Genomic DNA, 55058 nt, shown 5'->3' on the forward strand with positions numbered 1-55058 from the left:
ATCGGCCACGGCCAGGCCGACCACGTCGGTCAGGTAGTACTCGCCCTGGGCGTTGTTGTTGTCGATGCGCGAGAGCCAGTCCTTGAGCTGCGCGGTCGGCGCGGCCAGGATGCCGGTGTTGACTTCCTTGAGGGCGCGCTCGGCCTCGGAGGCGTCCTTGTGCTCGACGATGCGGCAGACGTTGCCGGCGGCGTCGCGCACGATGCGGCCATAGCCGGTGGAATCGGCCAGCACTTCGGTCAGCACCGCGGCGCCGGCGCCACGCGCCTGCAGCAGGCGGCGCAGCGTCTCGGGTTGCACCAGTGGCACGTCGCCGTACAGCACCAGGGTCACGTCGTCCTTGCCGTCGCCCTCGCGCAGCAGCGGCACGGCCTGCTGGACCGCGTGGCCGGTGCCTTGCTGCGGCTGTTGCAGCGCGAACTCAAGGCCGTCCTGGCCGCTGAATGCCTGCTTGACGCGGTCGGCGCCGTGGCCGACCACCACGATGATGCGGGCCGGTTCGAGTTGCCGAGCGCTGTCCAGCACGTGGGCCAGCATGGGTTTGCCGGCCAGGGTGTGCAGCACCTTGGGCAGGTCCGACTGCATGCGCTTGCCGAGTCCGGCGGCGAGAATCACTACGTTAAGCATAAGTTCCGGTGTCGAATGCGCCCGGCCCCGCCGGCTGGCGGTCCAGGCCTGGATTGAAAAAAAATCAGGGCTTGCCGTCGGCGGGCCCGCCGTTCCGGGCGGCCGGCTTGGCGGCCGGTTTGCGCGCGGTCTTGCGGGCGGTGGGCTTGGCGCCCGTCTTGGCGGCCGGCGCGGCCGCGGCCCGCAGATCCGCCGGCTTGGCCTTGGATTTGTCGGTCTCGGCCGCCGCCTGGTTGCCGGGCATCGTCGCGGCCGTGGCCGCGGCGATCTGGTTGAATTGCTGCTGCAACAGGTCCCACCAGGCCTTGGAGGCCGACTGCGCCGCCGCGCCCATCTGCTCGCTCATGCCCGGCTGGGCGCCGGCGGGCTGACCCGCGCCGCCCTCGGCTGGCGCTTCCGGGGTGGGCGCCTGCTGGGCAGGAGTGGCGGCTTGCTGTGGCGCGCGCTTGGCGGCCGGCGCCGGCTTCAGACCCAGCACCACTTCCAGCGGCGAGGCCGCGCCGCTTTCGCGCACCGCGCCCAGATCCATGTTGGCGGCCGAATCGACGAAGGCGCGCAGCGTGCTGATGGTGGAACGCTGCACTTCCATGCCCTGGATCGTGCTGGACAGCATCGACAGGTTCATGCGCAGCCAGTTCTCCACCGAGCGCAACTCGGCGATGCGGCGATCCAGGTCTTCCAGGTTCATAGGCGGCGCCATCGGCAGGCTGCTCGCCAGCCCGCCCGGCCCGGTCAGGCCGGCCCAGGCCTGGCGCATCATTTCCATGCTGGCCAGCAGCGGGTTGCCCGAGAGGTCGGAATTCTGGCCCATGCCGGGCAGGACGAACGGGTTGCTGTGTTGGTCGCTCATTCCTGTCTTCCCATAGATCGCAAAACGCCGCCGGCGGGCACGGTCATCCCGGCAGCAGCTGGTTATTCTCCACGCGCACGTGATCGCCCGACGCGAAGGCGAACGGCTGCGCGCTGCGGAACTGGCGCGTGCTGCCGTCGTTCATGCGTACCGTGAGCTCATAGTGCGTCACCGTTTGTTGCTGCCTGATATTACGCTCAACTTCACGGCCTGCCAAAGCGCCGCCCACCGCGCCCAGCACGGTCAGCGCCGTCTTGCCATTGCCGCCGCCGAACTGGTTACCGACCACGCCCCCGGCAACGCCGCCGGCAATGGTACCGACCAGGTGGTCACTGTTGTCCTTGACCGGCACCTGCACCTGGCGGATGGTTTCCACTACACCGCAGGTGCGGCAGGCCTGCGCGGCGGGCACGGGCGCCGGGACGGGCCGGCCCTGCGCGGGGGGCTGCGTCGCCTGGGCCTGGGCCGCGGGCCGCGCGCCCGCGGCCTGCGGCTGGGCGGGCGTGCCGGGCTGGGCCGGGGCCAGGTTGGCGCCCTCGGGGCCGGCCTGGGCCAGCGTATCCTCGGCGTGCGGGGTGGCCGACGGCGTTGGCAGCCAGCCCATTACGGCGGCCACGCCGACCGAGCACATGACGATCACCGCGATGGCGGCGGCGGCCACCAGGGGATGCAGGCCGCGGCGGACAGATTCGGTTGGGGCGGGATAATTCATGACGATGCTCCATCGTTACTAACCGGCAGTGGTATAGCACCCGGACGCGGTTTCGGCATGTTGCGATGGTGACGCTTCATTGCTGCCCGACGCGATTGGACAGCTCGCGCCATTCGTGGACAATAGGCTCATGAATGCCATCACCTTGCCTCAGATCGAAGCGGCCATCAACTATTGGCGCAACGTCTCGCCGTCGACCGGCGACGAATCGCGCCTGTGTCCCGAGGCGGCCGCGCTGGCCGCCCCCTATGCCGGGTTGATCATGTCGCACCGCCGCGAAATCGCCATGGCGGAACTGGACGACCGGGCCCGCGCCGCGCTGGCGGGCTGGCTCGACGCCGGCGGCGCCTGACACCGCGCCCGGCGCGCTCCGCCACGGCATCAGCCCTTGAGCAGGGCCTGGATGTCGTGCACCAGGGCATCGACCCCGATGGTGTTGTTGGCCAGCACGCGCGATTCGCCCTTGCCGTCGAGCAGGTAGAACGCCGCGGTGTGGTCCATGGTGTAGTTGCCGTCCTTGGTCGGCGCCTTGGCGTAATAGGCCTTGAACGAGGCCGCTGCCTTCTTGACCTGATCCGGCGTGCCGGTCAAACCCAGAAAACGCGGGTCGAACGCGGTTACGTATTGCTTGAGCACCTCGGGCGTGTCGCGCTCCGGATCCACCGTGATCAGCAGCACCTGCACGCGCTCGGCGTCCGGACCCAGCTTCTTCATCACCTCGGTCAGCTCGGCCAGCGAAGTCGGGCAGACGTCCGGACACTGGGTGAAGCCGAAGAACACCACCACCACCTTGCCGGCGAAGTCCTGCAGCGTGCGCGTCTTGCCGTTGTAGTCCGACAGCTCCAGGCCGCGCCCCAACTGGGTGCCGCTGATATCGCTGCCCTTGAACTGGGGCGCCTGCTCGCCGCAGGCGGCCAGGGCGGCGGTGAAAGCGGCGGCCGTGGCCAGGCGCAAGGCCAGGCGCCGGCTGGCGGAAAATACGGACATCGACAACCTCCAGGGGGTCAGATCAGCGCGACCCAGTGGTCCACCAGCAGGGCGCCGAACAGCAGCGCCAGGTAGAGAATGGAAAAGCGGAACATGCTGCGCGCCAGCTCGTCGCTGTAGTGGCGGTACAGCCGCCAGGCGTACGACACGAACATGCCGCCCAGCACCAGCGCCGACGCCAGGTACAGCGCCCCGCTCATGCGGATCGCGGTGGGCAGCAGCGTGGTGGCGACCAACGCGATGCTGTAGAGCAGGATGTGCAGGCGGGTGAACTGCTGGCCATGCGTCACCGGCAGCATCGGCAGGCCGGCCTTGGCGTAGTCATGGTTGCGGTACAGCGCCAGCGCCCAGAAATGCGGCGGCGTCCAGATGAAGATGATCAGCACCAGCAGCCAGGCCTCGGCCGGCACCGAATCGGCCACCGCCGCCCAGCCCAGCGCCGGCGGCATGGCGCCCGACAGGCCGCCGATGACGATGTTCTGCGGCGTGCGCGGCTTGAGGATGACGGTGTAGATCACCGCGTAGCCGACGAAGGTGGCGAAGGTCAGCCACATGGTCAGCGGGTTGACCAGCGTATACAGCACGAACATGCCGACCCCGCCCAGCAGGCCCGACAGGCTCAGCACCTGGAACGCGGAAATGGTGCCGCGCGCCGTGGCGCGCCGCGCCGTGCGCAGCATGCGCGCGTCGACTTCCTGCTCGATCAGGCAATTGATGGCGAAGGCGGCCGCCGCCAGCAGCCAGATGCCGAGCGTGCCGAACAGCACGCGGCGCATGTCGGGAATGCCGGGCACCGCCAGGAACATGCCGATCACCGCGCAGAACACCGCCAACTGGGTGACGCGGGGCTTGGTGAGCACGAAATATTGGCGAAGCAATCCGGATTGGGGAGCGGCAAGACTGGTCATCATGCACCCTATTTTAAACGCGCACCGAATTGGGGCCGTAGCCCCCGGCCGGCGCCCCGCCCGCGCTGGACAGGCGCACCATCAGAACCACGGCGGCCAGGGTCAGCCCGGCCGCCCCGCCATTGTGCAACACCGCGATCAGCAGCGGCCACTGGAAAAAGATGGTGGTCAGGCCCGTCAGCAGTTGCGCGCCCAGCAGGGCCAGCATCAGCGTGGCCGGCCCGCGCAGCCCGCGATCGGCGCGCAGGCGCCAGGCCAGCACGCCCAGGTAGGCGAACACGACGAAGGCGAAATTGCGATGCACCCAGTGGATCGCCGTCAGCGCCGGCTGCGAGATCATTTCTCCGGACGGCAGTTCGCCCAGCCCGCGGATGATCGAGTAACCGCCGTGGAAGTCCATGTCGGGCACCCATTTGCCATGGCACATGGGGAAGTCCATGCAGGCCAGGGCCGCGTAGTTGGTGCTGACCCAGCCGCCCAGCGTCACCTGGATCAGCAGCAGAATGAAACCGCCCACCACCCAGGGCTTGAAGCGCCGCGCCGCGGCCGCCACGGCGTGGTGCGGGCGCTCGCGCGCCGATAGCCAGGTCATCAGCGCCAGCACCGACAGGCCGAACACCAGGTGCGCCGTGACCACGGCGGGCATCAGCTTGTGCGTCACGGTCCAGGCGCCGAACGCGCCCTGCACGCACACCGCCACCAGCGTCGTCACCGCCAAGGCCGGCGAACGGCCCAGTTCGCGACGATAGCGCCACGCCATGTAGACGATGCCGATGATCAGCATGCCCAGGATCGAGCCGACATAGCGGTGGATCATCTCGATCCAGGCCTTGGACAAGGTTACCGGCCCGAACGGCATGGCCTGGGAGGCCTCGTGGATGTCGCCCATCGCCCCCAGCGGCGTGACGCTGCCGTAGCAGCCGGGCCAGTCCGGGCAGCCCAGGCCCGAGTCCGTCAGCCGCACGAAGGCGCCGAACATGATCAGGTCCAGCGTCAGGAACCAGGTGAAAAAGACGAGTTTGCGATACCGCGCTTTGATGCGTTCCATGGAAATCAACTAAATACCGATTCAACCGATGCGCGAGTTATAGACCAGCTTGCTGATGTCCTTGCGCACCTTCACGCCGTCGGCGTCGGCGGGATACTGCATCATCAGGTTGCCCAGGGGATCGATCACCCAGATCGGCTGCGCCAGCCCGGGCTGGCCGGCCGCGCCGTCGCGCGCCAGCAGGAAACGCGCCAATTGGTCGGGATCGGCGCGCAGCATGATTGTGCCCTGGTAAGCCTGCAGCACCTTGTCCGGCACCGGGCCGTCGTCGGTGATGAACCAGACGCGCGCCAGGCGGTCGACGTTCTTGCCCTGGCTGGCGTGGCTGTTGCGGGTGATGTAGAGCTTGCGGGCGCAGCTTTCCGGGCAGGCCGCGCCGTCGGCCGCCACCAGCAGCCACTTGCCCTTCAGGCTTTGCAGGTCGAACGGCTTGCCGTCCAGCGTGGTCAGCTTGAGCGCCTGGGGCGCGGGCACCGGCCGCTGCGGTTCGATCAATTGGCCGTAGTTGCTGGCATCCGCCGGCCACCACTGCGGGTTCATGTAGACCACGAACGCCGCCACGATCGGCGCCAGCGTGCACAGGAACACCAGCACCATCGGCGTCAGCGAGCGCCGGGCGGGTTGGGAAGCAGTCATGTCGCGAGCCACGTGGGTCATGGATTCTGTTGTCGGAAAAAGCGGCGGTCAGGCCGCCGGATCGTTGGCCGCGCGTTGGCGCATGCGCTTGATGGCGCCCCCCAGCACCACCAGCCAGGCGATGGCGGCAAACAAGGCAAAGGAAAACCACTCGACGGCGTACACCGTGTTCTGCTGGAAATTCACCGAAGGCTGCGGCCAGTCGTGCACCAGACCGTCGTCCTCGCCGGTGCCGAATTGGCTCATCACGGTGGGCAGCAGCGTCAGGCCGGTGGCCTTGGCGTAGGCATCCAGCGGCAGGTTCTGCACCTGCGGCACGGCGCCGCCGGCGGCCGGCAGCGTGGCCGGCAGGCTGGAAGCATCCTGGCCGCCCAGCGACCACAGCTCGAACATGCGCGGCACGCGCGGCGACAGCTCACCCTTGATGGTCTGCGTGCCCTCGGGCGTGGCCGGCAGCGCCGGCGCGCCCTGGCCCTGGATCACCCGCGGCAGCCAGCCGCGCAGCACCAGCACCGCGCTGCGGCTGCCGGCATCCAGCAGCAGCGGCGTGGCCAGCCAATAGCCGGGCTTGCCATCGTGGTTGCGGTTGTCCAGCAGTACACTGAATTCAGGCAGCCAGGTGCCGCGGGCCTCGGCCACGCGCCACGGCTTCATGTCGGCCGGCGCGGTCGCAGGCGCCAGCACCAGCGGCGCTTGCTTGCGGCCGGCCTCGATAGCCGCCAGAATGTCGCGTCGCTCGTCGGCCCGCCGCAGTTGCCATTGGCCCAGCGAGGCCAGGATCACCACGGCGATCCCCAAGAGGAGCAAAGCGGCTACCGTGTAGCGGGTGGAATGCGGTCGGGCCATTTGTCTTGAATCAATCGATTTTGTCCGGAGACCATCATGCGCGTTTTCGTCGTACTGGCCTTCATCGGTATCCTGGCCAGTCTGGCATCCGCCCTGGTCTACCTGATGCGGGACAAAGGCAGCACCAACCGCACGGTCAATGCGCTGACGGTGCGCATCGGCCTGTCGGTGGCGCTGTTCCTGTTCGTGCTGTTCGCCCACCACATGGGCTGGATCGAAAGCACCGGTTTTAGATAGGCCCGCGAGCGGCCGGTTCCCGCCAAATGCCGGCGGGTACGGCCCTATTGGAACACGACCGCCCTAAAACGAAGGGCGAGGCCCGCGGCGCCGCTGTTTCCCGGCGGCCCGCCAGCCTCGCCCCGTGTCCCGCCAGTCGGCCCGGCCGCGCCGGGCCCCCGCCTCAGAACCAGTAGACGAACAGATACAGGCCCAGCCACACCACGTCCACGAAGTGCCAATACCAGGCGGCGCCCTCGAAGCCGAAGTGATGGTCGGCGGTGAAATGGCCGCGCATCAGGCGGATCAGGATCACCGTCAGCATGGTGGCGCCCAGGATCACGTGGAAACCGTGAAAACCCGTCAGCATGTAGAACAGCGAACCATAGGCGCCCGAGTTGAACTTCAGGTTCAGCTCGGTATAGGCGTGGTGGTACTCGGCGGCCTGACAGGCCACGAAGATGAAACCCAGGATGACCGTGGCGGCCAGCCAGAACATGGCCTTGCCGCGATGGTTCTCGCGCAACGCGTGGTGGGCGATGGTCAGCGTCACGCCCGAGCTCAGCAGCAGCGCGGTGTTGATGGTCGGCAGCCAGAAGGGGCCCACGGTCTGGAAGTGCTCGACCACGCCGGCCGGGCCGAAGTTGGGCCACACCGCCTGGAAGTCGGGCCACAGCATCAGGCGGTGGTCCATGTCGCCCAGCCACGGCGTGGTGATGGTGCGCACGTACCAGAGGGCGCCGAAGAACGCCGCGAAGAACATCACTTCCGAGAAAATGAACCAGCTCATGCCCCAACGGTAGGAGCCGTCGATGCGTTTGCTGTTCAGGCCGGCCTCGGACTCCTGGATGGCGTCGCCGAACCAGTAGTACAGCACCACGATCAGCCCGATGAAGCCGGCCAGCACCGACCACTTGGCCCAGCTCACGCCGTTGATCCAGCCCGCGGCGCCCAGGCCCATGAGCAGCAGCGCCACGGCCGTGCGCACGGGGTGGCCCGAGTCGGCGGGCACGAAGTAATAGGGTGCCTCTTTACCTTGAACCGAGTGGCTTGCACTCATGGCTTTCTCCCTGGTACTGATTTATAGAATTAAGTGATTCAAGTCAGGCTCGATACCGCCCAACGCACAATTAACACCAGCACGGTCACGAAGATCGCCGCCGCCAGCAACCCCGCCACGATCACATGGACGGGATTGAGCCTGGCACTGTCCTCGCGATAGCCCGCGCCCTTGCGGACGCCGAAAAACCCCCACGCCACCGCCTTCATCGTCTGGAAGAAACTCAGCTTGCGCTGGGCGGATTCACGCAGGTCGTCGCTCATGGTTCGCTAGCCGCCGATGGCCTTGCCCGCCAGCAGCGCCGAACCGCGGAACACGGTCCAGGCGAACACGGCGATGACGAATACCAGCAGAACCAGTCCTGCGATCTTGTTGCGTCGGCGCTGCTCGGGGGTCATGGCCATGCTGCCTGTTGCGGGGTTGGGGTCGGCGCTCACTTGACTTCGGGCGGCGTCTCGAAGGTGTGGAACGGGGCGGGCGACGGCACCGTCCATTCCAGCCCTTCGGCGCCTTCCCACGGCTTGGCCGCGGCCTTCTCGCCCTTGCCCATGTAGCAGCGCAGCACCGCCCACAGGAAGATCAACTGCGACAGGCCGAACCAGAAAGCGCCGATGGTGGCGATCTGGTGGAACGTCGTGAACTGCGCGGCGTAGTCGGCGTAGCGGCGCGGCATGCCGGCCAGGCCCAGGAAGTGCATCGGGAAGAAGGTCACGTTGAACGAGATCAGCGTCGACCAGAAGTGCAGCTTGCCCAGCTTTTCGCTGTACATGCGGCCGGTCCACTTCGGCAGCCAGTAGTAGGTGCCGGCGAACAGCGCGAACAGCGAGCCGGCCACCAGCACGTAGTGGAAGTGGGCCACCACGTAATAAGTGTCATGCACCTGGATGTCGATCGGCGCCACCGACAGGATCAGGCCGGTGAAGCCGCCCATGGTGAACACGAAGATGAAGCCGATCGAGAACAGCATCGGCGTCTCGAACGTCATCGAGCCGCGCCACATGGTGGCGACCCAGTTGAACACCTTCACCCCGGTCGGGATGGAAATGAGCATGGTGGCGTACATGAAGTACAGCTGGCCGGTCACCGGCATGCCGGTGGTGAACATGTGGTGCGCCCAGACGATGAACGACAGCACGGCGATCGAGGCGGTGGCGTACACCATCGAGGCGTAGCCGAACAGCTTCTTGCGGGCGAACGCGGGCACGATCGCCGACACGATGCCGAACGCCGGCAGGATCATGATGTAGACCTCGGGATGCCCGAAGAACCAGAACACGTGCTGGTACAGCACCGGGTCGCCGCCGGCGGCGGCGTTGAAAAAGCCGGTGCCGAAGTGGCGGTCGGTCAGCACCATGGTGATGGCGGCGGCCAGCACCGGCATCACGGCCAGCAGCAGGAAGGCGGTGATCAGCCAGGTCCAGCAGAACAGCGGCATCTTCATCAGCGTCATGCCGGGCGCGCGCATGTTCAGCACGGTCACGATGATGTTGATGGCGCCCATGATCGAGGACGCGCCCATGATGTGCATGGCGAAAATGGCCAGGTCCATGCCCGGGCCCATCTGCAGCGACAGCGGCGCATACAGCGTCCAGCCGGCGGCGGTGGCGCCGCCCGGCACGAAGAACGAGGCCGTCAGCATGATCGCGGCCACCGGCAGCAGCCAGAAGCTGAAGTTGTTCATGCGCGCGAAGGCCATGTCGGACGCGCCGATCTGCATCGGGATCATCCAGTTGGCGAAGCCCACGAAGGCCGGCATGATGGCGCCGAACACCATGATCAGGCCGTGCATGGTGGTGAACTGGTTGAACAGTTCGGGGCGGAAGAACTGCAGGCCCGGCTCGAACAATTCGGTACGCAGCAACAGCGCCAGCGTGCCGCCTTCGAGCAGCATGACGAACGAGAAGATGAGATACATCGTCCCGATGTCTTTGTGGTTGGTGGCGAAAAGCCAGCGGCGCCAGCCGGTGGGGGTGGCGTGGTGGTGGTCATCGTGACCGTGGCCGTGGCCCGGCGACACGTGGTCTACAGTGACGCTGCTCATGATGGACTCCTTCCTGCTGAGTGCCGGCTCCGTTCCACGGAACCGGCAGGGTATCTCTGACTAAACGGAACCAGCTCTGCGTTGGGAAGCGGGCGCGATCAACGCGCGGCCGCCACGTCCTTCGGCATCACTGTCGGGTCCTGCCCCTTGCCGGCATTGCTCCAGGCATGGCGCGTATAGCTGATGACCGCGGCGATCTCGACATCATTGAGCTGGGAACCGAACGCCGCCATGGCGGTGCCGGGCTTGCCCTTCAGCACGGTGTTGATCTGGACGTCTTTCGGGCCCAGGACAACCTTGTCTCCATCGAGGGCGGGGAAACTGCCCGGGATGCCCTTGCCGTTGGCCTGGTGACAGGCCACGCAATTGGCGGCGAAAACCTTCTCGCCACGGGCAACCAGTTCGGCTTCCGTCCACGCTTTATTGGGATCGTCGGCGTTTGCCGCCATCTTCTTCTTTTGATCCTCAACCCACTTATCGTAGTCCGCCTGCGCCAGGACTTCCACGACGATGGGCATGAAGGCGTGGTCCTTGCCGCACAGTTCGGCGCACTGGCCACGATAGATACCCGGCTTTTCGGCGCGGAACCAGGCGTCGCGCAGGAAACCGGGGATCGCATCCTGCTTGACGCCGAAGTCCGGGATCATCCAGGAGTGGATGACGTCGGCGGCGGTCAGAACGACGCGTACCTTCTTGTCCACGGGCACCACCATGTGGTTGTCCGTTTCCATCAGGTAGAACTGGCCCTTGGGCTCGCGGCCGTCGATCTGGGCGCGCGGCGTCGACAGAGTGGCGAGGAATTTGACGCCGGCGGCGGGGCCATCGAGGTATTCGTAACCCCATTTCCACTGGTAACCGGTGACCTTGATGGTCAGGTCGGCGCTGGAAGTGTCTTTCATGGCGACGACCGTCTTGGTGGCCGGCAGCGCCATGGCGATGACGATGATGAAGGGGATGACCGTCCAGGCCACTTCCACGCCGAGGTGTTCGTGGAAGGTCGCGGCCTTGTGTCCGCGGGATTTCCGGTGCGCCCAGATGGAGTAGAACATCACTCCGAAGACGCCCACGAAAATCACGATACAGATCGTGAGCAACAGCCAGTGCAACCACATGACATCACGCGTGATTTGCGTGACACCTTCGTGCAGGTTCAGCTGATTGACCTTCGGGCCGCCGGGCATGTCTTGCACCTGGGCAATGGCCACGCTGCCAATCAGCAGCGCACAAGCGCCCAGTATCCCTCTCCACTTCTTCATGCTTACCTCGAAACACGGCGCGAAGGCCCTTGTCGCCTAGTGGCACGAATGTCACTGCAACAGGACTACGCGCAATTATTAGATGGCAGGGTTAGGCAGGGGGAGATAGAGCGGCCCCCGCGTTCCCACTCGAAATCACAAAGAAACTGGCGGATTATAGCGGACGCGCAAATGGATGTAAGTTTGTGCTCTTGAATTCATACCGCTCGCCCCCATTTGCGCGCGTTCGTTGCCGACCCAGGGTAAACAGGGGTGGCATAAAATCGCGGACAGTCTTATTAACACCGTGCCTCCCGATGCCCAAACCGCTGTCCGATCTGTATGCCGCGCTGAGCGCGCGCGCCCAGGAGCCCGCCCCGGTCGGCGCGCATCCGCTCTATGTCGCGGGGCGGCGTTGCGGCTGGGCCACCCACGCGGCCTGCGACGCGTTGCAGGGCGCCGCGCACATCGAGGCCGACGGCAATGCCCTGCGCATCGGCAACGCGCTGACGCCAGGCCCGACCCTGGACGCGGTGCTGGAACAGGCCGCGCAACTGTTGCGCCAAGCCAACTGCCTGCGGGGCTGGCGCGATGAATTGCTGGATGTGCTCGATGGCGACAACGCGCTGGGCGTCATCGAACGCGCCGCGGTGCGGCCGCTGGGCCTGCTGACCAAGGCCGTGCACCTGAATGCCTGGACCCCGGACGGCCGCATCTGGATCGCCCGCCGCGCGCTCAGCAAGTCCACCGACCCCGGCATGTGGGACACCCTGGTGGGCGGACTGGCCGGCAGCGGCGAGTCCCTCGAAACCGCGCTGGTGCGCGAATGCGGCGAGGAAGCCGGCCTGGACGCGCCGGATCTGGCGCGACGCACGCCGCTGCGCACCATCCTGCGCATCCACCGCCGCCTGCCCGAGGGCTATCAGGTCGAGGACGTGCTCACCAGCACCTGTGTGCTGGCGGCCGACGCCCGGCCCGCCAACCGCGATGGCGAAGTCATGGAAATCGCCGCGGTCGATGTCGACACGGTGGTGCGGCGCGTGGCCGAAGGCGAATTCACGCTGGAAGCAGCGCTGGTGATCATCGAAGACATCATGCAGCGCCGCGCGGCCGGCGAAATCTGAGCCGGGCGCGCGCGGCCCGCCATCAGGCGCTGGCGCCCCTCGGCGCCGTGCCCGCCTCACGCGTTTCCACCTGCTGCGCCTCGGTCTGGCGCGTCTCGACCGGTGGCGCAGCGGTCGGCCGCGTCTCGGCCTGCTGCGGCAAGGCCGGCCGCGCCTCGGCCGCGCGGGCCATGAGCGGGGCCGAGGCCGGCACGTCCGGTCCGGCCGCCCGCAGCGCCTGCACCGCGCGCGTATCGAGCGCGCTGTCGGCCGCCGCGCCCGCCGCCTCGGCCGCTTCCGCCGCCTGCGCCGGCGATGGCACCGGCGCCTGCGGTGCCGGCGCGGCTGCCGGCGCCGCGTTGTTGGCTTGCGAGAACTGCTTCCAGACCTCGATGGCGCGCAGGCGCTGCTTGGCCACCACCTGGATGCGCTCGCGCAAGTGCTCGTCACGCGCCAGCAGCGCATGGAAATCGCGCGACGACAGCATCAGCAGCTTGCTGTAGCCCAGCGACGTCACCTCGGGCGCGATCTGCTGCTCGCCCAGCAGGCCAAGCTCGCCGAAGAACTCGCCGCTGCCCAGTTCGATCATGGTGTTGTCCGGCAAGTGCACCGCCACCGCGCCGGACGCCACGAAGCACATTTCCTCGCCATGCCGGCCCTTGGTCAGCACGCGCTGGTCGGGCAGCGACAGGCGCGGCTTGAGCAGCTTGCTGATCGCGCGCAGCGAATCGGCCGACAGCCCCTCGAACAGCGGCACGCGCTTGATCAGGTCGGCCGCACTCATCTCGATGTCCAGCGGCGGATGCGTGTCGATATGCGCCCAGCGGCTCTTCAATTGCGCCATCAGGTCGGCATAGACCTCGCCGCTGATCAGGAACTGCTCCAGCATGTCGCGGTAGCGGATGCGTTCCAGCTCGCGCGCCACCCGGCCCAGGTAGCTTTCCTGCAGCCACTGCGCGTACGACGGGTATTGCAGGTTCAGCGCCTGCATGGCGCTTTCGATCAGATCCAGGCGGCGCTGGTGCAGCGCCACGATGCGCTGGGTGGCGGCCTCGCCCAGCAGCGGCGTGATCTGCTCGCGCGCGAACACGATCAGGCGCTGCGCCACCGACCGCTTGCTCATCAGGTTGGCGAAACGCTGGCCCAGCTCGCGTGCCAGCCACCCCTGGAAGCCGAACAGGTAGTGCAGCCGCAAGGCCAGCCGGAACCCGGAGGAATAGCGCACGTCGGCGATGATGGCGCGCTCGAAGCCCGGCACCCCGCCCATGCGGATCGCGTCCTCCAGCCGTTCGGCCCGCGCCAGCAGCGTTTCCGCCATGCGCCAGTCGACGATCTGCGCCTTGAGGATGTCGAAGAACATTTCCTCCTCGCGCTGCGCCACGATCGCCAGGCCCACCGCCACCCGCTGCTCGTCGCTCATCTGGCTGACCTGGCCGTCATGCACGCTGGTCAGGCTGGCGTCGAACACGGCGCGGATGCGGTCGCGCACCTCGCTGCCGATATGCTCGGTCTTGGCCACCTCGTCGGTCTTGCCCTGCAGGTCCTCCAGCGCCACGGCCAGGGCCTGGTTGCGGATGGTGCGCTCGACCGGCGACAGTTGGTTCAGCCCCAGCATGCGGATCAGCGGCCGCAGGCTGATGCCATTGATGAACAGCGTCAGCAGCACGAAGCCGGTGGTGGCCACGGCGATGAACTGGCGCGCCTGTTCAGGCACGCCGGTCTGCTCGGTCACGGCCAGCGCCAGCGCCAGCGACACCGCGCCGCGCAGGCCGCCCCACAGCATCACCACCTTGTAGGGATTGCTGACCTTGGTGCCGAGTCGGGTCAGGCCCAGCAGCGGCAGCAGGCCGAACACCACGATGGCACGCGCCACCAGCGTCGCCACGAACACCACCGCCACCAGCACCAGTTCCTGCCAGTCGGCCGCCGCCATCAGCTTGGGGATCAGCATGGCCGCGAACAGGAAGATGAGGGAGTTGGCCCAGAAGCCGAATTGCCCCCAGGCGCTCGACAGATATTCGAACGTGGTCGGCGACATGCGGGTGCGGCCGGTCGAGCCCACCACCAGGCCGGCGATCACCGTGGCCACCACGCCCGACACGTTCAGGTAATGCTCGGAAATGAAGAAGGACAGGTAGGCCAGCGTCAGCGTCAGCGTGATCTCTGCCGTGGGAAAGCCGCGCAGCCAGGCAAACAGGAAACAGGCCAGCCGCCCCATGGCGAAGCCGGCGATGCCGCCGCCGATGAAGTGCACGATGAAATCATTGAAGATGCCACTGGCGGTCAGCTCGCCATGGCCGCCCAGCACCGCCAGCAGCACCGAGTACAAGGCAATCGACGCGGCGTCGTTGAACAGGCTCTCGCCTTCCACCAGCGTGGTCAGGCGCTTGGGCGCGCCCACTTCCCGAAAGATGCCCACCACCGCCACCGGGTCGGTGGTCGCCACGATGGCCCCCAGCAGCAGGCAGACCACCAGGCCATAGGGCGAAATCGCGTCCAGCGTCACACCCACGACCACGGTACACACCACCACCGCCACGATCGCCATCATCAGGATCGGGCCGATGTCGTCCATCAGGCGCCGCACGTTCATGGACAGCGCCGTCTCGAACAGCAGCACCGGCAAGAACACCATCAGGAAGGTCTCGGAGGAGATCTCGAACCGTTCCAGCGAATCGAGGAAGTCGCCGATCCAGCTGGGCGCCCAGCCATGCACGTGCACGATGATGCCCAGCAGGCAGCCGACGATCGCCAGCAGCACCGAGTATGGCAGCTTGAGGCGGCCGGCCAGCGGTGGCATGAAGCAGACCAGGGTCAACAACCCGGCCAGGCCGAATACGAGAAAACCTACATCCATGGATAGCGCCGCGTCCCGGTCATGAAGCTTGTGAGAAGTTCGACAAGAATAGCGGGTTTTCCGCTAGATTCCGGCGAACGGATAGGCCGGGCGCACGTTTCGTTACCCCGATCGGGCGGCGCGAAACGCGCCGGGAGGCGATTTTTCGGTAAGGTATGGGCCGTGCAGAAACTTCGCAGGAGCCGCACTTGGCACGCGTCCACACCCTGGCCCGGCGCAACGACGCCCCGGCCATGCTCGTCCAATTGACCGATTGCCATCTGTTCGGCGAGCCCGACACCGTGATGCTGGGCGTCAATACCGACGCCAGCCTGCGCGCCGTGCTGCGCCAGATCGAAGCCGACGGCAGGCATCCCGACCTGCTGCTGGCGACCGGCGACCTGTCCCAGGACGGCGAGCCCGCCGCCTACCGGCGCCTGGCCGCCATGCTGGGGGCCGCGCCCGCGCTGGAAGGCGCCCGCATCCGCTGCCTGCCCGGCAACCACGACCTGCCGTCCGCGCTGCGCCAGGAACTGCCCGAATGGTCGGCGCCGGTCACCGACGTCGGCGCCTGGCGCGTGATCTCGCTGGACACCACCGTGCCCGGCTCCAATGCCGGCCACCTGCCCGACAGCCAATTGGATCTGCTGGAGGCCGCCCTGGCCGAGGCGCCCGGGCGCCACACGCTGCTGGCGATGCACCACAATCCGATGCAGATCGACAGCCACTGGCACGACTCGATGATGATCGACAACCCGCAGGCGCTGTTCAAGCGGCTGGCCCACTGGCCGCAAGTGCGGGTGCTGCTGTGGGGTCACGTGCACCACGAGTTCGACCGCCGCCGCCACAACCTGCGCATGCTGGCCACGCCATCGACCTGCTTTCAGTTCAGTATCCGCGAGGGCAAGCACGTGGTCGACAACCTCGCCCCCGGCTACCGCTGGATCAAGCTCTACCAGGACGGCTCCATGGCCACCGGCGTGCGGCGCGTGCAGGACGCGCTCTGGCACACGGACACGCAGCCCGGCGCGGATAGCGCGAGAGCGGCCTGAAGGCCGGCCCGCCGCAAGCCCCGCGCCACGTCCGGCGGCGCCGCGCATGCCGGACGCGCAATAAAAAACGGGGCACCATATGCATGGTGCCCCGCAAGCATCCGTCTCATAGGGGAGGGGAAAGAGGAGAAGCCGAGACGGATGACAAGACAGCCAACCGAAGTTCGCGGTCTACGTGAAGTTAGGCGGCACGATCTTCATTAAGTTTCTAAAACCGCGCGTTATTTCGAGGCAAATTTGTATCAATTTATTGATTCGCCGCGACAAGCACGGCGGTTGTCCGCCAAGGCCGGTCAACGCGCGGCATAAAGCACAAGGGCCGCGAAATTCGCGGCCCTTGGCGGGATTGCGGGAAGTATCAGGCGGCCAGGTTGCCGCGCATCTTCTTCAACGCGGCGGCCTCGATCTGGCGGATGCGTTCGGCCGACACGCCGAACTCCTGCGCCAGTTCGTGCAGGGTGGCGCCGCCATCGTCCTGCAGCCAGCGCGCCTCGACGATACGGCGCGACCGCGGATCCAGCGCTTCCAGCGCGCTCGACAGGCCCGTGCTCTGCAACTGGTCGCGGGCGGCGCGTTCCAGCACGCGGGTCGGCTCCTGGCGGCCTTCGTCGGACAGGTAGGCGATGGGCGCGTAGCTGTCGTCATCGTCGTCCTGGTTTTCGAGCGACATGTCGCGGCCGGACAGGCGCACTTCCATTTCGCTGACGTCTTCGCGGCGCACATTGAGTTCGCGCGCGATGTGGTCGACCTGTTCCGGATCCAGCGTCTGGCCGTCCGGACGCATGCTGCGCAGGTTGAAGAACAGCTTGCGCTGGGCCTTGGTGGTGGCCACCTTGACCAGGCGCCAGTTGCGGATGATGTATTCGTGGATTTCGGCCTTGATCCAGTGCACGGCGAACGACACCAGCCGCACGCCGCGCTCGGGATCGAAACGCTTGACGGCCTTCATCAGGCCGACGTTGCCTTCCTGGATCAGGTCGGCGTGGGGCAGGCCGTAGCCCAGATACTGGCGCGCCACCGACACCACCAGGCGCAGGTGCGACAACACCAGTTCGCGCGCGGCGCCCAGGTCTTCGCTGTCGCGCAGGCGGCGGCCGAGTTCGGTTTCGCGTTCGGCCGATAGAACCGGCAGGCGGTTCACGGCCGAGATGTAGGCATCGATCGTGCCGAGCGCGCCCGGATTGGCGATGGCCAACGCCAGGGCGTTGCCGGACGTGGCCAACGAGGTACTGGGTTGCTTCATTGCGGCGGTCTCCGGAAAGCGAAGGGGTAAAGACATGGATTTGATGTTAGCACTCTAGCAAAGGGAGTGCTAATAGGACTATTGCGGCGCGTCAAAGTTTCCATTCTTCACTGCGTCCCCATTTTAATTCCACGCCTGTCCAGGACATTGCGCCTACCACCCCAGGCGCTTCAATCCGGCCGCGGTTTCCTCGCCGTCCGGGCGCACGAACAGCGCGCCGCGGGGATCCATGTAGACCTGGTATTTGGCGCCGTCGAACAGCGGCATGTAGGCCGCGCTGCCGAATTGGACATCGACGAAGGGGAACCAGTTCGGGAAACTCTGCTTGAGCGAACCCAGATCCGGCGCGGGCCAATCGTCCAGCGCATACACTGAACGCGTGGCCGAGGCCTCCCGCGCGGCATCGCTATAGCGACCGGACAGGCGTTCCAGACGGTACAGGGGTGGCACGCCGGCCATCAACGCTGGCAGGCGCCAGCGCACCACGCGGGCGTCGATCTGCCACTGGTCGCCGTAGAGCACGTACTGCTTGTCGCCCACGCCCGGCGCGCTGGCATTGACCTGGAACTGGCCGTCGGCCTGCTGGCGCACGGCGACACGCGCCACGGGCTCGTCGGTGGTCAGCCGGAAGAACTGCACCAGCGACAAGGCCAGCAACCCCGACACCCCGCCCAGCAGCAGTAGCAACAGGCCGAACAGGCGGCGCAGCGGCCGGAACTGGAAGGTACGGCGGCCGCGCTCGTCGCGCGGGCCGCCCCGGCCCAGCAGCATCACCAGGCCCGGCAGGAACACGAGCACCGCGGCCAGCAGGATCCAGACGAAGGGAGCGATTCCGTTGATCAAATCAGGCGATCCTATGCAGAGAACGCCGCGGCCGGACGCCGGACGCCAGGGGCCCCGGGCCTGCCATGGCAGGCCGCCCAGTATAGAAGCGGGGCGTCAGGCCGCCGGTTTTCCAAGGCGCTCGACGTGAAACCGGATGTGATCCTCGATGAACGTCGAGATGAAGTAATAGCCGTGGTCGTAACCGTCCTGGCGGCGCAATTCCAGCGGCTGGCCAGCGGTGGCGCAGGCGGCTTCGAATACCTCGGGATACAACTGCTCGGCCAAGAACTGGTCGGCGCTGCCCTGGTCGATCAGGATGCCGGCGGGAAACGGCTGGCGCAGGCCGCGCATCAGCGCCGAGGCATCGTAGGCGTTCCAGTCGGCGGGGTTGGCGCCCAGGTAGGCGCCGAAGGCCTTCTTGCCCCAGGGGCACTGGCCAGGCGCGGCGATCGGCGCAAAGGCCGAGACGGAACGGAACTTGTCCGGGTTGCGCAGCGCCAGCACCAGCGCGCCATGGCCCCCCATCGAGTGCCCGAAAATGCCGACCCGCGCCGCGTCGCCAGGCAGGTCGCGGGTGACGATGGCGTGCAGCTCGCGCGTCACGTAGCTGTCCATGCGGTAATGGGTGCGCCAGGGTTCGGCGGTGGCATCCAGGTAGAAGCCGGCGCCGGTGCCGAGGTCCCAGCTTTCGTCCTCGCCGGGCACGTTGGCGCCGCGCGGGCTGGTGTCGGGCGCCACCAGCATCACGCCCAGCTCGGCCGCCAGGCGCTGGGCGCCGGCCTTGATCATGAAGGTTTCCTCGGTGCAGGTCAGGCCGGCCAGGTAGAACAGTACCGGCACCGGGCCTTGCTCGGCCTGGGGCGGAACGAACACGGAGAAACGCATCGGCAGGCCGATCTCGGCCGACGCGTGGCGGTAATAGCGCTGCCAGCCCCCGAAACAGCGATGCTGGGAAATGAGTTCCAGGGCGGCGGGCATGGCGGGAGTCTCCGGGTCTGAAAGTGAAGAAAATTCGGGCGGGATTAGGGTATATCCACGTTACAACGATCCGTCGCCGAATGTTAACCTGCCCGAAACGGAGTCCTTCCGACAAAAAGTATCGATTCCGTGCCCATATTGTGATCACGGGGCTTGACCAGCGTCCACCGTGGCACTATTTATATACGTGAGAGAAGACAACCCGTTCTTCTGGAAGCGCAAGCCCTGACACTATGGCCCGTCTGCCCCGCCTGTACGCCCCTGGGCTGCCCCAACTGGTGCAGGCCAACTTCATTCAGCCATTGGCGGCGCCGTCCCAGCCCGCCCCGGCCGATATCCTCAATCAGCTGGCCGCGTGGCTGGGCGAATCCGCCCAGCGTCATCGCGTGTCGGTGCACGGCTGGCTGCTCGCCAACGACCGCATCCTGCTGCTGGCCACGCCGGCCGACGAGGAAGGCCTGCCGCGCCTGATGCAGACCCTGGGCCGCAACCTGGCCGCGCGCCTGCGTGGCGGCCGGGTGTTCGCCGGCCGCTACCGCTCGGCCTTGCTCGAGCCAGGCGCCTGGGTGCTGCCGGCGCTGGTCTGGCTCGAAACCTACCCGGTGCGCAGCGGCGCGTCGCAAGATCCGGATTCCTGGCCCTGGTCGTCGGCCTCCAGCCACACCGGCAATACCACCGCCGCCCCGGCGCAGTGGCAGTCCGACCATGCCGACTACTGGGCCTGCGGCAACACGCCGTTCGACCGCCAGGCCAACTATCGCAAGCGCCTGCAGGATGGCCTGTCGCGCGAGGAAACCCAGCGCATCGACCAGGCCGTTTCCGGTCAATGGGCATTGGGTGGCCCCAGCTTCATCGCCAGTCTGGCCCACACCGCCAGCCGCCGCGTGGCCCCCGGCCAGCGGGGCCGGCCGCGCAAGAAGCCGGCCGCGCCGGCCGCCACCGAGGCCGAACAGGCCGCGGCTCCGGGCACCGTTCCCGGCAGCGGCCCGGCACCGGGTTCTTCCGGAACCGGCTCCACGTCCTGACACAGCGCCTTCGGGCGCTTTTTCATGCCCGGGCCGGTCGGAAGCGGCCAAAAAGCATCAAATTAAATGGGGTCAAAACATGGCAAAAGCAGGGGTTTCACTACCCCTGGCCAGCCCGCATCTTCACGCGGTGCCGGCAAAGCCTTTATTGGCGCGGCCGTTGTTCAGTCCCCATATTAATGCCCTATGACAGTGCACTGAAATAATTAGGGTCACACCCCCTATATTCCTATTGCACCCTACTGCGCGCGGGGGTATTGTCCGTTCCTGCACTGCAACATTAGAACGCAGTCTTACTGCGGAGCGCGCCATGCCCCAAATCACCCCGAACGAATCCTGTCCCACCCCCAAGGCGACCCCGATCGATGCCACCCGCATCGGCCTGCCGCCCGCCCAGGGCCTGTACCACCCCAAGAACGAGCATGACGCCTGTGGCGTGGGCTTCGTGGCGCACATCAAGGGCAAGAAAAGCCACGCCATCATCCAGCAGGGCCTGAAGATCCTGGAAAACCTGGATCACCGCGGCGCGGTGGGCGCGGACAAGCTGATGGGCGACGGCGCCGGCATCCTGATCCAGATTCCCGACGCGCTCTACCGCGACGAGTTCGCCCAGCACGGCATCACCCTGCCGCCGCCTGGCGAGTACGGCGTGGCCATGGTGTTCCTGCCCAAGGAAACCGCCTCGCGCCTGGCCTGCGAACAGGAACTGGAACGTTCCGTGCGCGCCGAAGGCCAGGTCGTGCTGGGCTGGCGCAACGTGCCGGTGGACGTCGACATGCCGATGTCGCCCACCGTGCGCGACTGCGAACCCGTGATCCGCCAGTTGTTCATCGGCCGCGGCGCCGACGTGATGGTGCCGGACGCGCTGGAACGCAAGCTGTACGTGATCCGCAAGACCGCCAGCCACGCCATCCAGAACATGCACCTGGCGCACGGCAAGGAATACTTCGTGCCCTCGGCCTCGGTGCGCACCGTGGTCTACAAGGGCCTGCTGCTGGCCGACCAGGTTGGCCGCTACTACCGCGACCTGGCCGACACCCGCACGGTGTCCGCGCTGGCGCTGGTTCACCAGCGTTTCTCGACCAACACGTTCCCCGCCTGGCCCCTGGCCCACCCGTACCGCATGATTGCCCACAACGGCGAAATCAACACGGTCAAGGGCAACTTCAACTGGCTGCGCGCCCGCGAAGGCATGATGCAGTCGGCCGTGCTGGGCGACGACCTGAAGAAGCTGTACCCCATCGTCTACGAAGGCCAGTCGGACACCGCGACGTTCGACAACTGCCTGGAACTGCTGGTCAATTCGGGTTATTCGCTGGCCCACGCCATGATGATGATGATCCCGGAAGCCTGGGAACAGCACACGCAGATGGACGAAAGCCGCCGCGCCTTCTACGAATACCACGCCGCCATGATGGAGCCGTGGGACGGCCCCGCCGCGGTCGCCTTCACCGACGGCCGCCAGATCGGCGCCACGCTCGACCGCAACGGCCTGCGCCCGGCGCGCTACCTGGTGACCGACGACGACATGGTCATCCTGGCCTCGGAAGCCGGCACTCTGTCGATCCCCGAGAACCGCATCGTCAAGAAGTGGCGCCTGCAACCGGGCAAGATGTTCCTGATCGACCTGGAGCAGGGCCGCATCATCGACGACGCCGAGATCAAGCTGCAGCTGGCCAACAGCCGGCCGTACCGCCAGTGGATCGAACGCCTGCAGATCAAGCTGGAATCGCTGCCGGCCCCGCGCCAGGCGGCCGTCGCCACGCAATCGTCGGTGTCGCTGCTGGATCGCCAGCAGGCCTTCGGCTGGACCCAGGAAGACTACAAGTTCATCCTGGAGCCCATGGCCTCGACCGGCGAGGAAGTGATCGGCTCGATGGGCAATGACGCCCCGCTGGCCGTGCTGTCCGACCGCGCCAAGCCGTTCTACAACTATTTCCGCCAGCTATTCGCCCAGGTCACCAACCCGCCGATCGACCCGATCCGCGAGCAGATGGTGATGTCGCTGGTGTCGTTCATCGGCCCCAAGCCCAACCTGCTGGACATCAACAACGTCAACCCGCCGCTGCGCCTGGAAGTGTCGCAGCCGGTGCTGGACTTCGCCGCCATGGCGCAGATCCGCGACATCGAGCAGGTGACGGGCAAGAAATTCCGCAGCTTCGAGCTGGACATCACCTACCCGGCCGCCTGGGGCCCCGAGGGCATCGAAGCCCGCGTGGCCGCGCTGTGCGCGCGCGCCGTGGACGCGGTGCAAAGCGGCTACAACATCCTGATCGTGTCTGACCGCCTGGTCGACAGCGAGCGCGTCGCCATCCCGGCGCTGCTGGCCACCTCGGCGGTGCACCAGCACCTGATCCGCGCCGGCCTGCGCACCAACACCGGCCTGGTGGTGGAAACCGGCTCGGCCCGCGAAGTGCACCACTTCGCGCTGCTGGGCGGCTACGGCGCCGAAGCCATCCACCCCTACCTGGCGCTGGAATCGCTGGGCAAGATGAGCGACCCGGAAAAGGCCGTCAAGAATTTCATCAAGGCGATCGGCAAGGGCCTGAACAAGGTGATGTCCAAGATGGGCATTTCCACGTACATGTCGTACACCGGCGCCCAGATCTTCGAAGCGGTCGGCCTGCAGAGCAGCCTGGTGAACAAGTACTTCACCGGCACCGCCTCCAACATCGAAGGCATCGGCATCTTCCAGGTGGCCGAGGAAGCGCTGCGCCAGCACCGCGCCGCGTTCGGCAGCGACCCGGTCCTGGCCAACGACCTGGAAGCCGGCGGCGAGTACGCCTACCGGGTGCGCGGCGAAGAGCACATGTGGACGCCCGACTCCATCGCCAAGCTGCAGCACGCCTCGCGCGCCAACAACTACCGCACGTACAAGGAGTACGCGCAGATCATCAACGACCAGAGCCGCCGCCACATGACGCTGCGCGGCCTGTTCGAGTTCCGCTTCGACCCGTCGCGCGCCATTCCGCTCGATGACGTCGAACCGGCCAAGGAGATCGTCAAGCGCTTTGCCACCGGCGCCATGTCGCTGGGCTCGATCTCGACCGAAGCCCACTCGGTGCTGGCCGTGGCCATGAACCGCATCGGCGGCAAGTCCAACACCGGCGAAGGCGGCGAGGACGAATTGCGCTACCGCGCCGAGATGCGCGAAGGCCGCAGCACCATCAAGGACGGCGACACGCTGGCCTCGGTGCTGGGTTCGGAACGCATCGAAGCCGACGTCGCGCTCAAGAAGGGCGACTCGCTGCGCTCGAAGATCAAGCAGGTGGCCTCGGGCCGCTTCGGCGTCACCGCCGAGTACCTGTCGTCGGCCGACCAGATCCAGATCAAGATGGCGCAGGGCGCCAAGCCCGGCGAAGGCGGCCAGTTGCCCGGCCACAAGGTGTCGGAATACATCGCCAAGCTGCGCTATTCGGTGCCGGGCGTGGGCCTGATCTCGCCGCCGCCGCACCATGACATCTATTCGATCGAGGATCTGGCGCAACTGATCCACGACCTGAAGAACGTCAACTCCAAGGCCTCGATCTCGGTCAAGCTGGTGTCGGAAGTCGGCGTCGGCACGGTCGCCGCGGGCGTGGCCAAGGCCAAGGCCGACCACGTCGTGATCGCCGGCCATGACGGCGGCACGGGCGCCTCGCCGGTGTCGTCCATCAAGCACGTCGGCACGCCGTGGGAACTGGGCCTGGCCGAAACCCAGCAGACGCTGGTGCTGAACCGCCTGCGCAGCCGCATCCGCGTGCAGGCCGACGGCCAGATGAAGACCGGCCGCGACGTGGTCATCGGCGCGCTGCTGGGCGCCGATGAATTCGGCTTCGCCACCGCGCCGCTGGTCGTCGAAGGCTGCATCATGATGCGCAAGTGCCACCTGAACACCTGCCCGGTGGGCGTGGCTACGCAGGATCCGGTGCTGCGCAAGAAGTTCCAGGGCAAGCCCGAGCACGTCGTCAACTTCTTCTTCTTCATCGCCGAGGAAGTGCGCGAGATCATGGCCCAGCTGGGCATCCGCAAGTTCGACGACCTGATCGGCCGCGCCGACCTGCTGGATATGCGTTCGGGCGTCGAGCACTGGAAGGCGCGGGGCCTGGACTTCACCCGCGTATTCCACCAGACCCAGTCCGACGCCGAAGTGCGCCAGACCGAAGAGCAGGACCACGGCCTGGCCGGCGCGCTCGATCACCAGTTGATCGAACGCAGCAAGCCGGCGCTGGAACGCGGCGAGAAGGTGTCGTTCATCGTGCCGGTGCGCAACCGCAACCGCACCATCGGCGCCATGCTGTCGGGCGCGGTGGCAGCGCGCTACGGCCACGATGGCCTGCCGGACGACACCATCCACATCCAGTGCAACGGCACCGCCGGCCAGAGCTTCGGCGCGTTCCTGGCCCATGGCATCACCATGGACCTGGTGGGCGAAGGCAACGACTATGTCGGCAAGGGCCTGTCGGGCGGCCGCATCATCGTGCGCTCGCCCAATGACTTCCGCGGCTTCGGCCCCGACCACATCATCGCCGGCAACACCGTGCTGTACGGCGCGCTGGCGGGCGAGGCCTTCTTCAACGGCGTGGCCGGCGAACGCTTCGCGGTGCGCAACTCGGGCGCCGCCACCGTCGTCGAAGGCACCGGCGACCACGGCTGCGAATACATGACGGGCGGCACCGTGGTGGTGCTGGGCGCCACCGGCCGCAACTTCGCCGCCGGCATGTCGGGCGGCGTGGCCTACGTGTGGGATCCGGAACGCACGCTCAAGCAGCGCGCCAACCTGTCGATGGTCGAACTGGAAGCCGTGCTGCCGCACGCCGAACAGCAGGCCCAGAACAACATCGACGTCTGGCACAGCGCGCAGCGCGGTGGCGAACGCGAAACGGATGAAACCATCCTGCGCCGCCTGGTGGAAGACCACTTCCGCTACACCGGCAGCTTCCGCGCCCGCGAAATCCTGGGCGACTGGGAAGCCTCGCGCGGCAAATTCGTAAAGGTCATGCCGACGGACTACCGCCGCGCATTGGGTGAAATGTGGCGTGCAGCCAACCCGCAACAACTGGCTGCGTGAGGGATACCATGGGAAAGATTACCGGCTTTATGGAATACCAGCGTCTGCAGGAGGCCGCCGAGGCCCCGCAGAAGCGGCTGAAGAACTGGCGCGAGTTCGTGCTGCACCTGACCGATGACCAGGCCAAGCAGCAGGCGGCGCGCTGCATGGACTGCGGCATCCCGTTCTGCAACAACGGCTGCCCGGTCAACAACATCATCCCGGACTGGAATGACCTGGTGTACAAGCAGGACTGGCGCCGCGCGCTGGACGTCCTGCACTCCACCAACAACTTCCCGGAGTTCACGGGCCGCATCTGCCCGGCGCCGTGCGAAGCCGCCTGTACCTTGAACATCAACAGCGACGCCGTGGGCATCAAGTCCATTGAGCACGCCATCATCGACAAGGGCTGGGCCGAAGGCTGGGTGACGCCGCAAGTGCCGGCGCGCAAGACCGGCAAGAAGGTCGCCGTGGTGGGCTCCGGCCCCGCCGGCATGGCCTGCGCGCAGCAACTGGCGCGCGCCGGCCACTCGGTCACGCTGTTCGAGAAGAGCGACCGCATCGGCGGCCTGCTGCGCTACGGCATCCCCGACTTCAAGCTGGAAAAACACCAGATCGACCGCCGCATCTCGCAGATGGAAGCCGAAGGCGTTGAGTTCGCGCCCTCGACCTACGTCGGCAATCCGTCCGACCCGGTGGCCGACGGCCTGACCGTGCGCACGCCGGACTCGCTGCTGGCCGAGTTCGACGCCGTGGTGATGAGCGGCGGCTCGGAAACCCCGCGCGACCTGCCGGTGCCCGGCCGCGAGCTGTCGGGCGTGTATTTCGCCATGGACTTCCTGCGCCAGCAGAACAAGGCCGTGGCCGGCGACCGCCTGACCAACCAGACGCTGGCCAAGGGCAAGCACGTGGTGGTGATCGGCGGTGGCGACACCGGTTCCGACTGCGTCGGCACCAGCAACCGCCACGGCGCGGCCTCGGTCACGCAGTTCGAGCTGCTGCCGCAACCGCCCGAGTCCGAGAACAAGGCCATGACCTGGCCCTACTGGCCGCTGAAGCTGCGCACCTCGTCCTCGCACGAGGAAGGCTGCGAACGCGACTGGTCGGTGACCACCAAGCTGCTCAAGGGCAGCAATGGCAAGGTCGAAAAACTGGTTGGCGCCCGCGTCGAATGGTTCAAGGACGAGTCGACCGGCCAGATGAAGATGCGCGAGATCGAGGGTTCGGAATTCGAGATCAAGGCCGACCTGGTGCTGCTGGCGATGGGCTTCGTGTCGCCGGTGCAGGCCGTGCTCGACGCGTTCGGCGTGGACCGCGACGCGCGCGGCAATGTGCGCGCGAACACCGACGACTACCGCACCAACGTGGAGAAGGTCTTCACCGCCGGCGACATGCGCCGCGGCCAGTCCCTGGTGGTCTGGGCCATCCGCGAAGGCCGCCAGTGCGCGCGCGCGGTGGACGCCTACCTGATGGGGTCGAGCGACCTGCCGCGCTGAACGCGCCGCGCCCGGAAGGCATCGGCAGCGACCGATCCTTCCCGCCCCCGCCGCCCGGCACCACGTGCCCGGCGGCGATTTTTTTCAGCCAACCGACATGTCGCCTTGCGTAAGATGGGGCATCGCCTCCCCGCGCCAGCCGCCATGTCCACCCCCGATCCCGCCGTTGCCGCACCGCCGACGCTGCCGCAGATTTTCCTGGCCTTCGCCAAAGTCGGCCTGACCAGTTTCGGCGGCGGGCTGAGCGGCTGGATGATGCGCGAGTTCGTGCAGCAGCGGCGCTGGCTGTCCGAAGCCGATTTCCTCAGCGGCCTGGCGCTGGCGCAGTCGTTCCCGGGCGTGAACGTCGTCAACCTGGCCATCTGGATCGGCTTTCGCCTGCGCGGCGGCCCCGGCGCATTGCTGGGCGGCCTGGGCATCACCGTGCCGCCGATGCTGGTGGCCATCGGCGCGGCCGCGCTGTTCGCCAGCCTGGCACAGTCGCAAGGCCTGCACGCGGCCATGGCCGGCGTGGCGGCGGCGGCGGTCGGGGTATCGCTGCAGACCGGCCTGCGGGCCGCGCGGCGCGCGCTGCAAGGCTGGGTGCCGGCCGCCGTCATGGGCGTGACTTTCGCCGCCATCTTCCTGCTGCGCCTGCCGCTGTTGTGGGTGGTGGGCGCGATGGCGCCGCTGTCCATCGGCATCGCCTACGCGCGGCTGCGACGCCGGGAGCGGCAACCATGAACCTGGCCACGCTGCACGACCTGTTCGCGGTCTTCACGCCGCTGTCGTTCCTGACGGTGGGCGGCGGCCAGAGCATCCTGCCCGACATCCAGCGCCAGGCGGTCGATGGCTACGGCTGGATCAGCGAGGCGCAGTTTCTGGATTTCTTCGCGCTGTCGCGCATCACCCCGGGGCCGGCCTCGCTGCTGGTGACGCTGATCGGCTGGCAGGTGGGCGGTTGGCTGGGCGCGATGGCCGCCTCGGTCGCGATCTTCCTGCCTTGTTCTTTGCTGATTTACGCGCTGGCGCGAGTCTGGGCGCGCTACCGCCACGCCACCTGCGTGCGCGCCATCGAGGCCGGGCTTGTGCCGGTCGCGGCGGGCATGATCCTGGCGTCGTCATGCACGGTGCTGCGCGCCGCCGAGGGCGGCGCCTGGGCCTGGGGCGTGGCGGGCGCGTCCACGCTGGCGCTGGTCTATACGCGCGTCAGCCCGTTCCTGATGCTGGCACTGGGCGCGGCCGTATTCCTGGCCGCGCTGGCCTGAGCCGGCGCGGCCGCCGCAGGCCGGACACCTAGGCGCCGCCACGCTGCATGCGCGGTCCCGAGACCGCCGCCTGCGCCAACCAGTACGCCGCGCCCGCCACCGCGAAGCTGGCCGGGGCCGCGAAGGTCGCGGCGACGCCGCTCAGGTGCATCAACACCAGGCCGCTGGCCGCGCCCGCGAACCAGGCGCCCAGGCCGCGGCGGTTGTAGGCGCTGCCGCCGCCCGGCGCGGGCGCGGCCTCGGCCACCGTCAGGATGTGCACCAGCGCCACCGCGACCCACGCCACCACGAAGATGCCCTGGTAAGCCAGCGCCTGCAGCAGGTAGGCGAACACGTCGAACAGCATCAGCGCGTACGACACCGCGCCCACGATCACCGCCCACGCGGCCTTGGACAGGCGCGCGTGGCCGAAGCGCGCGAAGAAGGCCTGCATGTTGATGGTGGCCAGGTAGTAGTTGGCGGTGTTGATGCGGGTCTGCGTCACCCACACGAAGAACAGGCCGCCCAGCCCCATCAGCTTGAGCAGCGCCAGCACCACCGACACTTCGCTCAGGGCGCCGTCGCCAGGGATGGTGGTGACCAGGTAGATGCCGGCCACGCCGTTGAGCAGGAAGGTGACCAGGTAGAACGGCATGCCGAAGTTGTAGCGGCCATGGTAGCGCGCGTCCTCGCGGCGGCCGAAGCGGGCGTAGTCGAAGGTGAACATCATCAGGATCCACACGCCCATGTAGTACACGTAGGCATCCCACCAGCCGCCCGCCACCGGCCCGCCGGCCGGGCCGAACGCCAGCCAGGCGCCGCTGTAGCCGTACTCGCGCGTGGCCAGCGCCACCGCCAGCAGCAGGCCGCCCAGGTAGAACGGCAGCAGCACGCCGTTGAACTTGTCGAGCCAGCGCTGCACGCTGCCGAAGATCAGCAGCACGCTGTAGATGACCACCAGCAGCGCGAAGGCCCAATAAGGCACGGACGGGAACATGTGGTGCGCGGCGACCGCCATCACCGAACCCTCGAACACGGCGTAGTAGATGGCGGTGGCAAAGAAGATCAGGGTGGCCAGCGCCGCGCCCGAGGTGCCGAACACGCTGCGCGAAAACAGCGCCACCGACTGGCCGGTGCGGATCGCGTAGCGCGAGATCACGGCGTTGATCAGGCCATAGGAAATCACCGACAGCACCATGCCGATGATGGCATTGCGGGCGCCATAATTGAGCGCCAGCGTGGCGCCGACCACGATGTAGAAGATGGCGCTGCACACGGCCCACCAGGCCATGGTGAGCGGGAATCGGCCCATGCGGTCGGCATCGGCCACAGTGGCGAGCGAAGTGTCCCGATCGGGGGACGAGGAGCTGGAAGCAAGGTTGGCCATGGAGGCTCTCCTGACGTGCTGAAGAACCGCGGGATGCGGACGAGTACGGCGTGCAGCGTGTGAAACTCGAAAAGCACAGGCGCAGGCGCGCCCGCCCGGCCCGTCGGAACGGGCCGGAGGGAAAGCAGCGATCAACGGGAAAGCGGGGCGGCGATCAACCCAGGGCGGTGCGCAACCGCTCAAGACGGGCGCGATAGTCCTTGCGGGCCTGCAAGGCGGCCGCCAGCGTGACGCGCTCGAAGCGGGCCTGCTGGTTGGGCTGCATCTGGCCGACCTTGTCCAGGTCGGCGTTGATGACGGTGCCGATCATGGCGTAGCCGCCGCCGGAAACGGCGTCGCGATGCAGGATGATGGGCTCCACCCCGGCCGGCACCTGGATCGAGCCGATCGGATAGCAGGCGTCGACGATGTTGGACGGGTCGGCGCCCGCGCCGAAGGGCTGCTCGCGCGGCTGGAACCTGAGCGCGCGGCCCTTCTTGTAGCGGTAGCCGATGCGGTCGGCCTCCGAGGTCACGCTCCAGGCGTCCTCGTAGAACGAGGCGGCCGATTCCGGCATCAGGCGATGGTCGTACAGGCCCGGCACCACCCGCAGCACCTGCTCCTTGGGGCATTCGGTGGCCAGCGCCGCCGGCAGCGCGCGGCCGACCCGCGTCGCGGGGCGCGGCGCGCCCACGCGCAGGCGGTCGCCGGCTTGCAGGCGGCGGCCCTCGAAGCCACCGATGGCGCCCAGCGTGTAGGTCGAGCGGCTGCCCAGCACCTCGGGCACGTCGATGCCGCCAGCGATCGCCAGGCAGGCGCGCGCGCCGGCCTGCACGAAGTCGAACGACAGCCGGGCGCCGGCCGGCACCGCCAGCGCGACGTTGCAGGCCTGCGCCTGGCCGTCGATCTTGGGTGTCATGGTGGCGCCGGTGACGGCGATCACGGCGGCGCGGGTGAAGCGCAGTTCGGGCCCCATCAGCGTGCATTCCAGCACCGCCGCGTCCTCGGGGTTGCCCACCAGCAGGTTGGCGGCGGCCAGCGCGTACTGGTCGAGCGCGCCCGACGGCGGGATGCCCAGGTGGTAGTAACCCTGGCGGCCACGATCCTGGACCGACGTCGCCAGCCCGGGCTTGATCACTTCGATGAGCGGTTCGTCATGCGACATGGAGCGTCTCCAGAAGGCGGGCGTTGTATTGCTCGGGCGCCGCCATGAATTCGGCCAGCGAGAACGACACGGGATGGATGTCGAGCTGGAAGGTGCCGGCCTCGACCTCGGCCACCGCGACGTCGTAATCGGCGCGGCTGATCGGCTTGAACTTGACGATGTCGCCGGGCCGGAAAAACACCATCGAGTCGCGCAGGTGCGCCTGGCGCTGGGCCGGCTCGAAGATCGGCGCCGGCGTCACGCCGAACATCTGGTAGCCGCCGGCGCCGCGCACCGAATAGATGCAGGCGAAGCAGCCGCCGTGTCCCACCGTGTGCTTGGGCGTGTCGGTGCGCGGCCGCAGGTACTTGGGCACTTCGAGCTGGCGTTCGCGTTCGACCATCTGGAACATGAACGGCAGGCCGGCGACGAAACCGACCATCGACACGAACCACGGCGCGCTGGAATGCGCCGCGATGAATGCGTCGGTATCGGCAAAGCCGTTGATGCGCGCGGCGTATTCCAGGTCGGTCGAATCCGGGTCCTGGTGCCGCTCGCGAAAGCGCATCAGCGTCTCGTGGGTCCAGGGGTCGTTGTAGAGCACCGGCACCTCGATGAGGCGGGTGTCGAGCCGCAGGTTGTCCAGGTCGATGGTGACCTCGATCTCGCGCAGGATGGCCAGCATGGCCTCGGGCGCGACCTGCTCGGGGTCGTAGCGGATCTGGTACGAGGCGTTGGCCGGGCAGATCTCGCTGACGCCGGGCACGGCGCGTTCGCGCAGCGCGCGCGTGATCGCCATGCCCTTGAAGAACGCGGCCAGCGACATCGATTCGCTGATCTCGGCGAAGATGAATTCATCGCCGCCATGGGTGTAGCGCACCGTCATTGGGTCTCCTCCCGCTGCCGCATCCAGCTTTCCAGATAGTTGGTGTGATAGTCGCCCGAGATCACGCCCGCGTCGGCCACCAGGGCGCGGTGCAAGGCCAGCGTCGACGGCACGCCTTCGAATTCGGTTTCATCCAGCGCGCGCGCCATGCGCGCCAGCGCGGCGGGGCGATCCTCGTCCCACACGATCAGCTTGGCCAGCAGCGAATCGTAGTAGGGCGGCACCACGCTGCCGGCGTACACCATCGAATCGATGCGCACGCCCGGCCCGGCCGGCCAGCGCACATGCGACACGGTGCCGGGGCCGGGCGCGAAGTTGCGCGACGGGTCTTCGGCGTTCAGGCGGCATTCGATGGCGGCGCCGCGCATGACGATGTCCGATTGCGCCAAGCGCAGCGGTTCGCCGTCGGCGATGCGCAGCATCTCGCGCACCAGGTCGATGCCGGTGATGGCCTCGGTGATCGGATGCTCGACCTGGATGCGCGTATTCATCTCGATGAAGTAGAACTCGCCGCGGGCGTCGTCGTACAGGTATTCCAGCGTGCCCGCGCCGCGATAGCCCACCGATTCGGTCAGGCGCAGCGCCGATTCGCACAGCGCCTGGCGCAGCGCGGGGCTGAGCGCTGGCGACGGCGCTTCCTCGAACACTTTCTGGCGGCGGCGTTGCAGCGAGCATTCGCGCTCGAACAGGTGCACCGCGCGCTTGCCGTCCCCCAGCACCTGCACCTCGATGTGGCGGGCACGCGGCAGGTAGCGTTCCAGATAGACGCCGCCATCGCCGAAGGCGGCGCGCGCCTCGGCCTGCGCCAGGGGAATGGCCTCGCGCAGTTGCGCCTCGTCGGCCGCCACGCGGATGCCGCGTCCGCCGCCGCCGGCCGCGGCCTTGATCATCAGGGGATAGCCGATCTGCGCCGCGTGGCTCAGGGCTTCGTCCAGCGACCCGACCACGCCCTCGCTGCCCGGCACGGTAGGCACACCGGCCGCCTTGGCGCAGGCGCGCGCGGCGGCCTTGTCGCCCATGCTGCGGATGGTGCGGGCGTCGGGGCCGACGAACACCAGGCCGGCGTCGGTCACGGCCTGCGAGAAGTTAGCGTTCTCGGCCAGGAAGCCGTAGCCCGGATGGATCGCGTCGGCGCCGCTTTCGCGCGCCGCCGCCAGCAGGGCCTCGGCGTTCAGATAGCTGCGGGTGGCGTGGGCCGGCCCGATGTGCACGGCCGCGTCGGCCAGGCGCACGGCCAGGGCGTCGCGGTCGGCGTCGCTGTAAACCGCCACCGTGCGCATGCCCAGCTCGCGCGCGGCGCGGATCACGCGCAGCGCGATCTCGCCACGGTTGGCGACCAGCAGGGTATGGATGCGGCGCGGCCGGTAGAAGGAATGCACGCCCATGCCTCAGCCCTCGATCCGCAGCAGCGCCTGGCCGGGTTCGACCGGATCGCCGTCGGCCACCAGGATCTCGGCGACCACGCCGCCGATTTCAGCCTCGATCTGGTTGAACTGCTTCATCACCTCGACGATGCCGACCACGTCGCCGGGCTGGATGGTGGCGCCGACCTCGACGAAGGGCGCGGCGTCGGGACTGGGACGGCGATAGAAGGTGCCGGGCAGGGGGCTCTGGATCTCTTGCTGCGACATGGTTTTCTCCTTGGAATATATGGGAATGATGGGCGGATCAGGACAGTTGCGGCGGCGCGATGCGGATGCCGTGCGCCTCCAGGCGAGCCCGGGTGGCCTGCACCAGCGCCAGCGCGCCGGGGGTATCGCTGTGGATGCACACCGAATCGAAGCCGATGGGGATGTCGCGGCCGTCCACGGTGCGCACCTTGCCGTCGGTACACGCGCGCAGCACCTTGTCGGCCACCTGTTCCGGATCGAGCGCCTGGGTGTAGCGGGTGAACACGATCGAACCGCTGCTGTCGTAGTCGCGGTCGGCGTAGAACTCGCGCACCACCGGCAGGCCCAGTTCGCGCGCCACCGTGCAGGTCAGCGAGTTCTCCATGCAATACAGCATCAGCGTGGGCTCCAGGTCGCGCAGCGTCTGCACCAGCCGGCGCGACAGGGTTTCGTCGCGCGCGGCGCGCATGTATAGCGCGCCATGCGGCTTGACGTGCTGCAGGCGCAGGCCGTAGAGGCGGGCGAATTCGCGCAGCGCGCCGACCTGGTAGACGATGTCGTTGACCAGCCCCTCGGCGTTCTCGTTCAGGTCGCGGCGGCCGAAACCCACCAGGTCGCGAAAGCCCGGATGCGCGCCGATGCCGATGCCATGCTCGCGCGCCATCGCCACGGTGCGGTTCATGATGTTGGGGTCGCCGGCATGAAAGCCGGTGGCGATGTTGGCCGAGCTGATCAGCGGCATGATGGCGTCATCGACGTCATCGCCGATCTTCCAGGAACCAAAGCCCTCGCCCATGTCGGAGTTCAGGTCTATCGTCGCCTTGCTCATGAAACAGGATCTCCTTGCACTTGCGGACCGGTGGCCCGCGCAATGCCTGCACAGTAGCGAAGCGCCCGAGGGATAAAAAGTTCTTTTTTCGGATCAATGGTTATCTGAATTTTTGATGCCCTATGCCGTGCACCAAATTTGGGCATTTGGCGGATTCCTATGGAATTTCAGGGATTTCCCTGAGATTTCATGCACCCAGATGGCGCGGATAAACAGATATTCTGTCGGGTCACTATCGATTAATCAGATACCGCCCTATGTCGCTCACCCTCCGGCAGCTCAAGTATTTCGTCGCGGCCGCCGAACTCGGGCAGATCTCGCAGGCGGCGATCCAGCTCGCGATCTCGCAATCGGCCGTCACCACGGCCATCCGCGAACTCGAGGAGATCGTCGGCTCGCCGCTGTTCCTGCGCAGCGCCAGCGGCGTGGCGTTGACCGAAACCGGGCGCGGCTTTCTGAACCACGCCTACAACATCCTGTCCTCGGTCGACGAAGCGCTGCGCATGCCCAGCGCCGACGCGCGCGAAAGCGGACGCCTGCTGCTGGCGGCGTCCTACACCGTGATCGGCTACTTCCTGCCCTACCACCTGCAGCGCCTGTCGCAGCTCTATCCGAACCTGGACATCCAGTTGCACGAGCTCAACCGCAACGCCATCGAGGAAGGCCTGATCGCGCACCGTTACGACATGGCGGTGTTGCTGACCTCGAACGTGGTGAATCCGGAGCTGGCGGTGGAGCACTTCTTCGGCTCGCCACGGCGGCTGTGGGTGCCGGCGCGCCATCCGCTGCTGGCGCGCGACACCGTCACGCTGGAAGACGTGGCGCACGAGCCGTTCATCATGCTGACCGTCGACGAAGCCGCGCACACCGCGCTGCGCTACTGGAGCGAGACGCCGTTCCGCCCCGACGTGCGGCTGCGCACGTCGTCGGTGGAAGCGGTGCGCAGCATGGTGGCCAACGGCGGCGGTGTGGCGGTGCTGTCGGACATGGTCTATCGGCCGTGGTCGCTGGAAGGCCGCCGCATCGAGACCATCCAGTTGAAAGACCCGATCCCGCCGATGAACGTGGGCCTGGCGTGGCGCAAGGGCGCCGACATCACCGGCCCGATGCGCGCGGTGCGCGAGTATTTCCGCCATGCTTATGCGGTGCCGCGCGGCACCGACACCTTGCGCTGAGTCTGATTCGGGCGCAATTGTGGCGCTGCAACCACGCGCCATGTCGCCGCTTGATACACGTCAAGACCGGCTTTTCCCGCCTCTGCGAACCTGAGTGCCTGCATTCACGCAATACACGGAGAGAGGAAAATGTTCGCGATGTATCGGCGCACCCGCGCCCTGGCCCTGGCCACTGCCTGCGGCGCCACCCTGATGCTTGCCGCCCCCGCCCATGCCCACGAGGCCGGCGATATCCTGTTCCGGGTCGGCGCGACCCAGGTGCGTCCCACGTCCAACAATGGCACGGTGCTCGATGGCAGCGTCAAGCTGGACGTCAACAACAACGTGCGGCCCAGCTTCACCCTGGCCTACATGGCCACGCGCAACATCGGGATCGAACTGCTGGGCGCCTGGCCATTCCAGCACGACGTGCATGGCAGCGGCCTGGGCAAGATCGGCTCCAGCAAGCAATTGCCGCCGACGCTCAGCCTGCAATGGCACATCCTGCCCGACAGCATGATCCAGCCGTACATCGGCGTGGGCATCAACTACACCAAGTTCTTCGACACCAAGGCCGAAGGCGCGCTCAAGGGTTCCGACCTGAAGCTGGGCGATTCCTGGGGCGTGGCCGCGCAACTGGGCGCGGACTTCAAGATCAACGAACGCTGGTTCATGAACGCCGACATCCGCTACATCGACATCAAGTCGAAGGTGAAGCTCAACGGCGAACACATCGGCACCGCCCGCATCGATCCGTGGGTCGCCACGATCGGCGTCGGCTACCGCTTCTGATCGCGCCGTCCTGCAGAACCGCTACTGGCGTGGTTGCGCCAGTAGCTGCCGCAACGCCTGCAATGCGGGCGTTTCGTCATCCGCGCGCCAGACCAGCCGCGTCTGCGCGCGGCCGTGCCGGCCAGACAGCGGTGTCACGCGCAGTGACGTCTCGGCCCCCAGCAGCGCCAGCACCGAGCGCGGCACGATCGCCACGCCCGACCCCGCCGCCACGCAGGCGACGATGGCGTGGTACGACGCGAATTCCATCACCTTGCCCGGCGCCACGCCGTCCTGGCCGAACCAGGATTCAAGAATACGGCGATAGGAACAGCCTGCTGCGAACGCGATGACGCTGCGCTGGCCCACATCCTTCGGCCCCCGGATCTCGGGCCAGGCCAGCGGTGAGATCAGCGCCAGTTCTTCCTCGAAGGCCGGCTGCTGCGCCAGACCTTGGTCATCGAAGGGTTGCGCCACGAACGCGGCCTCGATCTCGTAGTTGCGCACCTTGGCGGCCAGCGCGCCCGACGTGCCCGTCACCAGCTCGATGCGCACTTGCGGCCAGGCGGCGTGATAGGACGCCAGGATGGGCGGCAACCGCGCCGCGGCCGTGCTTTCCATGGTGCCGATGCGCAGCAGCCCCCGCGGCGCGCCGTCGCGCACCGCCGCCTGGGCCTCGGCCGACAGCCGCAACAGCCGGTCCGCGTACGACAACAGCACCCGCCCCTGATCCGACAGCAACAGGCGCCGGTTCTGGCGCCGGAACAGCGGCGCTTCGAGCGTGGCCTCCAGCTGCTTGAGGCGCGTGGAGACATTGGATTGCACCCGGTTCAGGTGGGCCGCCGCGCGCGCCACGCCGCCGTGGTCCGCCACCGCCTTGAAGATCTGCAACGCGTCGAGATCCAAGTTTCTCATTTCAAGAACTCACATTCTTAATAATTCACTATTCAAGATATTAGTACAGCCGTAGAGTGGGAGCCATGTCAACCGCGCCCCACCTTGACCCCGCCCACTCGCGCGGCGCCCTCGGCCTGGCCCTGCCGGCCGCGCTGGCGCTGGCCGCCGCGATGGGCATCGGCCGCTTCGCCTTCACGCCGCTCTGGCCGCTGATGGCGCAGGAGGCCGGCCTGTCACTGGCGCAGGGCAGTTGGCTGGCCTCGGCCAATTACACCGGCTACCTGCTGGGCGCGCTGGCGGCGGCCCTGCGCCCGCCGCGCCATCCGCGTGCCATGCTGGCCGCGAGCCTGCTGGCGGTGGCGCTGCTGACACTGGCGATGCCGTGGGTACACGGCGTTCCGGCCTGGAGCCTGCTGCGGCTGGCGGCCGGCTACGGCAGTGCCAGCGCTTTCATCTGCGTGGCCGCCTCGCGCCCGGTGGCCCCGGGCGACCCGCGCGCGCCGGCGGTGGCGGCCATCACCTATGCCGGCGTCGGCGCCGGCATCGCCTTGACGGGCCTGGCCTGCCTGGGCTTGATGGCTATCGGCGCCGGCGCCCCCGCCAACTGGACGGCGCTGGGCGCGCTGACCCTGGCGTTGGCGGCGGTGGCCTGGCCAGGGCGGCGCCGTGCGGGCGCGGCCCGCCACCAGGCGGCCACCGCCACGCCCGGCCGTCTGCCCCCGGCCATCGGCCGCCTGGCGCTGCACTATGGCGTATTCGGCGCGGGCTACATCATCCCGGCCACCTTCCTGCCCGCCATGGCGCGCGAGATCGTCGCCGATCCGGCCGTGTTCGGCTGGGCCTGGCCGCTGTTCGGCCTGGCGGCGGCACTATCGTGCCTGCTGGCGCCGCGCGTGGCGCAGGCGCACGACGACAGGACGGTGTGGCGCGGCGCCCAGGCGCTGATGGCGCTGGGCATGGTGACGGTCGCGCTGTGGCACGACATCGGCGCGGTCATCGTCGCCGCGCTGCTGGTGGGCGGCACCTTCATGGTCATCACACAGTCGGGCATGCTGGTGGCGCAGCGCCTGGCCGGCAACGCCGCGCCACGCGCGGCGGCCATCATGACCTCGGCCTTCGCGGCCGGCCAGATCGCGGGGCCGCTGCTGGCGTCGGCGGCCGCGCGCTGGGGCGCGACGCTGCCGCAGGTGCTGGCCGGCGGCGCGGCGCTACTGGCACTGTCGGCCTGGCGCTTGGGAAATATCAGCGCCATCGGCGGCAACGCTGGGCATAATGCGATCGGTTCGCAGGAACCATCACATTAAAAGAGGAGTCACCCAGCATGAAATCGCTACGCCCCCTGGTCGCCGCCCTGGCCGCCTTCGCCGCCTTGAGCGGCACCGCCCACGCCCAGACCGCCGACTGGCCCGCCAAGCCCATCACCATGATCGTGCCCTACGCCCCGGGCGGTTTTGCCGACACCCGCGTGCGCCTGCTGGCGCGCAAGCTGGGCGAATCGCTGGGCCAGCCGATCGTGGTCGAGAACAAGGCGGGCGCCGGCGGCGTGGTCGGCACCAACCTGATCGCCAAGGCGGCGCCCGACGGCTACACCATCGGCACCGGCAATCTGGCGCCGATGGCGGTCAACCCGTCGCTGATGAAGGACATGCCGTATGACCCGCAAAAGGATCTGGCGCCGGTCGTCCTGATCGAGAACAGCCCGCTGGTGCTGAGCGTGAACAACGAACTGCCGGTCAAGACCCTGGCCGACCTGATCGCGCTGGCCAAGAAACAACCCGGCAAACTGTCGTTCGGCTCGTCGGGCGTGGGCGGCGCGCACCACCTGTCGGGCGAAATGTTCCGCGAGCAGGCCAAGATCGACATCGTGCACGTGCCCTACAAGGGCGGCAGCCTGGCCGCGACCGACCTGATGGGCGGCCACATCTCGATGATGTTCGAAATGGGCTATTCGGCGCTGCCGGCCATCCAGGGCAAGAAGATCCACCCGATCGCGGTGACGTCGGCCCAGCGCCTGGCGGTGCTGCCGGACGTGCCGACCATGGCCGAATCCGGCCTGCCGGGCTTCGAGTCGTACAACTGGCAGGGCATCGTCGCCCCCGCCGGCACCCCGGCGCCCATCATCGCCAAGCTCAATGCCGAGTTCAACCGCATCCTGAAGGAGCCGGACGTGCAAAAAGCCATTGCCGACACCGGCAGCCAGGCCGGCGGCGGCACGCCCGAGCAATTCGGCGCCTTCATCAAGAGCGAAACGGCGAAGTGGGCGCAGGTCATCAAGGCTGGAAATATCCAGCTCCAGTAACCCCATCCAGGAGTATCCCCATGACATCCCGCCTGTTCGACCAGCTCAAGCTCGACCACCCCATCATCCAGGCGCCCATGGCCGGCGGCGCGACGACGGTGGAACTGGTGTCGGAGGCGTCGCGGGCGGGCGTCCTGGGCTCCCTCGGGGCGGCCTACATGAGCCCCGGGCAGATCGAGACGGCCGCCAGCGCGATCCGCGAACGCACCGACCGGCCCTTCGCCATCAACCTGTTCGCCTCGGTTCCGGCGCAGCCGTGCACGGGCGACGCCAGCCGCATGCTGGCCTTGCTGGCGCGCTATCACGCCCAACTGGGCCTGCCGGCCCCCGAGGCGCCCGCGCCGCAGCCCGATCCGTTGCCCGGCCAGATCGAGGCGGTGCTGCGCCTGCGCCCGGCGGTCTTCAGCTTCACCTTCGGCCGCATGCCCGCCGACGTCCTGGCGCGCTGCCGCGAACGGGGAATCCTGACGGTCGGCACCGCCACCACCGTGCGCGAGGCCGTGGCGCTGGCGCAGGATGGGGTCGACGCCATCGTGGCCCAGGGCGCCGAGGCGGGAGGCCACCGCGGCACCTTCCTGGACGATTTCGAACATGCGCTGATCGGCACCATGGCCCTGGTGCCGCAGGTGGCCGATGCGGTGTCGGTTCCGGTGATCGCCTCCGGCGGCATCATGGACGGCCGCGGCATTGCCGCCGCGCTGGCCCTGGGCGCGGCGGCCGCGCAAATGGGGACGGCATTCTTGACCACCGACGAAGCGGGCATCGGCGACGCCTACAAGGCGGTGCTGCCGGCCTCGCGGCCGGAGCAGTCGCGCATCACCCGGGCCTTCTCCGGCCGGCCGGCGCGCGGCATCGTGAACGCCTTCATGCGCGACGCCGACCAAATATCAGACGACATCCTGCCGTACCCCCTGCAGAACGCGCTGACCCGCCCGATGCGCACGGCGGGCGGCAAGGCCGGCAATATCGCCGTCCTGTCGCTGTGGGCCGGCCAGGGCGCGCCCCTCGCGCGGCGCGAAAGCACGGCCGCCCTGGTCGCGCGGCTGGCCCGCGAAACAGCCGCCGCCCGGGCCCGCGACTGACTCGCGGGACACCGCCGGGGGGGCTCAGACCCCTCCGGATTGTTCCCCCGGGCGAAAACACTGTTCCACGAACAGGTATATCCCACTGCGGTGACAATTCATCGGGCTACAATGGCCCCTCGCCGCCGGGTGCGACTGGTCTTTCGTTGTCCCCGGCATATGAGTAACAGGGCGCTTCCCGACGCAGCCCGCCTCGCTCGCGCCGGCTGGATTCCCGCCCGCGCCGAAGCGCGGCGGCAGGGCATCGCCACCGAAACACCCGCTTGTTGCCCATGCCCGATCAAACCCGCAGCACCTCGGAATTCGCCCTGCGCCTGGAAGGTGTGGCGCTCGGCTACGGTGATTTCACCGTCTTGCGCGACATTTCCATGGAAGCGCGTTCGGGCCAGGTGGTCGCCATCATGGGCGGCTCGGGCTCGGGCAAGACCACGCTGCTGCGCGCCGCCACCGGCCAGCTCACGGCGCAGCAGGGCACCGTGCTGGCGTTCGGCCAGGACATCGCCCTGGCCACGCCGGTCGAACTGCAGGCGCTGCGCAAGCGCATGGGCGTGCTGTTCCAGCAGGGCGCGCTGTTCACCGACCTGAACGTGTTCGAGAACGTCGCCTTCCCCTTGCGCGAACACACCCGGCTGACCGAACCCGAAATCACCACCCGCGTGCTGGACACGCTCGACGCCGTCGGCCTGCGCGCCGCCGCCCACCTGAAGGTGGCCGAAATTTCCGGCGGCATGTCACGCCGGGTGGCGCTGGCCCGCGCGGTGGTGCTGGAACCCGAACTGATCCTGTACGACGAACCGTTCGCCGGTCTCGACCCGATCTCGCTCGGCATCACCGCCCGCCTGATCCGCAGCCTGGCCGACCGCCTGGGCTGTGCCTCGGTGCTGATCACCCACGACGTGCACGAATCGTTCGCGATCGCCGACCAGGTCTACCTGGTGGGCCAGGGCCAGCTCAAGGCCGCCGGCACCCCCGACAGCCTGGCGGCCTCGCAGGATCCCTACGTGCGGCAATTCCTCCAGGGCGAGCCCGACGGCCCGGTCGCGTTCCAATACCCCGAAACGCCGGCTTTCCAGAAGTGGCTTTCGCAACAACAAGGGCGCAAGGCATGAGCGGATCCAACAACGCCGTAGGCGCGCTGGGCGGCTGGGTGCGCACCCGCATCGCCGGCATCGGCTACTTCACGCGGTTCTTCGGCGCCATGCTGGCGCGCAGCGGCATCGCGCTGTCGCGGCCGCGGCTGGTGTCGCAGCAGATCCATTTCATCGGCAACTACTCGCTGCTGATCATCGCAGTATCCGGCATGTTCGTCGGCTTCGTGCTCGGCCTGCAGGGCTATTACACGCTGAACCGCTATGGCGCCGAGGAATCGCTCGGCCTGCTGGTGGCGCTGTCGCTGGTGCGCGAGCTGGGCCCGGTGGTCACCGCGCTGCTGTTCGCCGGCCGCGCCGGCACCTCGCTGACCGCCGAGATCGGCCTGATGAAGGCCGGCGAACAGTTGTCGGCCATGGAAGTCATGGCCGTCGACCCGATGCGCCGCGTGCTGGTGCCGCGCCTGTGGGGCGGCATCATCGCCATGCCGATCCTGGCCGCCGTGTTCTCCATGGTGGGCATCATGGGCGGCTGGGTGGTCGGGGTGCTGATGATCGGCGTGGACGCCGGCGCCTTCTGGTCGCAGATGCAAGGCGGCGTCGATGTCTGGGACGACGTCCTGAACGGTGTCATCAAAAGCCTGGTGTTCGGCGTCACGGTGACGCTGGTGGCGCTTTACGAAGGCTGGCAGGCAAAACCCACGCCCGAAGGCGTCGCCCGCGCCACCACCCGCACGGTCGTGGTGGGTTCGCTGGCGGTGCTGGGGCTGGATTTCCTGCTGACCGCCTTGATGTTTGGAAACTGATTACGGATCGATCATGTCTCGTGAAAAAACCGATTTCTGGGTAGGCCTGTTCGTCTTGCTGGGCGCGGCCGCGCTGGCGTTCCTGGCGTTGCGCGCCGGCAACTTGAGCACCTTTTCTTTCGCGCCCACCTATACGCTAACGGCCAATTTCGATAACGTAGGCGGCCTCAAGGTGCGCGCTCCCGTGAAAAGCGCTGGCGTCGTGGTGGGCCGGATCGCCAAGATTTCCTTTGACGACAAGACCTTCCAGGCCGTCGTCGCGATCAATCTGGAAACCGCCTACCAGTTCCCCAAAGACTCGTCCGCGGCGATCCTCACGTCCGGCCTGCTGGGCGAGCAATACCTGGGCCTGACGCCGGGCAGCGAAGAGGACAACCTGGGCGACGGAGGCAAGATCCGCTATACCCAGAGCGCCGTGGTGCTGGAACAGCTGATCAGCAAGTTCCTGTACGGGACGGCCGAGAAGGAAGGCTCGAACGCGGGCGGCGCGCCGGAAGCGAAAGCCCCGGCAAACTAAAGAGGATGCGTCACGACCGGCAACAATCGGGCGCTTGACGCACGCTGCAATAAGAATACAAATCTGTTGATAGGGATGCCCTGATCATGAACAAGAAAGCTCTCTCCCGAATCGCCACCGTCGCCGCCGCCGGAGCGCTGATGGCGGGTTGCGCCGCACCGAAGCAACCGGACCCGCGCGACCCCTGGGAAGGCTTCAACCGCGGCGTCTACAAGTTCAACGACACCGTCGACCGCGCGGTCTTCAAACCGGTGGCGCAGGCCTACACCTACGTCACGCCGGAACCGGTGCGCAGTTGCGTCCACAACATCTTCAGCAACGTCGGCGACCTCTGGTCGGGCACCAACAGCTTCCTGCAGGGCCGCGGTCACGACTTCGTCAACACGCTCGGCCGCTTCCTGTTCAACACCACCATGGGCGTGGGCGGCTGCTTCGACGTCGCCTCGGCCAATGGCGCGCGCAAGATCCCCAACGACTTCGGCACCACGCTGGGCGTGTGGGGCTTGGGCCAGGGCCCGTACCTGGTGCTGCCGTTCTTCGGTTCCTCCAGCGTGCGCGACGGCGTCGGCCTGGTCGGCGACTGGCAGGGCCGCATGCACGGCTACATGGGCGTGAGCGCCATCGACAACGTGCCGCTGCGCAATTCGCTGTGGGGCCTGGAAGTGGTCGACACGCGCGCCAGCCTGCTCAACGCCACCGACACGGTCGACCGCGTGGCGCTCGATCCGTACAGCTTCGTGCGCGATGCCTACCTGCAGCGCCGCGCCGCCATGGTCAACGGCCTGCGCGTGGACGATGAGTCCAACCTGCCCAAGTACGAAGATGACGAGGACGAGGGCGCCGCCAAGGCCAAGGGCGCGCCCGCCCCGGCGGCCAACCCCGCCACCAAGTAAGCTGTTGCGTTGTGTTTTCAGTACAGCAAGGAGTTTCCATGCGGTTTCCCTTTATTTCCCTGCTTCAGCGCCTGACCTTCGCCGCCCTGCTGGGGCTGGCGGCGTCCGCCGCGGTGCAGGCCCAGCCCGACGCCAACGGCGCGCCGGACAAATTCGTGCTGGCCGCGGCCAATGAGGCCCTGGACGTCCTGAAGGCCGACGGCGCCGTCAAGGCGGGCAACCCGGCCCGCATCAACCAGGTCGTCAACGAGCACATCCTGCCCTACGTCAACTTCCAGAAGACCACGCGCCTGGCCGCCGGCCGCTACTGGCGCCAGGCCAGCGAGCAGCAGAAGACGGCCCTGGCGGACGCCTTCCGTGGCACCCTGGTGCGTACCTACAGCGGCGCGCTGACCCGCGTCACCCCCAGCACCACGATCACGGCGCTGCCGTTCCGCGGCGACCCCAAGGCCGACGACGTGGTGGTGCGTACGCTCATCAGCCAGGCCAACGGCCAGCCGACCGGCGTCGACTACCGCCTGGAAAAGACGCCGCAGGGCTGGAAGATCTACGACATGAACGTCGAAGGCATCTGGCTGATCGAGAACTACCGCAACCAGTTCGCCCAGCAGATCAACCAGAACGGCATCGACGGTCTGATCCAGGCGCTGAACCAGCGCAACCAGTAACGATCCCGTCCGGATTGCCCGGCCCGGCGCACCCTGTGGTTCGCCGGGCCGGCTGTTTTTGGGGACACAACATCCCCAGCGCCCCCACGCCCGCCGGGGCTATCCCGGCCTCGGGCGACAGGGCGCTTATATAATGATCAATTCGCTCTTTGCCGGGCCCCCTTGCCGCCGTCATGTCCGCCGTCAGTCTTGAGAACGTCTCCAAAATCTACTCGCCGCGCCGCAGCGCCTGGGACAAGCTCATCGGGCGCGCGCCCGGCGCGGGCTTCCAGGCGCTCGACAACGTCAGCCTGAACATCGAGCACGGCGAGTTCTTCGGCCTGCTCGGCCCCAACGGCGCCGGCAAGACCACCCTGATTTCCATCCTGGCCGGGCTGGCGCGCGCCAGCGCCGGCCGCGCCACGGTCTGTGGCTACGACGTCGTGGCCGACTACAAGTCGGCACGGCGGGCCTTGGGCGTGGTGCCGCAGGAACTGGTTTACGACCCGTTCTTCACGGTGCGCGAGACGCTGCGCATCCAATCGGGCTATTTCGGCCTGCGCAAGAACGACGACTGGATCGACGAGATCCTCTTCAACCTGGGCCTGGCCGACAAGGCCAACGCGAACATGCGCGCGCTGTCCGGCGGCATGAAGCGCCGCGTGCTGGTGGCGCAGGCGCTGGTGCACCGGCCCCCGGTGATCGTGCTCGACGAACCCACCGCCGGCGTCGACGTCGACCTGCGCCGCACCCTGTGGGAATTCATTTCGCGCCTGAACAAGGCCGGCCACACCATCATGCTGACCACCCACTACCTGGAAGAGGCGGAAGCCCTGTGCGGCCGCATCGCCATGCTCAAAGGCGGCCGCATCGTGGCGCTGGACACCACCCAGGCGCTGCTGGCGCGCGTGGGCGGTGTCGACCTCGAAGACGCCTTCGTGCGCATCATGCACCAGGACGACGCTTTGCAACCCGAAGAGATTCCGCAATGACGCAGCCCGCCGCCACCCCCGGCCAGCCGCTGGTGCAGCCCCGCCTGGACGCGGGCTCAGGCTTTCCGACCCTGCTGCGCAAGGAATTGCTGCGCTTCTGGAAAGTCAGCTTCCAGACCATCGCCGCGCCCGTCATCACCGCGCTGCTGTACCTGCTGGTGTTCGCCCACGTGCTGGAGGGGCGCGTCATGGTCTACGGCAGCGTGCCGTACACCGCGTTCCTGATCCCCGGGCTCATGATGATGAGCATGCTGCAGAACGCCTTCGCCAACCCCTCGTCATCGCTGATCCAGAGCCGCATCACCGGTAACCTGGTGTTCATGCTGCTGCCGCCGCTGTCGCACCGCGACATCTTCGCCGCCTACGTGCTGGCGGCCGTGGTGCGCGGCCTGGCCGTGGGCCTGTGCGTGTGGGTGGTGGCGCTGTTCTTCGTCTCGCTGGTGCCGGCCAACCCGCTGTGGCTGCTGGTGTTCGCGGTGCTGGCCTGCGGCATCATGGGCGTGCTGGGCCTGATCGCGGGCCTGTGGTCGGAAAAATTCGACCAACTGGCGGCGTTCCAGAATTTCCTCATCATGCCGGCCACCTTCCTGTCCGGCGTGTTCTATTCCATCCATACGCTCCCGGCCTTCTGGCAGGGCGTGTCCCACTGGAACCCCATCTTCTACACCATCGACGGTTTCCGCTACGGATTCTTCTCGGTGTCGGACGTCTCCCCCTGGCGCAGCCTGGCAGTGGTGACGGGGGTGTTCCTCGCGCTTTCGATCTATGCGCTGCGGCTCCTGGCCAGCGGCTACAAACTCAGGAACTGACGTCCATGCTTCCCACCCCCGCGCAAGTCCGCCAATACATCGCGGACGGCCTGCCCTGTGAACACCTCGACGTACAGGGCGACGGCTCGCATTTCGACGCGGTCATCGTCAGCGCCGCCTTCGAAGGCAAACGCCTGATCCAGCGCCACCAACTGGTCTACGCGGCGCTGGGCGACCGCATGAAGGCCGAGATCCACGCCTTGTCGATGCGCACCATGACCCCCGCCGAATACGCCCAGGCGGGCAAGTGACCATGGACAAGCTACGCATTACCGGCGGTGCGCGCCTGCACGGCGAAGTCACCATCTCCGGGGCCAAGAACTCGGCGCTGCCGATCCTGTGCGCCGGCCTGCTGACCGCGGACCCGCTGACCATCGCCAACGTGCCGCACCTGAACGACACCGCCACCATGCTGCGCCTCTTGGGCCGCATGGGCGTGCGCGCCGAACGCGGCAACGACGGCATCGTGACCCTGCAGGCCGACCGCGTCGACAGCCTCGAAGCGCCGTACGAGCTGGTCAAGACCATGCGCGCCTCGATCCTGGTGCTGGGCCCCCTGGTGGCGCGTTTCGGCGAAGCCCGCGTCAGCCTGCCGGGCGGCTGCACCATCGGCCAGCGTCCGGTGGACCAGCACATCAAGGGCCTGGCGGCGCTGGGCGCCGACATCAGCATCGAGCACGGCTTCGTGGTGGCGCGCGCCAAGCGCCTGAAGGGCGCGTCCATCCGCACCGACATGGTCACCGTCACCGGCACCGAGAACCTGCTGATGGCCGCCGTGCTGGCCGAGGGCCGCACCGTGCTGGAGAACGCCGCGCGCGAGCCCGAGGTGGTGGACCTGGCCGAACTGCTCATCAAGATGGGCGCCCGCATCCAGGGCCATGGCACCGACCGCATCGTGATCGACGGCGTCGAACGCCTGCACGGCGCCGAACACCGTGTCATCTCCGACCGCATCGAGGCCGGCACCTTCCTGTGCGCGGTGGGCGCGGCTGGCGGCGACATCGTCCTGCGCAACACCGACGCCGGCATCCTCGGCGCCACCCTCGACAAGCTGACCGAGGCCGGCCTGACCATCGAGACCGGCCCCGACTGGATCCGCGGCGCCATGTCCGCGCGGCCCAAGGCGGTGGGTTTCCGCACCCACGAGTACCCGGGCTTCGCCACCGACATGCAGGCCCAGTTGATGACCCTGAACACCGTGGCCGAAGGCACCTCGGTCATCGTCGAGACCATTTTCGAGAACCGCTACATGCACGTGCAGGAACTGCGCCGCATGGGCGCGGACATCGACATCGACGGCCACACCGCCGTCGTCCGCGGCATCGCCCGGCTGTCGGGCGCGACGGTCATGGCCACCGACCTGCGGGCCTCGGCCAGCCTGGTCATCGCCGGCCTGGCCGCCGACGGCGAGACGCTGGTCGACCGCATCTACCACCTGGACCGCGGCTACGACCGCATGGAAGTCAAGCTGCGCGCCCTGGGCGCCAATATTCAACGCGTTGCTGAACGCACTAGCGGCAAGGAATCGGCATGAGCGATGCCCCTCTCGCGCCCCTGACCCTGGCTCTGTCCAAGGGGCGGATCTTCGAAGAAACCATGCCTTTGCTGGCGGAAGCCGGCATCGAGGTGCCCGAGAACCCCGAAAGCTCGCGCAAGCTGATCTTGCCGACCAGCGATCCGGGCCTGCGCCTGATCATCGTGCGCGCCTCGGACGTGCCGACCTACGTGCAGTATGGCGCGGCCGACCTCGGCATCGCCGGCAAGGACGTGCTGATCGAGCACGCCGCGCAGCAGCCCGGCGGCCTGTATCAGCCGATCGACCTGAACATCGCCAAGTGCCGCCTGGCCGTGGCCGTGCGCAACGGCTTCGACTACGACGCCGCGGTGCACCAGGGCGCGCGCCTGCGCGTAGCCACCAAGTACGTGCAGTCAGCCCGTGAACACTTTGCATCCAAGGGTGTGTACGTCGACATCATCAAGCTGTATGGTTCGATGGAACTGGCGCCGCTGGTGGGCCTGGCCGACTGCATCGTGGACCTGGTGTCCACCGGCGGCACGCTGCGCGCCAACGACCTGGTCGCGGTCGAGGACATCATGCCGATCTCCTCGCGCCTGATCGTCAACCAGGCCGCGCTCAAAACCCGCGGCGAACGCCTGCAACCGCTGCTGGACGCCTTCGAGCGCGCCGCTTCCCGCAACGCCTGACCCCGACCGCCGCCCCCGCGCGGCGGCCGCCACCCGCCTGAACGCCATGGCCCTGATCAATCGTCTCGATTCCCGCGATCCCGGATTCGCATCCGCCCTGTCCCAGCTGCTGGCCTTCGAGGCCACCGAGGACGAGTCCATCGACCGCGCCGCCGCCGGCATCCTGGCCGACGTGCGCGCCCGCGGCGATGCCGCGCTGGTGGAATACACCCAGCGCTTCGACCGCATGCCGCAGGCGTCCGCGGACACACTCGAAATCCCCAAGGCCGACTGGCATGCGGCCCTGGCCGCGCTGCCGGCCGCCCAGCGCGACGCGCTGCAGGCCGCCGCCGAGCGCGTGCGCCGCTACCACGAGCGCCAGCGCGCCGAAACCTGGACCTACACCGAGGCTGACGGCACCATGCTGGGCCAGCAGATCACGCCGCTGGACCGCGTCGGCCTGTACGTGCCGGGCGGCAAGGCCGCGTATCCCTCGTCGGTGCTGATGAACGCCATCCCGGCCAAGGTCGCCGGCGTGCAGGAACTGGTCATGGTCACGCCCACGCCGGACGGCGCGCGCAACCCCATCGTGCTGGCCGCCGCCGCCATCAGCGGCGTCGACCGCGTGTTCGCCATCGGCGGCGCGCAGGCCGTGGGCGCGCTGGCCTACGGCACCGCCACCGTGCCGGCGGTGGACAAGATCGTCGGCCCCGGCAACGCCTACGTGGCCGCCGCCAAGCGCCGCGTGTTCGGCGTGGTCGGCATCGACATGATCGCCGGCCCCAGCGAAATCCTGGTGATCTGCGACGGCAAGACGCCGGCCGACTGGATCGCCATGGACCTGTTCTCGCAGGCCGAGCACGACGAACTGGCCCAGTCCATTCTGCTGTGCCCGGACGCCGCCTTCATCGCCGAAGTCGAGGCCGCCATCGCCCGCCTGTTGCCGACCATGCCGCGCGCCGCCATCCTGCGCACCAGCCTGGCCAACCGCGGCGCCCTGATCCAGGTGCGCGACCTGGACGAGGCTTGCCGCATCGCCAACGACATCGCCCCGGAACACCTGGAGATCTCCACCGAGCAGCCCGAAGTCTGGACCGCCAAGATCCGCCACGCCGGCGCCATCTTCATGGGCCGCTTCAGCTCGGAAGCCCTGGGCGACTACTGTGCCGGCCCCAACCACGTGCTGCCGACCTCGCGCACGGCGCGGTTCTCGTCGCCGCTGGGCGTGTACGACTTCCAGAAGCGCTCCAGCCTGATCCAGGTGTCGCGCCAGGGCGCCCAGACGCTTGGCCGCATCGCCGCCGAACTGGCGCTGGGCGAAGGCCTGCAGGCCCACGCCGCCAGCGCCCAGTACCGGATCGACCAGCCATGAGCGCGGTCGCCGGCTGCATCGCCGGCACCATCCGGCCCGACATCCTCGAACTGAGCGCGTATCCCGTGGCGCACGCCGAAGGCTGCATCAAGCTGGACGCGATGGAATCGCCCTACGAACTGCCCGAGGCGGTGCGCGACGACCTGGCCCGCGTGCTGCGCGACACGCCGCTGAACCGCTACCCGGCCGCCGACCTGGCCGAACTGCGCCAGGCCGTGAAATCGGCCTTCGGCGTGCCCGCGGCCGCCGGCGTGCTGTTCGGCAACGGCTCGGACGAGCTGATTCACATGACGGTACAGGCCTGCTGCAACCCGGGTGAAGTGGTGCTGGCGCCGTGGCCGTCGTTCGTCTATTTCGACATGGCGGCGCGTTTCGACCACGCCCGCTTCGTCGGCGTGCCGCTCACCGATGACCTGTCCCTGGATCTGCCGGCCATGCTGGCCGCGATCCGCGAGCACCAGCCCAAGGTGGTGTTCCTGGCGGTGCCCAACAACCCCACCGGCGGCGCCTGGCCGGATGAGGACATGGCCGCCATCATCGCCGCCGCCCCCGGCCTGGTGGTGGTGGACGAGGCCTACCAGCCCTTCACCGACCGTAGCTGGATGCCGCGCCTGCTGGACGCGCCCAACGTCGTGGTGATGCGCACGGTGTCCAAGATCGGCCTGGCGGGCCTGCGCTTCGGCTATCTGGCCGGCCATCCGGACTGGATCGCCGAACTCGACAAGGTGCGCCCGCCCTACAACCTGGACGTGCTGACCCAGGCCGCGCTGCTGACGGTGCTGCGCCACAAGCCGGTGCTGGACGAACAGGCCGCCCGACTGCGCGCCGACCGCGAGCCGCTGGCCGCCGCGCTGGCGGCACTGCCGGGCGTCAGGGTATTCCCGTCCGCGGCCAACTTCGTACTCGCGCGCTTTTCCGGCAAGCTCGACGGCAACGCCGTGCATCTTGCCCTGAAACAGCGCAAAATATTGGTTCGTAACTTCGCCAACGCCCACCCGCTCCTGGCCGGCTGCCTCCGCATCTCGGTAGGCGCCCCGGCCGAGAACGCCGCTTTGCTATCGGCACTGCAAGACATCCTCAGCGCCTAATCGAGTCCTGACATGCGTACCGCAGAGATCACCCGCAACACCAACGAAACCCGCATCCGCGTGGCCATCAACCTGGATGGCACCGGCAAGCAGACGATCGACACGGGCGTGCCCTTCCTGGACCACATGCTGGACCAGATCGCGCGCCACGGCCTGATAGACCTCGACATCAAGGCCGAGGGCGACCTGCACATCGATGCGCATCACACGGTGGAAGACGTGGGCATCACGCTGGGCATGGCCATCGCCAAGGCGGTCGGCACCAAGGCCGGCCTGCGCCGCTACGGTCACGCCTACGTGCCGCTGGACGAGGCGCTGTCGCGCGTGGTGGTCGACTTCTCCGGCCGTCCGGGCCTGGAATACCACATCCCCTTCACCCGCTCGCACATCGGCGCCTTCGACGTCGACCTGACGCGCGAATTCTTCCAGGGCCTGGTCAACCACGCGCTGATCACCCTGCACATCGACAACCTGCGCGGCACCAACGCCCACCACCAATGCGAAACGGTCTTCAAGGCCTGTGGCCGCGCGCTGCGCATGGCCATCGAAGTCGACCCGCGCATGGGCGACGTCGTGCCCTCGACCAAGGGCGTGCTGTAAGCTGCGCGACCTCCCGCCACGCACCAGGTAAACCGAAGTGACCACTATCGCCATCGTCGATTACGGAATGGGCAACTTCCATTCCGTCGCGCGCGCGCTCAAGTACGCCGCCCCCGACGCGGACATCCGCATCTGCAACCAGCCCCACGAAATCGACGCGGCCGACCGCGTGGTGTTTCCGGGGCAGGGCGCCATGGCGGATTGCATGCGCACCCTGAACGAATCCGGCCTGCGCGACGCGGTCGTCAAGGCCGCCCGCGGCAAGCCGCTGCTGGGCGTCTGCGTGGGCGAACAGATGCTGTTCGACTCCAGCGAAGAGGGCGCCACCGCCTGCCTGGGCCTGTTCCCCGGCGTTGTGCGGCGCTTTGCCGGCCCGCGCTTCGCCGACCCGGTCACGGCCGACGACGCGGCCTGCGCGGCCGACAGCGGCGCCGCCGGCCCGGTCGACGTCCGGCCGGAGCGCCTGAAAGTCCCGCACATGGGATGGAACAAAGTCCGCCAGACGCGCTCTCACCCTATCTGGGCCGGCATTCCGGACGACACGCATTTCTATTTCGTCCATAGTTATTACGCCGACCCGGCCGATGCGGGCCTGACCGTCGGAGAAACCGATTATGGCGTCACCTTTACCTGCGCGGTGGCGGCAGCTAACATTTTCGCGGTGCAGTTCCACCCGGAAAAGAGCGCCGAGCACGGTTTGCGCCTGTATCGCAATTTTGTAGACTGGCAGCCGTAAGCCGTTCCGGCACACACGCGCGCCAGCCCATTCAACCCCATATTTTCCCGCTGCCCACCATGCTGCTGATCCCCGCCATCGATCTCAAAGACGGACGCTGCGTGCGTCTGCGCCAGGGCGACCTGGACGATGCAACGGTGTTCTCCGAAGACCCCGCCTCCATGGCCTCCAAATGGCTCGAACAGGGCGCCCGCCGCCTGCACCTGGTCGACCTGAACGGCGCCGTCGCCGGCAAGCCCAAGAACGAAGCGCCCATCAAGGCCATCCTGGACGCCGTCGGCGACGACATCCCGGTTCAGATCGGCGGCGGCATCCGCGACCTCGACACCATCGAGCGCTATCTCGACGCCGGCATCTCCTACGTGATCATCGGCACCGCCGCGGTCAAGAATCCCGGCTTCCTGCACGATGCCTGCGGCGCCTTCCCCGGCCAGATCATCGTCGGCCTGGACGCCCGCGACGGCAAGATCGCCACCGACGGCTGGAGCAAACTGACGCGCCACGACGTGCTCGACCTGGCCAAGAAGTTCGAAGACTACGGCTGCGAAGCCATCATCTACACCGACATCGGCCGCGACGGCATGTTGTCGGGCGTGAACGTCGAGGCCACCGTGCGCCTGGCGCAGCACGTGCGCATCCCGGTGTACGCCTCGGGCGGCATCGCCGGCATCCAGGACATCGAAGCGCTGTGCGCCGTCGAGGAAGAGGGCGTCGAAGGCGCCATCCTGGGCCGCAGCATCTACGAAGGCACGCTCAACTTCCAAGCGGCCCAGGCCCGCGCCGACGAATTGGCCAAATGACCACCACCAGCAGGTCCCCCGAGGCCGGCGCGCCCGCCCAGAGCGCGCTGACCCGCCGCATCATCCCCTGCCTTGACGTCACCGCCGGCCGGGTCGTCAAGGGCGTGAACTTCGTCAACCTCGCCGACGCCGGCGACCCCGTCGAGATCGCCCGCCGCTACAACGAGCAGGGCGCCGACGAACTCACCTTCCTGGACATCACCGCCACCAGCGACGGCCGCGACCTGATCCTGCCCATCATCGAGCAGGTCGCCTCGCAGGTCTTCATCCCCCTGACGGTGGGTGGCGGCGTGCGCCAGGTATCGGACATCCAGCGCCTGCTGAACGCCGGCGCCGACAAGATCAGCATCAACAGCGCCGCCGTGGCCAACCCGGAACTGGTGCGCGCGGCCTCCGACTACCACGGCTCGCAATGCGTGGTGGTGGCGATCGACGCGCGCCGGGTCTCGGCCGCGGGCGAGGCGCCGCGCTGGGAAGTCTTCACCCATGGCGGCCGCAAGGCCACCGGGCTGGACGCCGTGGCCTGGGCCCGTCGCATGGCCGCCTACGGCGCCGGCGAGATCCTGCTGACCAGCATGGATCGCGACGGCACCAAGTCGGGCTTCGACCTGGAACTGACCCGCGCCGTCTCGGACGCGGTGCCGGTGCCGGTCATCGCCTCGGGTGGCGTCGGCACCCTGCAGCACCTGGCCGACGGCGTCACCACCGGCCGCGCCAGCGCCGTGCTGGCCGCCAGCATCTTCCACTTCGGCCAGCACACGGTCGGCGAATGCAAGCGCTTCATGGCCGAACAGGGCATTGAAGTGAGGATATGACGATGAGCAACGAACCCGGCTGGATGGCCGACGTCGTCTTCGACGAAAACGGCCTGATCCCGGCCATCGCGCAGGACGCCGACAACGGCCAGATCATGATGGTGGCCTGGATGAACCGCGAATCGCTGGCCGAAACCGCCGCCACCGGCCGCGCGGTGTACTGGTCGCGCTCGCGCCAGCGCCTGTGGCGCAAGGGCGAGGAATCGGGCCACGTGCAGCAGGTGCACGAGCTGCGCCTGGATTGCGACGGCGACGTGGTGCTGCTCAAGGTGCGCCAGGAAGGCGGCATCGCCTGCCACACCGGCCGCGCCAGCTGTTTCTACCGCCGCCTGGAAGGCCCGAGCGACCAGGCCGCCTGGGTCACGGTCGACCCGGTGCTGAAAGACCCCGAACTGATCTACAAATGACCGACTCGCCCCTCACCGCCCACGACGTCCTGGCCCGCATCGCCGACACCCTGGAGACCCGCCGCCCCGAAAACGGCGGCGATCCCAAGGCCTCGTACGCGGCCAAGCTGCTGTCCAAGGGCCCCGACGCCTTCCTCAAGAAAATCGGCGAAGAAGCCACCGAACTGGTCATGGCCGCCAAGGATGGCGTGCCCGAACGCATCGTCAGCGAAACCGCCGACCTGTGGTTTCATTGCCTGGTGGCGCTGACGCACTTCAACCTGCGCCCCGACGACGTGCTGGCCGAGCTGGCCCGCCGCGAAGGGCTGTCGGGCCTGGCCGAGAAGGCCAGCCGGCCCCAGGACTGACACGGAACCGGAAAAATGAGCGCCAACTGTATTTTCTGCAAGATCGCCGCTGGCGAGATCCCGTCCAAGAAAGTCTACGAGGACGAGGACTTTGTTGCATTCCACGATATCAACCCGGCCGCGCCGGTGCATTTATTGCTGATCCCTCGACGTCATGTCACATCCATGCAGGATATTACGGCCGAGGACGCAGGTTGGTTGGGTAGAATGATGGCATTGGCGCCACGGCTTGCCGCTGAAAACGGTTGCCGTCCGGGCCCTGATGGCGGGTTTCGCATCATGATCAATTCTGGCGTCGAAGGCGGCCAGGAAGTCCCGCATCTGCATTTCCACATCATCGGCGGTCAGCGACCCTGGAAAGGGCGCATGGCCCCCACTGCGTAATACGGAGAACCATCATGGGTAGCTTTAGCATTTGGCATTGGCTGGTCGTCCTGGTCATTGTGGCGCTGATTTTCGGTACCAAGAAACTGCGCAACATCGGCTCGGACCTGGGCGGCGCCGTCAAGGGCTTCAAGGAAGGCATGAAGGACGCCAACGGCGACAAGCCGGCCGAACCCATCGCCCAACAGCGCGTGGCCGGCGACACCATCGACGTGCAGGCCAAGGAAAAGTCCAACTCCTGAGCGCCTGCGCGCCCCCGGGCCCGGCCTGCACCGGCCGGCCCTCATAGCCTCAATTCCCGAGCGGCCGTCGAATGTTTGATGTCAGCCTCACTGAACTGATGGTGATCGGCGTCGTCGCGCTGATCGTCATCGGCCCCGAACGCCTGCCCAAGGTCGCCCGCACGGTCGGCCACCTGCTGGGCCGCGCGCAGCGTTACGTCAACGACGTGAAATCCGATATCCAGCGCGAGATCGAGCTGGACGAGCTGCGCAAATTCAAGAGCGAAATGGAAACCGCGGCGCAGGACGTGCAGCAGTCGCTGAACGACACCCAC

Annotated in this window: 59 protein-coding genes (2 of these 59 running past the window's edge); 35 read left to right on the forward strand and 24 right to left on the reverse strand. The window is 67.6% G+C overall.

The annotated features are described in order from the left end of the window. The 3 genes from glmU to ACN6O8_RS12600 all read right to left on the reverse strand — a co-directional run. A protein-coding gene (glmU, locus tag ACN6O8_RS12590) for a bifunctional UDP-N-acetylglucosamine diphosphorylase/glucosamine-1-phosphate N-acetyltransferase GlmU (RefSeq protein ID WP_427991375.1) crosses the window boundary here: on the reverse strand, window positions 1-627 show its start. It extends 747 nt beyond the left edge of the window; the window shows 627 of its 1374 coding nt (coding positions 1-627); it begins with the start codon at window positions 625-627; its stop codon lies beyond the left edge, outside the window. A 64-nt stretch (window positions 628-691) separates the two neighbouring features. Further along, complete coding sequence (locus tag ACN6O8_RS12595) at window positions 692-1477, reverse strand: PhaM family polyhydroxyalkanoate granule multifunctional regulatory protein (protein WP_427991376.1); 786 nt, start codon at window positions 1475-1477, stop codon at window positions 692-694. 43 nt (window positions 1478-1520) lie between these two features. Next, window positions 1521-2189 carry a glycine zipper 2TM domain-containing protein gene (locus ACN6O8_RS12600; RefSeq protein ID WP_427991377.1) on the reverse strand — a complete coding sequence of 223 codons (669 nt, stop codon included), beginning with the start codon at window positions 2187-2189 and terminating at the stop codon, window positions 1521-1523. A 130-nt stretch (window positions 2190-2319) separates the two neighbouring features. On the opposite strand from ACN6O8_RS12600, the gene ACN6O8_RS12605 reads away from it, so the two are divergent. Continuing rightward, a complete protein-coding gene (locus tag ACN6O8_RS12605) occupies window positions 2320-2541 on the forward strand; it encodes a DUF3717 domain-containing protein (RefSeq protein ID WP_427991378.1) in 222 nt (73 codons plus the stop codon). Window positions 2542-2570: 29 nt separating this feature from the next. Here the strand turns inward: ACN6O8_RS12605 and ACN6O8_RS12610 are convergent, their stop codons facing one another. The 5 genes from ACN6O8_RS12610 to ACN6O8_RS12630 are packed head-to-tail and all read right to left on the reverse strand — an operon-like array spanning window position 2571 to window position 6614. Continuing rightward, entirely contained in the window at window positions 2571-3176 is a 606-nt protein-coding gene (locus tag ACN6O8_RS12610) for an SCO family protein (RefSeq protein ID WP_427991379.1), read from the reverse strand. A 17-nt stretch (window positions 3177-3193) separates the two neighbouring features. After that, window positions 3194-4084, reverse strand: coding sequence for a heme o synthase (gene cyoE / locus ACN6O8_RS12615; RefSeq protein ID WP_427991553.1), 891 nt, complete (start codon window positions 4082-4084; stop codon window positions 3194-3196). A gap of 13 nt (window positions 4085-4097) precedes the next feature. Continuing rightward, window positions 4098-5132, reverse strand: coding sequence for a COX15/CtaA family protein (locus ACN6O8_RS12620; RefSeq protein ID WP_427991380.1), 1035 nt, complete (start codon window positions 5130-5132; stop codon window positions 4098-4100). Between the two features lie 21 nt (window positions 5133-5153). Continuing rightward, complete coding sequence (locus tag ACN6O8_RS12625) at window positions 5154-5768, reverse strand: SCO family protein (RefSeq protein ID WP_427991381.1); 615 nt, start codon at window positions 5766-5768, stop codon at window positions 5154-5156. A 48-nt stretch (window positions 5769-5816) separates the two neighbouring features. After that, window positions 5817-6614, reverse strand: a complete 798-nt coding sequence (locus ACN6O8_RS12630) for an SURF1 family protein (RefSeq protein WP_427991382.1) — start codon at window positions 6612-6614, stop codon at window positions 5817-5819. 36 nt (window positions 6615-6650) lie between these two features. On the opposite strand from ACN6O8_RS12630, the gene ACN6O8_RS12635 reads away from it, so the two are divergent. Then, window positions 6651-6851, forward strand: coding sequence for a twin transmembrane helix small protein (locus tag ACN6O8_RS12635; protein ID WP_006388096.1), 201 nt, complete (start codon window positions 6651-6653; stop codon window positions 6849-6851). A gap of 163 nt (window positions 6852-7014) precedes the next feature. Here ACN6O8_RS12635 and ACN6O8_RS12640 read toward each other — a convergent pair whose 3' ends face one another. The 5 genes from ACN6O8_RS12640 to coxB all read right to left on the reverse strand — a co-directional run bounded on the left by ACN6O8_RS12640 (window position 7015) and on the right by coxB (window position 11187). After that, window positions 7015-7890, reverse strand: a complete 876-nt coding sequence (locus tag ACN6O8_RS12640; protein WP_427991383.1) for a cytochrome c oxidase subunit 3 — start codon at window positions 7888-7890, stop codon at window positions 7015-7017. A gap of 38 nt (window positions 7891-7928) precedes the next feature. Continuing rightward, entirely contained in the window at window positions 7929-8153 is a 225-nt protein-coding gene (locus ACN6O8_RS12645) for a DUF2970 domain-containing protein (protein ID WP_053497776.1), read from the reverse strand. 6 nt (window positions 8154-8159) lie between these two features. Next, window positions 8160-8288 carry a cytochrome oxidase small assembly protein gene (locus tag ACN6O8_RS12650; RefSeq protein WP_020925592.1) on the reverse strand — a complete coding sequence of 43 codons (129 nt, stop codon included), beginning with the start codon at window positions 8286-8288 and terminating at the stop codon, window positions 8160-8162. Window positions 8289-8323: 35 nt separating this feature from the next. Beyond that, window positions 8324-9931 (reverse strand): cytochrome c oxidase subunit I, encoded by a 1608-nt coding sequence (ctaD, locus tag ACN6O8_RS12655; protein ID WP_368931400.1) that lies wholly within the window; start codon window positions 9929-9931, stop codon window positions 8324-8326. Between the two features lie 98 nt (window positions 9932-10029). Next, window positions 10030-11187, reverse strand: a complete 1158-nt coding sequence (coxB, locus tag ACN6O8_RS12660; RefSeq protein WP_427991384.1) for a cytochrome c oxidase subunit II — start codon at window positions 11185-11187, stop codon at window positions 10030-10032. Between the two features lie 296 nt (window positions 11188-11483). Here coxB and ACN6O8_RS12665 point away from each other — a divergent pair, with 296 nt between their 5' ends. Next, the gene (locus ACN6O8_RS12665) at window positions 11484-12290 is read left to right on the forward strand and encodes an NUDIX domain-containing protein (RefSeq protein ID WP_427991385.1); all 807 of its coding nucleotides are present in this window, start codon (window positions 11484-11486) and stop codon (window positions 12288-12290) included. A 22-nt stretch (window positions 12291-12312) separates the two neighbouring features. Here the strand turns inward: ACN6O8_RS12665 and ACN6O8_RS12670 are convergent, their stop codons facing one another. Continuing rightward, window positions 12313-15126, reverse strand: a complete 2814-nt coding sequence (locus ACN6O8_RS12670; protein ID WP_427991386.1) for a cation:proton antiporter — start codon at window positions 15124-15126, stop codon at window positions 12313-12315. 188 nt (window positions 15127-15314) lie between these two features. Between ACN6O8_RS12670 and ACN6O8_RS12675 the strand changes: the two genes are divergently transcribed. Continuing rightward, window positions 15315-16157: a phosphodiesterase gene (locus ACN6O8_RS12675; RefSeq protein WP_427991387.1), complete on the forward strand. Its 843-nt coding sequence runs from the start codon at window positions 15315-15317 to the stop codon at window positions 16155-16157. Between the two features lie 358 nt (window positions 16158-16515). Here the strand turns inward: ACN6O8_RS12675 and rpoH are convergent, their stop codons facing one another. The 3 genes from rpoH to fghA all read right to left on the reverse strand — a co-directional run bounded on the left by rpoH (window position 16516) and on the right by fghA (window position 19203). Next, on the reverse strand, window positions 16516-17400 hold the full coding sequence (gene rpoH, locus ACN6O8_RS12680; RefSeq protein WP_427991388.1) for an RNA polymerase sigma factor RpoH: 885 nt from the start codon (window positions 17398-17400) through the stop codon (window positions 16516-16518). A gap of 153 nt (window positions 17401-17553) precedes the next feature. Next, complete coding sequence (locus tag ACN6O8_RS12685) at window positions 17554-18243, reverse strand: hypothetical protein (RefSeq protein WP_427991389.1); 690 nt, start codon at window positions 18241-18243, stop codon at window positions 17554-17556. Window positions 18244-18339: 96 nt separating this feature from the next. Then, the gene (gene fghA / locus ACN6O8_RS12690; protein WP_427991390.1) at window positions 18340-19203 is read right to left on the reverse strand and encodes an S-formylglutathione hydrolase; all 864 of its coding nucleotides are present in this window, start codon (window positions 19201-19203) and stop codon (window positions 18340-18342) included. Between the two features lie 233 nt (window positions 19204-19436). Here fghA and ACN6O8_RS12695 point away from each other — a divergent pair, with 233 nt between their 5' ends. From ACN6O8_RS12695 to ACN6O8_RS12715, 5 genes are all read left to right on the forward strand, one after another. Beyond that, window positions 19437-20228 (forward strand): hypothetical protein, encoded by a 792-nt coding sequence (locus tag ACN6O8_RS12695; protein ID WP_427991391.1) that lies wholly within the window; start codon window positions 19437-19439, stop codon window positions 20226-20228. A 310-nt stretch (window positions 20229-20538) separates the two neighbouring features. Next, the gene (locus ACN6O8_RS12700; RefSeq protein ID WP_427991392.1) at window positions 20539-25278 is read left to right on the forward strand and encodes a glutamate synthase-related protein; all 4740 of its coding nucleotides are present in this window, start codon (window positions 20539-20541) and stop codon (window positions 25276-25278) included. Window positions 25279-25286: 8 nt separating this feature from the next. Continuing rightward, the gene (locus ACN6O8_RS12705; protein WP_427991393.1) at window positions 25287-26753 is read left to right on the forward strand and encodes a glutamate synthase subunit beta; all 1467 of its coding nucleotides are present in this window, start codon (window positions 25287-25289) and stop codon (window positions 26751-26753) included. A gap of 144 nt (window positions 26754-26897) precedes the next feature. Then, complete coding sequence (locus ACN6O8_RS12710) at window positions 26898-27476, forward strand: chromate transporter (protein ID WP_427991394.1); 579 nt, start codon at window positions 26898-26900, stop codon at window positions 27474-27476. Next, complete coding sequence (locus ACN6O8_RS12715; protein WP_427991395.1) at window positions 27473-28000, forward strand: chromate transporter; 528 nt, start codon at window positions 27473-27475, stop codon at window positions 27998-28000. The genes ACN6O8_RS12710 and ACN6O8_RS12715 overlap by 4 nt, the downstream gene beginning before the upstream one ends. 28 nt (window positions 28001-28028) lie before the next feature. Here ACN6O8_RS12715 and ACN6O8_RS12720 read toward each other — a convergent pair whose 3' ends face one another. From ACN6O8_RS12720 to ACN6O8_RS12745, 6 genes are all read right to left on the reverse strand, one after another. After that, a complete protein-coding gene (locus tag ACN6O8_RS12720; RefSeq protein ID WP_427991396.1) occupies window positions 28029-29366 on the reverse strand; it encodes a purine-cytosine permease family protein in 1338 nt (445 codons plus the stop codon). A gap of 154 nt (window positions 29367-29520) precedes the next feature. Continuing rightward, entirely contained in the window at window positions 29521-30510 is a 990-nt protein-coding gene (locus tag ACN6O8_RS12725) for a biotin-dependent carboxyltransferase family protein (protein ID WP_427991397.1), read from the reverse strand. Continuing rightward, window positions 30500-31375 (reverse strand): 5-oxoprolinase subunit B family protein, encoded by an 876-nt coding sequence (locus tag ACN6O8_RS12730; protein WP_427991398.1) that lies wholly within the window; start codon window positions 31373-31375, stop codon window positions 30500-30502. The genes ACN6O8_RS12725 and ACN6O8_RS12730 overlap by 11 nt, the downstream gene beginning before the upstream one ends. Then, complete coding sequence (locus ACN6O8_RS12735; RefSeq protein ID WP_427991399.1) at window positions 31372-32760, reverse strand: acetyl-CoA carboxylase biotin carboxylase subunit; 1389 nt, start codon at window positions 32758-32760, stop codon at window positions 31372-31374. The genes ACN6O8_RS12730 and ACN6O8_RS12735 overlap by 4 nt, the downstream gene beginning before the upstream one ends. A gap of 3 nt (window positions 32761-32763) precedes the next feature. After that, window positions 32764-33006, reverse strand: a complete 243-nt coding sequence (locus ACN6O8_RS12740; protein ID WP_054433758.1) for an acetyl-CoA carboxylase — start codon at window positions 33004-33006, stop codon at window positions 32764-32766. A 37-nt stretch (window positions 33007-33043) separates the two neighbouring features. Next, window positions 33044-33814 carry a 5-oxoprolinase subunit PxpA gene (locus tag ACN6O8_RS12745; RefSeq protein ID WP_427991400.1) on the reverse strand — a complete coding sequence of 257 codons (771 nt, stop codon included), beginning with the start codon at window positions 33812-33814 and terminating at the stop codon, window positions 33044-33046. Window positions 33815-34071: 257 nt separating this feature from the next. Between ACN6O8_RS12745 and ACN6O8_RS12750 the strand changes: the two genes are divergently transcribed. After that, window positions 34072-34989 carry a LysR family transcriptional regulator gene (locus tag ACN6O8_RS12750; RefSeq protein ID WP_427991401.1) on the forward strand — a complete coding sequence of 306 codons (918 nt, stop codon included), beginning with the start codon at window positions 34072-34074 and terminating at the stop codon, window positions 34987-34989. A 129-nt stretch (window positions 34990-35118) separates the two neighbouring features. Continuing rightward, window positions 35119-35760 carry an OmpW/AlkL family protein gene (locus tag ACN6O8_RS12755; RefSeq protein ID WP_427991402.1) on the forward strand — a complete coding sequence of 214 codons (642 nt, stop codon included), beginning with the start codon at window positions 35119-35121 and terminating at the stop codon, window positions 35758-35760. 21 nt (window positions 35761-35781) lie between these two features. Here the strand turns inward: ACN6O8_RS12755 and ACN6O8_RS12760 are convergent, their stop codons facing one another. Continuing rightward, on the reverse strand, window positions 35782-36654 hold the full coding sequence (locus tag ACN6O8_RS12760) for a LysR substrate-binding domain-containing protein (RefSeq protein ID WP_427991403.1): 873 nt from the start codon (window positions 36652-36654) through the stop codon (window positions 35782-35784). 65 nt (window positions 36655-36719) lie between these two features. Here ACN6O8_RS12760 and ACN6O8_RS12765 point away from each other — a divergent pair, with 65 nt between their 5' ends. The 24 genes from ACN6O8_RS12765 to tatB form a co-directional block, all read left to right on the forward strand. Further along, window positions 36720-37940 (forward strand): YbfB/YjiJ family MFS transporter, encoded by a 1221-nt coding sequence (locus ACN6O8_RS12765; RefSeq protein WP_427991404.1) that lies wholly within the window; start codon window positions 36720-36722, stop codon window positions 37938-37940. 17 nt (window positions 37941-37957) lie between these two features. After that, window positions 37958-38935, forward strand: a complete 978-nt coding sequence (locus ACN6O8_RS12770) for a Bug family tripartite tricarboxylate transporter substrate binding protein (protein WP_427991405.1) — start codon at window positions 37958-37960, stop codon at window positions 38933-38935. A gap of 20 nt (window positions 38936-38955) precedes the next feature. Further along, window positions 38956-40017, forward strand: coding sequence for an NAD(P)H-dependent flavin oxidoreductase (locus ACN6O8_RS12775; protein ID WP_427991406.1), 1062 nt, complete (start codon window positions 38956-38958; stop codon window positions 40015-40017). Between the two features lie 272 nt (window positions 40018-40289). Continuing rightward, window positions 40290-41126: an ABC transporter ATP-binding protein gene (locus ACN6O8_RS12780; RefSeq protein WP_427991407.1), complete on the forward strand. Its 837-nt coding sequence runs from the start codon at window positions 40290-40292 to the stop codon at window positions 41124-41126. Next, complete coding sequence (mlaE, locus tag ACN6O8_RS12785; RefSeq protein WP_427991408.1) at window positions 41123-41911, forward strand: lipid asymmetry maintenance ABC transporter permease subunit MlaE; 789 nt, start codon at window positions 41123-41125, stop codon at window positions 41909-41911. Before ACN6O8_RS12780 ends, mlaE begins: the two co-directional genes overlap by 4 nt. Before the next feature lie 13 nt (window positions 41912-41924). Continuing rightward, window positions 41925-42428 carry an outer membrane lipid asymmetry maintenance protein MlaD gene (gene mlaD / locus ACN6O8_RS12790; protein ID WP_427991409.1) on the forward strand — a complete coding sequence of 168 codons (504 nt, stop codon included), beginning with the start codon at window positions 41925-41927 and terminating at the stop codon, window positions 42426-42428. Window positions 42429-42514: 86 nt separating this feature from the next. Continuing rightward, window positions 42515-43321, forward strand: coding sequence for an MlaA family lipoprotein (locus tag ACN6O8_RS12795; RefSeq protein WP_427991410.1), 807 nt, complete (start codon window positions 42515-42517; stop codon window positions 43319-43321). Window positions 43322-43359: 38 nt separating this feature from the next. Next, on the forward strand, window positions 43360-43989 hold the full coding sequence (locus ACN6O8_RS12800) for an MlaC/ttg2D family ABC transporter substrate-binding protein (RefSeq protein ID WP_427991411.1): 630 nt from the start codon (window positions 43360-43362) through the stop codon (window positions 43987-43989). Window positions 43990-44162: 173 nt separating this feature from the next. Further along, window positions 44163-44960, forward strand: coding sequence for an ABC transporter ATP-binding protein (locus tag ACN6O8_RS12805; RefSeq protein WP_427991412.1), 798 nt, complete (start codon window positions 44163-44165; stop codon window positions 44958-44960). Next, window positions 44957-45769: an ABC transporter permease gene (locus tag ACN6O8_RS12810; protein WP_427991413.1), complete on the forward strand. Its 813-nt coding sequence runs from the start codon at window positions 44957-44959 to the stop codon at window positions 45767-45769. The genes ACN6O8_RS12805 and ACN6O8_RS12810 overlap by 4 nt, the downstream gene beginning before the upstream one ends. 5 nt (window positions 45770-45774) lie before the next feature. Further along, a complete protein-coding gene (locus ACN6O8_RS12815; RefSeq protein ID WP_427991414.1) occupies window positions 45775-46020 on the forward strand; it encodes a BolA family protein in 246 nt (81 codons plus the stop codon). Between the two features lie 2 nt (window positions 46021-46022). Then, complete coding sequence (murA, locus tag ACN6O8_RS12820) at window positions 46023-47303, forward strand: UDP-N-acetylglucosamine 1-carboxyvinyltransferase (RefSeq protein ID WP_427991415.1); 1281 nt, start codon at window positions 46023-46025, stop codon at window positions 47301-47303. Next, window positions 47300-47974, forward strand: a complete 675-nt coding sequence (gene hisG / locus ACN6O8_RS12825; protein ID WP_427991416.1) for an ATP phosphoribosyltransferase — start codon at window positions 47300-47302, stop codon at window positions 47972-47974. The genes murA and hisG overlap by 4 nt, the downstream gene beginning before the upstream one ends. Window positions 47975-48020: 46 nt before the next feature. Beyond that, on the forward strand, window positions 48021-49325 hold the full coding sequence (hisD, locus tag ACN6O8_RS12830; RefSeq protein WP_427991417.1) for a histidinol dehydrogenase: 1305 nt from the start codon (window positions 48021-48023) through the stop codon (window positions 49323-49325). After that, window positions 49322-50413, forward strand: a complete 1092-nt coding sequence (gene hisC / locus ACN6O8_RS12835; protein WP_427991418.1) for a histidinol-phosphate transaminase — start codon at window positions 49322-49324, stop codon at window positions 50411-50413. The genes hisD and hisC overlap by 4 nt, the downstream gene beginning before the upstream one ends. A 12-nt stretch (window positions 50414-50425) precedes the next feature. Then, window positions 50426-51013: an imidazoleglycerol-phosphate dehydratase HisB gene (hisB, locus tag ACN6O8_RS12840; RefSeq protein ID WP_006388056.1), complete on the forward strand. Its 588-nt coding sequence runs from the start codon at window positions 50426-50428 to the stop codon at window positions 51011-51013. Between the two features lie 37 nt (window positions 51014-51050). Then, entirely contained in the window at window positions 51051-51749 is a 699-nt protein-coding gene (hisH, locus tag ACN6O8_RS12845) for an imidazole glycerol phosphate synthase subunit HisH (RefSeq protein WP_427991419.1), read from the forward strand. Window positions 51750-51808: 59 nt separating this feature from the next. Further along, window positions 51809-52549: a 1-(5-phosphoribosyl)-5-[(5-phosphoribosylamino)methylideneamino]imidazole-4-carboxamide isomerase gene (gene hisA, locus ACN6O8_RS12850; protein ID WP_427991420.1), complete on the forward strand. Its 741-nt coding sequence runs from the start codon at window positions 51809-51811 to the stop codon at window positions 52547-52549. Then, entirely contained in the window at window positions 52546-53364 is an 819-nt protein-coding gene (gene hisF, locus ACN6O8_RS12855) for an imidazole glycerol phosphate synthase subunit HisF (protein WP_427991421.1), read from the forward strand. Before hisA ends, hisF begins: the two co-directional genes overlap by 4 nt. 2 nt (window positions 53365-53366) lie before the next feature. Continuing rightward, on the forward strand, window positions 53367-53771 hold the full coding sequence (hisI, locus tag ACN6O8_RS12860) for a phosphoribosyl-AMP cyclohydrolase (protein ID WP_427991422.1): 405 nt from the start codon (window positions 53367-53369) through the stop codon (window positions 53769-53771). After that, window positions 53768-54118, forward strand: coding sequence for a phosphoribosyl-ATP diphosphatase (locus ACN6O8_RS12865; protein WP_006392326.1), 351 nt, complete (start codon window positions 53768-53770; stop codon window positions 54116-54118). The genes hisI and ACN6O8_RS12865 overlap by 4 nt, the downstream gene beginning before the upstream one ends. 15 nt (window positions 54119-54133) lie before the next feature. After that, window positions 54134-54502 carry a histidine triad nucleotide-binding protein gene (locus ACN6O8_RS12870; protein ID WP_427991423.1) on the forward strand — a complete coding sequence of 123 codons (369 nt, stop codon included), beginning with the start codon at window positions 54134-54136 and terminating at the stop codon, window positions 54500-54502. Window positions 54503-54516: 14 nt separating this feature from the next. Beyond that, window positions 54517-54744, forward strand: coding sequence for a Sec-independent protein translocase subunit TatA (tatA, locus tag ACN6O8_RS12875; RefSeq protein ID WP_006388049.1), 228 nt, complete (start codon window positions 54517-54519; stop codon window positions 54742-54744). A 71-nt stretch (window positions 54745-54815) separates the two neighbouring features. Then, on the forward strand, window positions 54816-55058 hold the 5' end (the start) of the coding sequence (gene tatB / locus ACN6O8_RS12880) for a Sec-independent protein translocase protein TatB (RefSeq protein WP_427991424.1). 306 nt of this gene lie beyond the right edge of the window; only the first 243 of its 549 coding nucleotides appear in the window; it begins with the start codon at window positions 54816-54818; its stop codon lies beyond the right edge, outside the window.

The organism is Achromobacter sp. (genome assembly GCF_050285565.1).
In the GTDB taxonomy this organism is placed as follows: Bacteria; Pseudomonadota; Gammaproteobacteria; order Burkholderiales; family Burkholderiaceae_B; genus Achromobacter.

Bases quoted from the DNA above. Each gene is read 5' to 3' on its own strand.
- ACN6O8_RS12595 (WP_427991376.1), bottom strand. From the start codon at position 1,477: ATGAGCGACCAACACAGCAACCCGTTCGTCCTGCCCGGCATGGGCCAG.
- ACN6O8_RS12600 (WP_427991377.1), bottom strand. From the start codon at position 2,189: ATGAATTATCCCGCCCCAACCGAATCTGTCCGCCGCGGCCTGCATCCC.
- ACN6O8_RS12605 (WP_427991378.1), top strand. From the start codon at position 2,320: ATGAATGCCATCACCTTGCCTCAGATCGAAGCGGCCATCAACTATTGG.
- ACN6O8_RS12610 (WP_427991379.1), bottom strand. From the start codon at position 3,176: ATGTCCGTATTTTCCGCCAGCCGGCGCCTGGCCTTGCGCCTGGCCACG.
- cyoE (WP_427991553.1), bottom strand. From the start codon at position 4,084: ATGACCAGTCTTGCCGCTCCCCAATCCGGATTGCTTCGCCAATATTTC.
- ACN6O8_RS12620 (WP_427991380.1), bottom strand. From the start codon at position 5,132: ATGGAACGCATCAAAGCGCGGTATCGCAAACTCGTCTTTTTCACCTGG.
- ACN6O8_RS12625 (WP_427991381.1), bottom strand. From the start codon at position 5,768: ATGACTGCTTCCCAACCCGCCCGGCGCTCGCTGACGCCGATGGTGCTG.
- ACN6O8_RS12630 (WP_427991382.1), bottom strand. From the start codon at position 6,614: ATGGCCCGACCGCATTCCACCCGCTACACGGTAGCCGCTTTGCTCCTC.
- ACN6O8_RS12635 (WP_006388096.1), top strand. From the start codon at position 6,651: ATGCGCGTTTTCGTCGTACTGGCCTTCATCGGTATCCTGGCCAGTCTG.
- ACN6O8_RS12640 (WP_427991383.1), bottom strand. From the start codon at position 7,890: ATGAGTGCAAGCCACTCGGTTCAAGGTAAAGAGGCACCCTATTACTTC.
- ACN6O8_RS12645 (WP_053497776.1), bottom strand. From the start codon at position 8,153: ATGAGCGACGACCTGCGTGAATCCGCCCAGCGCAAGCTGAGTTTCTTC.
- ACN6O8_RS12650 (WP_020925592.1), bottom strand. From the start codon at position 8,288: ATGACCCCCGAGCAGCGCCGACGCAACAAGATCGCAGGACTGGTTCTG.
- ctaD (WP_368931400.1), bottom strand. From the start codon at position 9,931: ATGAGCAGCGTCACTGTAGACCACGTGTCGCCGGGCCACGGCCACGGT.
- coxB (WP_427991384.1), bottom strand. From the start codon at position 11,187: ATGAAGAAGTGGAGAGGGATACTGGGCGCTTGTGCGCTGCTGATTGGC.
- ACN6O8_RS12665 (WP_427991385.1), top strand. From the start codon at position 11,484: ATGCCCAAACCGCTGTCCGATCTGTATGCCGCGCTGAGCGCGCGCGCC.
- ACN6O8_RS12670 (WP_427991386.1), bottom strand. From the start codon at position 15,126: ATGGATGTAGGTTTTCTCGTATTCGGCCTGGCCGGGTTGTTGACCCTG.
- rpoH (WP_427991388.1), bottom strand. From the start codon at position 17,400: ATGAAGCAACCCAGTACCTCGTTGGCCACGTCCGGCAACGCCCTGGCG.
- fghA (WP_427991390.1), bottom strand. From the start codon at position 19,203: ATGCCCGCCGCCCTGGAACTCATTTCCCAGCATCGCTGTTTCGGGGGC.
- ACN6O8_RS12695 (WP_427991391.1), top strand. From the start codon at position 19,437: ATGGCCCGTCTGCCCCGCCTGTACGCCCCTGGGCTGCCCCAACTGGTG.
- ACN6O8_RS12700 (WP_427991392.1), top strand. From the start codon at position 20,539: ATGCCCCAAATCACCCCGAACGAATCCTGTCCCACCCCCAAGGCGACC.
- ACN6O8_RS12705 (WP_427991393.1), top strand. From the start codon at position 25,287: ATGGGAAAGATTACCGGCTTTATGGAATACCAGCGTCTGCAGGAGGCC.
- ACN6O8_RS12710 (WP_427991394.1), top strand. From the start codon at position 26,898: ATGTCCACCCCCGATCCCGCCGTTGCCGCACCGCCGACGCTGCCGCAG.
- ACN6O8_RS12715 (WP_427991395.1), top strand. From the start codon at position 27,473: ATGAACCTGGCCACGCTGCACGACCTGTTCGCGGTCTTCACGCCGCTG.
- ACN6O8_RS12720 (WP_427991396.1), bottom strand. From the start codon at position 29,366: ATGGCCAACCTTGCTTCCAGCTCCTCGTCCCCCGATCGGGACACTTCG.
- ACN6O8_RS12725 (WP_427991397.1), bottom strand. From the start codon at position 30,510: ATGTCGCATGACGAACCGCTCATCGAAGTGATCAAGCCCGGGCTGGCG.
- ACN6O8_RS12730 (WP_427991398.1), bottom strand. From the start codon at position 31,375: ATGACGGTGCGCTACACCCATGGCGGCGATGAATTCATCTTCGCCGAG.
- ACN6O8_RS12735 (WP_427991399.1), bottom strand. From the start codon at position 32,760: ATGGGCGTGCATTCCTTCTACCGGCCGCGCCGCATCCATACCCTGCTG.
- ACN6O8_RS12740 (WP_054433758.1), bottom strand. From the start codon at position 33,006: ATGTCGCAGCAAGAGATCCAGAGCCCCCTGCCCGGCACCTTCTATCGC.
- ACN6O8_RS12745 (WP_427991400.1), bottom strand. From the start codon at position 33,814: ATGAGCAAGGCGACGATAGACCTGAACTCCGACATGGGCGAGGGCTTT.
- ACN6O8_RS12750 (WP_427991401.1), top strand. From the start codon at position 34,072: ATGTCGCTCACCCTCCGGCAGCTCAAGTATTTCGTCGCGGCCGCCGAA.
- ACN6O8_RS12755 (WP_427991402.1), top strand. From the start codon at position 35,119: ATGTTCGCGATGTATCGGCGCACCCGCGCCCTGGCCCTGGCCACTGCC.
- ACN6O8_RS12760 (WP_427991403.1), bottom strand. From the start codon at position 36,654: ATGAGAAACTTGGATCTCGACGCGTTGCAGATCTTCAAGGCGGTGGCG.
- ACN6O8_RS12765 (WP_427991404.1), top strand. From the start codon at position 36,720: ATGTCAACCGCGCCCCACCTTGACCCCGCCCACTCGCGCGGCGCCCTC.
- ACN6O8_RS12770 (WP_427991405.1), top strand. From the start codon at position 37,958: ATGAAATCGCTACGCCCCCTGGTCGCCGCCCTGGCCGCCTTCGCCGCC.
- ACN6O8_RS12775 (WP_427991406.1), top strand. From the start codon at position 38,956: ATGACATCCCGCCTGTTCGACCAGCTCAAGCTCGACCACCCCATCATC.
- ACN6O8_RS12780 (WP_427991407.1), top strand. From the start codon at position 40,290: ATGCCCGATCAAACCCGCAGCACCTCGGAATTCGCCCTGCGCCTGGAA.
- mlaE (WP_427991408.1), top strand. From the start codon at position 41,123: ATGAGCGGATCCAACAACGCCGTAGGCGCGCTGGGCGGCTGGGTGCGC.
- mlaD (WP_427991409.1), top strand. From the start codon at position 41,925: ATGTCTCGTGAAAAAACCGATTTCTGGGTAGGCCTGTTCGTCTTGCTG.
- ACN6O8_RS12795 (WP_427991410.1), top strand. From the start codon at position 42,515: ATGAACAAGAAAGCTCTCTCCCGAATCGCCACCGTCGCCGCCGCCGGA.
- ACN6O8_RS12800 (WP_427991411.1), top strand. From the start codon at position 43,360: ATGCGGTTTCCCTTTATTTCCCTGCTTCAGCGCCTGACCTTCGCCGCC.
- ACN6O8_RS12805 (WP_427991412.1), top strand. From the start codon at position 44,163: ATGTCCGCCGTCAGTCTTGAGAACGTCTCCAAAATCTACTCGCCGCGC.
- ACN6O8_RS12810 (WP_427991413.1), top strand. From the start codon at position 44,957: ATGACGCAGCCCGCCGCCACCCCCGGCCAGCCGCTGGTGCAGCCCCGC.
- ACN6O8_RS12815 (WP_427991414.1), top strand. From the start codon at position 45,775: ATGCTTCCCACCCCCGCGCAAGTCCGCCAATACATCGCGGACGGCCTG.
- murA (WP_427991415.1), top strand. From the start codon at position 46,023: ATGGACAAGCTACGCATTACCGGCGGTGCGCGCCTGCACGGCGAAGTC.
- hisG (WP_427991416.1), top strand. From the start codon at position 47,300: ATGAGCGATGCCCCTCTCGCGCCCCTGACCCTGGCTCTGTCCAAGGGG.
- hisD (WP_427991417.1), top strand. From the start codon at position 48,021: ATGGCCCTGATCAATCGTCTCGATTCCCGCGATCCCGGATTCGCATCC.
- hisC (WP_427991418.1), top strand. From the start codon at position 49,322: ATGAGCGCGGTCGCCGGCTGCATCGCCGGCACCATCCGGCCCGACATC.
- hisB (WP_006388056.1), top strand. From the start codon at position 50,426: ATGCGTACCGCAGAGATCACCCGCAACACCAACGAAACCCGCATCCGC.
- hisA (WP_427991420.1), top strand. From the start codon at position 51,809: ATGCTGCTGATCCCCGCCATCGATCTCAAAGACGGACGCTGCGTGCGT.
- hisF (WP_427991421.1), top strand. From the start codon at position 52,546: ATGACCACCACCAGCAGGTCCCCCGAGGCCGGCGCGCCCGCCCAGAGC.
- hisI (WP_427991422.1), top strand. From the start codon at position 53,367: ATGAGCAACGAACCCGGCTGGATGGCCGACGTCGTCTTCGACGAAAAC.
- ACN6O8_RS12865 (WP_006392326.1), top strand. From the start codon at position 53,768: ATGACCGACTCGCCCCTCACCGCCCACGACGTCCTGGCCCGCATCGCC.
- ACN6O8_RS12870 (WP_427991423.1), top strand. From the start codon at position 54,134: ATGAGCGCCAACTGTATTTTCTGCAAGATCGCCGCTGGCGAGATCCCG.
- tatA (WP_006388049.1), top strand. From the start codon at position 54,517: ATGGGTAGCTTTAGCATTTGGCATTGGCTGGTCGTCCTGGTCATTGTG.